The sequence below is a fragment of the Neisseria sp. HMSC058F07 genome (assembly GCF_001810035.1).
GTDB lineage: Bacteria > Pseudomonadota > Gammaproteobacteria > Burkholderiales > Neisseriaceae > Neisseria > Neisseria perflava.
On sequence record NZ_KV799706.1, the window covers coordinates 278985 to 334758 of the forward strand.

At 50.1% G+C, this 55774-nt stretch carries 53 protein-coding genes, 3 tRNA genes and 2 pseudogenes; 30 read left to right on the plus strand and 28 right to left on the minus strand.

Annotated elements, in window-relative coordinates:
- Window positions 1–1426: glycogen debranching protein GlgX (gene glgX, locus HMPREF2696_RS09375; RefSeq protein ID WP_070588360.1), on the plus strand; the 1426-nt coding region annotated here is incomplete at its 5' end.
- A 314-nt stretch (window positions 1427–1740) separates the two neighbouring features.
- The gene (locus HMPREF2696_RS09380) at window positions 1741–4221 is read left to right on the plus strand and encodes a glycogen/starch/alpha-glucan phosphorylase (RefSeq protein ID WP_049335548.1); all 2481 of its coding nucleotides are present in this window, start codon (window positions 1741–1743) and stop codon (window positions 4219–4221) included.
- A 154-nt stretch (window positions 4222–4375) separates the two neighbouring features.
- Here the strand turns inward: HMPREF2696_RS09380 and ribBA are convergent, their stop codons facing one another.
- Window positions 4376–5716 carry a bifunctional 3,4-dihydroxy-2-butanone-4-phosphate synthase/GTP cyclohydrolase II gene (gene ribBA / locus HMPREF2696_RS09385; RefSeq protein WP_049335550.1) on the minus strand — a complete coding sequence of 447 codons (1341 nt, stop codon included), beginning with the start codon at window positions 5714–5716 and terminating at the stop codon, window positions 4376–4378.
- A 188-nt stretch (window positions 5717–5904) separates the two neighbouring features.
- Here ribBA and HMPREF2696_RS09390 point away from each other — a divergent pair, with 188 nt between their 5' ends.
- Window positions 5905–6516 (plus strand): DUF4230 domain-containing protein, encoded by a 612-nt coding sequence (locus HMPREF2696_RS09390; protein ID WP_079453678.1) that lies wholly within the window; start codon window positions 5905–5907, stop codon window positions 6514–6516.
- A 65-nt stretch (window positions 6517–6581) separates the two neighbouring features.
- Here HMPREF2696_RS09390 and HMPREF2696_RS09395 read toward each other — a convergent pair whose 3' ends face one another.
- Window positions 6582–7829 (minus strand): N-acetylmuramoyl-L-alanine amidase, encoded by a 1248-nt coding sequence (locus HMPREF2696_RS09395; protein ID WP_049335552.1) that lies wholly within the window; start codon window positions 7827–7829, stop codon window positions 6582–6584.
- On the minus strand, window positions 7817–8287 hold the full coding sequence (gene tsaE / locus HMPREF2696_RS09400; RefSeq protein WP_004519510.1) for a tRNA (adenosine(37)-N6)-threonylcarbamoyltransferase complex ATPase subunit type 1 TsaE: 471 nt from the start codon (window positions 8285–8287) through the stop codon (window positions 7817–7819). Before tsaE ends, HMPREF2696_RS09395 begins: the two co-directional genes overlap by 13 nt.
- A gap of 171 nt (window positions 8288–8458) precedes the next feature.
- On the opposite strand from tsaE, the gene pheA reads away from it, so the two are divergent.
- The 3 genes from pheA (at window position 8459) to prfH (ending at window position 11719) form a co-directional block, all read left to right on the plus strand.
- Window positions 8459–9547 (plus strand): prephenate dehydratase, encoded by a 1089-nt coding sequence (gene pheA / locus HMPREF2696_RS09405; RefSeq protein WP_004519511.1) that lies wholly within the window; start codon window positions 8459–8461, stop codon window positions 9545–9547.
- A 397-nt stretch (window positions 9548–9944) separates the two neighbouring features.
- Complete coding sequence (locus HMPREF2696_RS09410; RefSeq protein ID WP_070588362.1) at window positions 9945–11078, plus strand: RNA ligase RtcB family protein; 1134 nt, start codon at window positions 9945–9947, stop codon at window positions 11076–11078.
- Window positions 11079–11080: 2 nt separating this feature from the next.
- Entirely contained in the window at window positions 11081–11719 is a 639-nt protein-coding gene (prfH, locus tag HMPREF2696_RS09415; RefSeq protein ID WP_070588363.1) for a peptide chain release factor H, read from the plus strand.
- Window positions 11720–11805: 86 nt separating this feature from the next.
- On the opposite strand, the gene HMPREF2696_RS09420 is transcribed toward prfH, so the two are convergent.
- The 6 genes and pseudogenes from HMPREF2696_RS09420 to HMPREF2696_RS09445 all read right to left on the minus strand — a co-directional run bounded on the left by HMPREF2696_RS09420 (window position 11806) and on the right by HMPREF2696_RS09445 (window position 19937).
- Entirely contained in the window at window positions 11806–13035 is a 1230-nt protein-coding gene (locus tag HMPREF2696_RS09420) for an HlyD family type I secretion periplasmic adaptor subunit (protein WP_004519515.1), read from the minus strand.
- Window positions 13036–13124: 89 nt separating this feature from the next.
- Window positions 13125–15338, minus strand: coding sequence for a type I secretion system permease/ATPase (locus HMPREF2696_RS09425; RefSeq protein ID WP_004519516.1), 2214 nt, complete (start codon window positions 15336–15338; stop codon window positions 13125–13127).
- Between the two features lie 43 nt (window positions 15339–15381).
- The gene (locus tag HMPREF2696_RS09430; protein WP_371440887.1) at window positions 15382–16650 is read right to left on the minus strand and encodes a TolC family protein; all 1269 of its coding nucleotides are present in this window, start codon (window positions 16648–16650) and stop codon (window positions 15382–15384) included.
- 264 nt (window positions 16651–16914) lie between these two features.
- Window positions 16915–18174 (minus strand): RsmB/NOP family class I SAM-dependent RNA methyltransferase, encoded by a 1260-nt coding sequence (locus tag HMPREF2696_RS09435; RefSeq protein ID WP_049335559.1) that lies wholly within the window; start codon window positions 18172–18174, stop codon window positions 16915–16917.
- 35 nt (window positions 18175–18209) lie between these two features.
- Complete coding sequence (locus tag HMPREF2696_RS09440; protein WP_049335560.1) at window positions 18210–19079, minus strand: DUF1853 family protein; 870 nt, start codon at window positions 19077–19079, stop codon at window positions 18210–18212.
- 41 nt (window positions 19080–19120) lie between these two features.
- Window positions 19121–19937, minus strand: a pseudogene (locus tag HMPREF2696_RS09445) (RNA methyltransferase).
- A 174-nt stretch (window positions 19938–20111) separates the two neighbouring features.
- Between HMPREF2696_RS09445 and HMPREF2696_RS09450 the strand changes: the two are divergent.
- The 6 genes from HMPREF2696_RS09450 (at window position 20112) to HMPREF2696_RS09475 (ending at window position 24812) form a co-directional block, all read left to right on the plus strand.
- Window positions 20112–20897: an inositol monophosphatase family protein gene (locus HMPREF2696_RS09450; protein ID WP_070588364.1), complete on the plus strand. Its 786-nt coding sequence runs from the start codon at window positions 20112–20114 to the stop codon at window positions 20895–20897.
- Window positions 20898–21160: 263 nt separating this feature from the next.
- Window positions 21161–21964, plus strand: a complete 804-nt coding sequence (proB, locus tag HMPREF2696_RS09455; RefSeq protein ID WP_049335562.1) for a glutamate 5-kinase — start codon at window positions 21161–21163, stop codon at window positions 21962–21964.
- Window positions 21965–21973: 9 nt separating this feature from the next.
- Window positions 21974–23224: a glutamate-5-semialdehyde dehydrogenase gene (locus HMPREF2696_RS09460; protein ID WP_049335564.1), complete on the plus strand. Its 1251-nt coding sequence runs from the start codon at window positions 21974–21976 to the stop codon at window positions 23222–23224.
- 88 nt (window positions 23225–23312) lie between these two features.
- A complete protein-coding gene (gene grxD, locus HMPREF2696_RS09465) occupies window positions 23313–23624 on the plus strand; it encodes a Grx4 family monothiol glutaredoxin (RefSeq protein ID WP_003681608.1) in 312 nt (103 codons plus the stop codon).
- Between the two features lie 146 nt (window positions 23625–23770).
- Window positions 23771–24397 carry a uracil phosphoribosyltransferase gene (gene upp, locus HMPREF2696_RS09470; protein ID WP_004519527.1) on the plus strand — a complete coding sequence of 209 codons (627 nt, stop codon included), beginning with the start codon at window positions 23771–23773 and terminating at the stop codon, window positions 24395–24397.
- Between the two features lie 97 nt (window positions 24398–24494).
- The gene (locus HMPREF2696_RS09475; RefSeq protein WP_049335566.1) at window positions 24495–24812 is read left to right on the plus strand and encodes a DUF2322 family protein; all 318 of its coding nucleotides are present in this window, start codon (window positions 24495–24497) and stop codon (window positions 24810–24812) included.
- A 61-nt stretch (window positions 24813–24873) separates the two neighbouring features.
- Here the strand turns inward: HMPREF2696_RS09475 and trxA are convergent, their stop codons facing one another.
- The 10 genes from trxA to HMPREF2696_RS09520 form a co-directional block, all read right to left on the minus strand.
- On the minus strand, window positions 24874–25206 hold the full coding sequence (trxA, locus tag HMPREF2696_RS09480) for a thioredoxin TrxA (RefSeq protein ID WP_003681479.1): 333 nt from the start codon (window positions 25204–25206) through the stop codon (window positions 24874–24876).
- A 126-nt stretch (window positions 25207–25332) separates the two neighbouring features.
- A complete protein-coding gene (locus tag HMPREF2696_RS09485; RefSeq protein ID WP_049335567.1) occupies window positions 25333–26898 on the minus strand; it encodes an ABC transporter ATP-binding protein in 1566 nt (521 codons plus the stop codon).
- 85 nt (window positions 26899–26983) lie between these two features.
- Window positions 26984–28537 (minus strand): fatty acid--CoA ligase, encoded by a 1554-nt coding sequence (locus HMPREF2696_RS09490; RefSeq protein WP_070588366.1) that lies wholly within the window; start codon window positions 28535–28537, stop codon window positions 26984–26986.
- Between the two features lie 154 nt (window positions 28538–28691).
- Window positions 28692–28790: a hypothetical protein gene (locus HMPREF2696_RS12020; RefSeq protein WP_083300566.1), complete on the minus strand. Its 99-nt coding sequence runs from the start codon at window positions 28788–28790 to the stop codon at window positions 28692–28694.
- Window positions 28791–28842: 52 nt separating this feature from the next.
- The gene (locus tag HMPREF2696_RS09495; RefSeq protein WP_070588367.1) at window positions 28843–29628 is read right to left on the minus strand and encodes a TatD family hydrolase; all 786 of its coding nucleotides are present in this window, start codon (window positions 29626–29628) and stop codon (window positions 28843–28845) included.
- Window positions 29629–29632: 4 nt separating this feature from the next.
- On the minus strand, window positions 29633–29986 hold the full coding sequence (locus HMPREF2696_RS09500) for a PilZ domain-containing protein (RefSeq protein WP_003682949.1): 354 nt from the start codon (window positions 29984–29986) through the stop codon (window positions 29633–29635).
- Between the two features lie 10 nt (window positions 29987–29996).
- Window positions 29997–30977: a DNA polymerase III subunit delta' gene (locus HMPREF2696_RS09505; protein ID WP_070588368.1), complete on the minus strand. Its 981-nt coding sequence runs from the start codon at window positions 30975–30977 to the stop codon at window positions 29997–29999.
- Between the two features lie 322 nt (window positions 30978–31299).
- Window positions 31300–32616, minus strand: a complete 1317-nt coding sequence (locus HMPREF2696_RS09510) for an MFS transporter (protein WP_070588370.1) — start codon at window positions 32614–32616, stop codon at window positions 31300–31302.
- Window positions 32613–32801, minus strand: a complete 189-nt coding sequence (gene ccoS, locus HMPREF2696_RS09515) for a cbb3-type cytochrome oxidase assembly protein CcoS (protein ID WP_003681462.1) — start codon at window positions 32799–32801, stop codon at window positions 32613–32615. The genes HMPREF2696_RS09510 and ccoS overlap by 4 nt, the downstream gene beginning before the upstream one ends.
- Entirely contained in the window at window positions 32801–33106 is a 306-nt protein-coding gene (locus HMPREF2696_RS09520; protein ID WP_049344144.1) for an HLGFF motif protein, read from the minus strand. Before HMPREF2696_RS09520 ends, ccoS begins: the two co-directional genes overlap by 1 nt.
- Window positions 33107–33341: 235 nt before the next feature.
- Here HMPREF2696_RS09520 and HMPREF2696_RS09525 point away from each other — a divergent pair, with 235 nt between their 5' ends.
- On the plus strand, window positions 33342–34538 hold the full coding sequence (locus HMPREF2696_RS09525; RefSeq protein WP_049344146.1) for an acetate kinase: 1197 nt from the start codon (window positions 33342–33344) through the stop codon (window positions 34536–34538).
- 152 nt (window positions 34539–34690) lie between these two features.
- Here HMPREF2696_RS09525 and HMPREF2696_RS09530 read toward each other — a convergent pair whose 3' ends face one another.
- Together HMPREF2696_RS09530 and HMPREF2696_RS09535 are read right to left on the minus strand one after the other, a co-directional pair.
- On the minus strand, window positions 34691–37453 hold the full coding sequence (locus tag HMPREF2696_RS09530) for a TonB-dependent receptor domain-containing protein (RefSeq protein ID WP_004520833.1): 2763 nt from the start codon (window positions 37451–37453) through the stop codon (window positions 34691–34693).
- A 385-nt stretch (window positions 37454–37838) separates the two neighbouring features.
- A complete protein-coding gene (locus HMPREF2696_RS09535; RefSeq protein WP_004520832.1) occupies window positions 37839–38300 on the minus strand; it encodes a c-type cytochrome in 462 nt (153 codons plus the stop codon).
- Window positions 38301–38432: 132 nt separating this feature from the next.
- Here HMPREF2696_RS09535 and HMPREF2696_RS09540 point away from each other — a divergent pair, with 132 nt between their 5' ends.
- From HMPREF2696_RS09540 to HMPREF2696_RS09565, 6 genes are all read left to right on the plus strand, one after another.
- Window positions 38433–39257 carry an SDR family oxidoreductase gene (locus tag HMPREF2696_RS09540; protein ID WP_049335582.1) on the plus strand — a complete coding sequence of 275 codons (825 nt, stop codon included), beginning with the start codon at window positions 38433–38435 and terminating at the stop codon, window positions 39255–39257.
- A 113-nt stretch (window positions 39258–39370) separates the two neighbouring features.
- Window positions 39371–39844, plus strand: a complete 474-nt coding sequence (locus HMPREF2696_RS09545; protein WP_004520830.1) for a Fur family transcriptional regulator — start codon at window positions 39371–39373, stop codon at window positions 39842–39844.
- Window positions 39832–40761 carry a CobW family GTP-binding protein gene (locus tag HMPREF2696_RS09550; protein WP_003682934.1) on the plus strand — a complete coding sequence of 310 codons (930 nt, stop codon included), beginning with the start codon at window positions 39832–39834 and terminating at the stop codon, window positions 40759–40761. The genes HMPREF2696_RS09545 and HMPREF2696_RS09550 overlap by 13 nt, the downstream gene beginning before the upstream one ends.
- A gap of 97 nt (window positions 40762–40858) precedes the next feature.
- On the plus strand, window positions 40859–41914 hold the full coding sequence (locus HMPREF2696_RS09555) for an ABC transporter permease subunit (protein ID WP_039862485.1): 1056 nt from the start codon (window positions 40859–40861) through the stop codon (window positions 41912–41914).
- A 36-nt stretch (window positions 41915–41950) separates the two neighbouring features.
- Entirely contained in the window at window positions 41951–42991 is a 1041-nt protein-coding gene (locus tag HMPREF2696_RS09560; RefSeq protein WP_004520828.1) for an ABC transporter permease, read from the plus strand.
- A 110-nt stretch (window positions 42992–43101) separates the two neighbouring features.
- Entirely contained in the window at window positions 43102–43782 is a 681-nt protein-coding gene (locus HMPREF2696_RS09565) for a sulfite exporter TauE/SafE family protein (protein ID WP_003680951.1), read from the plus strand.
- Window positions 43783–43868: 86 nt separating this feature from the next.
- Here the strand turns inward: HMPREF2696_RS09565 and HMPREF2696_RS09570 are convergent, their stop codons facing one another.
- From HMPREF2696_RS09570 to xseA, 3 genes are all read right to left on the minus strand, one after another.
- Window positions 43869–44678: a sulfite exporter TauE/SafE family protein gene (locus HMPREF2696_RS09570; protein WP_004520827.1), complete on the minus strand. Its 810-nt coding sequence runs from the start codon at window positions 44676–44678 to the stop codon at window positions 43869–43871.
- A gap of 1 nt (window position 44679) precedes the next feature.
- The gene (pssA, locus tag HMPREF2696_RS09575; RefSeq protein ID WP_004520826.1) at window positions 44680–45459 is read right to left on the minus strand and encodes a CDP-diacylglycerol--serine O-phosphatidyltransferase; all 780 of its coding nucleotides are present in this window, start codon (window positions 45457–45459) and stop codon (window positions 44680–44682) included.
- Window positions 45460–45582: 123 nt separating this feature from the next.
- Window positions 45583–46932, minus strand: coding sequence for an exodeoxyribonuclease VII large subunit (gene xseA, locus HMPREF2696_RS09580; protein WP_049344148.1), 1350 nt, complete (start codon window positions 46930–46932; stop codon window positions 45583–45585).
- 181 nt (window positions 46933–47113) lie between these two features.
- On the opposite strand from xseA, the gene lpxK reads away from it, so the two are divergent.
- The 11 genes from lpxK (at window position 47114) to rfaD (ending at window position 54776) form a co-directional block, all read left to right on the plus strand.
- The gene (gene lpxK / locus HMPREF2696_RS09585) at window positions 47114–48124 is read left to right on the plus strand and encodes a tetraacyldisaccharide 4'-kinase (protein WP_049335618.1); all 1011 of its coding nucleotides are present in this window, start codon (window positions 47114–47116) and stop codon (window positions 48122–48124) included.
- A gap of 64 nt (window positions 48125–48188) precedes the next feature.
- Window positions 48189–48536: a hypothetical protein gene (locus HMPREF2696_RS11865; RefSeq protein ID WP_249967844.1), complete on the plus strand. Its 348-nt coding sequence runs from the start codon at window positions 48189–48191 to the stop codon at window positions 48534–48536.
- Window positions 48479–48853, plus strand: a complete 375-nt coding sequence (locus tag HMPREF2696_RS11870) for a hypothetical protein (protein WP_249967845.1) — start codon at window positions 48479–48481, stop codon at window positions 48851–48853. The genes HMPREF2696_RS11865 and HMPREF2696_RS11870 overlap by 58 nt, the downstream gene beginning before the upstream one ends.
- Before the next feature lie 49 nt (window positions 48854–48902).
- Window positions 48903–49478: a DUF2059 domain-containing protein gene (locus HMPREF2696_RS09595; protein WP_070588371.1), complete on the plus strand. Its 576-nt coding sequence runs from the start codon at window positions 48903–48905 to the stop codon at window positions 49476–49478.
- A 94-nt stretch (window positions 49479–49572) separates the two neighbouring features.
- Window positions 49573–49755, plus strand: coding sequence for a Trm112 family protein (locus HMPREF2696_RS09600; RefSeq protein WP_003679524.1), 183 nt, complete (start codon window positions 49573–49575; stop codon window positions 49753–49755).
- Window positions 49752–50513: a 3-deoxy-manno-octulosonate cytidylyltransferase gene (gene kdsB, locus HMPREF2696_RS09605; RefSeq protein WP_004520817.1), complete on the plus strand. Its 762-nt coding sequence runs from the start codon at window positions 49752–49754 to the stop codon at window positions 50511–50513. The genes HMPREF2696_RS09600 and kdsB overlap by 4 nt, the downstream gene beginning before the upstream one ends.
- A gap of 11 nt (window positions 50514–50524) precedes the next feature.
- The gene (locus HMPREF2696_RS09610) at window positions 50525–51043 is read left to right on the plus strand and encodes a hypothetical protein (RefSeq protein ID WP_004520816.1); all 519 of its coding nucleotides are present in this window, start codon (window positions 50525–50527) and stop codon (window positions 51041–51043) included.
- 72 nt (window positions 51044–51115) lie between these two features.
- Complete coding sequence (gene adk, locus HMPREF2696_RS09615; protein WP_003746105.1) at window positions 51116–51763, plus strand: adenylate kinase; 648 nt, start codon at window positions 51116–51118, stop codon at window positions 51761–51763.
- A 108-nt stretch (window positions 51764–51871) separates the two neighbouring features.
- Window positions 51872–52612: an orotidine-5'-phosphate decarboxylase gene (gene pyrF, locus HMPREF2696_RS09620; RefSeq protein ID WP_070588373.1), complete on the plus strand. Its 741-nt coding sequence runs from the start codon at window positions 51872–51874 to the stop codon at window positions 52610–52612.
- Window positions 52613–52667: 55 nt separating this feature from the next.
- Window positions 52668–53630 carry a D-glycero-beta-D-manno-heptose-7-phosphate kinase gene (gene rfaE1 / locus HMPREF2696_RS09625; RefSeq protein ID WP_070588375.1) on the plus strand — a complete coding sequence of 321 codons (963 nt, stop codon included), beginning with the start codon at window positions 52668–52670 and terminating at the stop codon, window positions 53628–53630.
- Between the two features lie 141 nt (window positions 53631–53771).
- Window positions 53772–54776, plus strand: coding sequence for an ADP-glyceromanno-heptose 6-epimerase (gene rfaD, locus HMPREF2696_RS09630; RefSeq protein WP_070588377.1), 1005 nt, complete (start codon window positions 53772–53774; stop codon window positions 54774–54776).
- 226 nt (window positions 54777–55002) lie between these two features.
- On the opposite strand, the pseudogene HMPREF2696_RS11370 reads toward rfaD, so the two are convergent.
- From HMPREF2696_RS11370 to HMPREF2696_RS09640, 4 genes and pseudogenes are all read right to left on the minus strand, one after another.
- Window positions 55003–55298: pseudogene (locus tag HMPREF2696_RS11370) on the minus strand (transposase); the annotation flags it as partial.
- A gap of 146 nt (window positions 55299–55444) precedes the next feature.
- A tRNA-Leu gene (locus HMPREF2696_RS09635) sits at window positions 55445–55534 on the minus strand.
- Between the two features lie 21 nt (window positions 55535–55555).
- Window positions 55556–55633, minus strand: a tRNA-Cys gene (locus HMPREF2696_RS11640).
- Window positions 55634–55643: 10 nt separating this feature from the next.
- A tRNA-Cys gene (locus HMPREF2696_RS09640) sits at window positions 55644–55717 on the minus strand.
- Between the last annotated feature and the right edge of the window lie 57 nt (window positions 55718–55774).

Sequence of the window (55774 nt, forward strand, 5' to 3'; positions counted from 1 at the left end):
TTTGGCCTATTTGCAAGAATTGGGGGTAACGACGGTCGAGCTGCTGCCGATTCATTTTCATCTGGATGAATACCATCTTCAGCAGATGGGCTTGAGCAATTATTGGGGCTACAACACTTATTCCCATTTTGCCGTTGAGCCGTCTTATGCCGACAATCCCGAACGTGCGGCGGCAGAATTTAAACAAGCGGTCAAAGCCCTGCATCAGGCAGGTTTGGAAGTGATTTTAGATGTTGTGTACAACCACACGGCCGAGCAGGACGACAAAGGCCCGATGCTGTGTCAGCGCGGTATCGACAACACCTTATGGTATTGGCACACCCCTTACGGCAATTATGAAAACTGGTCGGGTTGCGGCAATACGCTCAATATTGTCCGGCGCGACGTTACCCGTTGGGCGGCAGACAGCCTGCGCTATTGGGCTGAAGAGTTTCATATCGACGGCTTTCGTTTCGATTTAGGAACCGTATTGGGACGTGAACCCGATTTCCAATCGTACGGCCGTTTTTTCCAAGTCCTGTATCAAGATCCTGTGTTGGCCGGTTTGAAGCTGATTGTCGAAGCATGGGACATCGGCGAGGGCGGCTATCACTTGGGCAATTTCCCGCAACCTTTTGCCGAATGGAACGGCCGTTTCCGCGATGACATGCGCGCGTTTTGGTCATGGGAAAGCGGCAATTTGGGCGCATTTGCCGAACGCTTGGCCGGGTCGTCCGATATTTTCAACCACAGCGGCCGCCACCCGTCCGCCAGCATTAACTTCATCACTGCACACGACGGCTTCACTCTGCGCGATTTGGTCAGCTATAACGAAAAACACAACGAAGCCAACGGCGAAAACAACCGCGACGGGCATAATGAAAACATCAGCTACAACCACGGCGTAGAAGGCGAAACCGATGATGAAGAGGTTTTGCTCAACCGCGAATACACCTCCAAAGCGCTGCTTGCCTCCTTGTTTTTATCCAACGGTACGCCCATGCTTTTGGCGGGCGATGAGTTCGGCAACAGTCAGCAAGGCAACAACAACAGCTACTGCCAAGATAATCCGATTACATGGTTGGATTGGCAAAATGAGCCTCATGAGTTACAAAATTACACTCAAGCGCTAATACGCGTACGCAGCCAAATCAAGCTGCTGACAGATGATTGCTGGTGGGAAAAAGAGCGTGTGCAATGGCTCAATGCCGATAGCAGCCCGATGACCGAATATTGTTGGCACAACAGGGGCAGTAAGGCGATTCAGGTTGTTTTGGACGATGAATGGCTGCTGTTGGTCAATGCCAAACGTAGTCGTCAGTTATTTAACCTGCCTCAAGGCAATTGGGAAATTTCTTGCGTACCATCTGAGAAATTTAATTACGAAGAGGCTGGGAAATGTGTTGTTGAGCATATGGGGATTTGGATTTTACATAAAACAAATTAAATGAGAATTAAACTATTGGTTGATTAACTCTTTGATATTTTGTCAGTATTTTCTGATTTGTAGCTTAGTGGTATAAATTGAAAATGCCAATAAGATGATGAATGGTTTAATTGTTAATTAAATGTTTTATAAAGAAAAATATATCCTTTTTTTGAATCTTTCCGCTATAATCTCCTTGGTTTGTAACAAATCTACGCACCATTCCTTTCAGACGGCCTGTTGCCGTTGTCAGGCCGTCTGAAAACCGAGTTTCGTTGTTTTTAATAAAACCATCAGGCGCGTTGTCCAGTGCCTCACGCTAGAGAAAGGCTTCCATGGCTAAGAAAAAACTCCCCATCTCCGGTTACGATTATGTAATGCCTAAACCGGACGCCGAAACCATCCGTAAATCCATCGTTTACAAGCTGATTTTCATCTTGGGCGTAGATCCGAAGGAGGCAACTTCACACCAATGGCTCAACGCCGCCATGCTTGCCGCGCGTGACCTGATTGCGGAAGATTTCCTCAAAACACGCCGCGCCCACATTGATAACAGTAAACGCATGGTTTATTACCTGTCTATGGAATTCCTGCTCGGCCGTTCGTTTGTCAACGCGCTGATTAACGAAGGCGTTTACGCCGAATTTGAAGAAGCCTTTAAGCAACTGGGCAAAGAATTTGCCGATGTCTGCGAACAAGAAGAAGATCCGGGTTTGGGTAACGGCGGTTTGGGCCGTCTGGCCGCCTGCTTCCTCGACTCTTTGGCAACCCTGCGCATTCCGGCCATGGGCTACGGCATCCGTTACCAATACGGTATGTTCAAACAAGAAATCGTGGATGGCCAACAAGTTGAAAAACCTGATTTGTGGCTCGACCAAGATTTGGCATGGCAGTTTGCCCGTCCGAACAAACAATATTCCGTCCGTTTCGGTGGTCAAGTGTTGAACTTGGGCGACAAAAAAGAATGGCAGCCAAGCGAAGAAATTTCTGCTTGGGCATACGATGAAATCATTCCGGGCTATGGCGGCGAATGTGCCAACCCATTGCGTTTGTGGACTGCACACGCAGGCAACCTGTTCGACCTTGCCGACTTCAACCGAGGCGACTATGCCTCTGCCGTTCGCGCACAAAACAGCGACGAAAACATCTCACGCGTTCTGTATCCGAACGACTCTACCGATTCCGGCCGCGAATTGCGCTTGAAACAAGAATACTTCTTGGTTTCCGCTTCCGTTCAAGACATCGTTGCCCGCCACAAATGCCGTTTCCCAAGTATCCGCACTTTGGCGGACGAAGTCGCCATCCACTTGAACGACACCCATCCGGTACTCGCTATTCCAGAATTGATGCGTATCCTGATTGACGAAGAGGGCATTGCATGGACTGAAGCATGGAATATGTGCTGTAAGATTTTCTCTTACACCAACCACACATTGATGAGCGAAGCCTTGGAAACTTGGCAGGTTGACCTGATGGGCCGTCTGCTGCCGCGCCACTTGGATATCATCTTTGAAATCAACGCCTACTTCCTCAATGCCTTGCGTGCCATCGGTAACTTCGACGACGACTTTGTCCGCCGCGTATCCATCATTGACGAAACCCACGGCCGTCGCGTTCGCATGGCATGGCTTGCCGTGATCGGTTCGCACAAAGTCAACGGCGTGGCAAAAATCCACTCCGATTTGATGACCACATCCATCTTTGCCGACTTTGCCAAAGTGTTCCCAGAACGCTTTACCAACGTAACCAACGGCGTCACCCCGCGCCGCTGGATCAACATCGCCAACCCGGGCCTGACCAAATTCTTGGACAAACATCTGGGCGACGAAGACTGGCGTCTGCATTTGGACAACCTGACCAAGCTCAACGACAAAGTGGACGATGCCTCCGTACAGGCAGAATTCGGCGAAGTGAAAAAAGCCGCCAAAGAGCGTCTTGCCAAATACATCGAAACCGAGCTGGGTATCAAAGTTAATACCGATGCACTTTTCGACATCCAAATCAAACGTATCCACGAGTACAAACGTCAAGCATTGAACGTGATGCACATCGTCGACCGTTACAACAAAATCCTGGAAAACCCGGATTTCGATTGGCAGCCGCGTGTGTTCATCTTTGCCGGTAAAGCCGCTTCCGCCTATTACATGGCGAAGAAAATCATCCGACTGATTAACGACGTTGCCAAAGTCATCAACAACGACACCCGTATCCGTGACCTGATTAAAGTCGTTTACATCCCGAATTACAGCGTCAGCCTCGCCCAAATCATCATTCCTGCCGCCGATTTGCACGAACAAATCTCACTGGCAGGTACAGAAGCATCCGGTACCAGCAACATGAAATTTGCCCTCAACGGCGCAATCTGTATGGGTACACTGGACGGCGCGAACGTTGAGATTTTGGAAAAAGTCGGTGCGGACAACTGCTATATCTTCGGTAACACCGTAGAACAAGTCGAAGAAATCCGCCGCAACGGTTACGACCCGTTGAGCTATATCGAGCGAGACAGCGACCTGCGCCGCGTCGTCAACCAAATCAGCCAAGGCACTTTCTCTCCGGAAGAGCCAAACCGCTACAACGACGTGTTGCAACCATACGGCGACTTCTATCAACTGATGGCCGATTTCCGCAGCTACATCGACACGCAATACAAAGCGGACGAACACTACCGCAACGTATCCGCATGGCGCAAATCAGCCTTGATCAATATCGCCAACATGGGCTTCTTCTCATCCGACCGCTCCATCGCCGACTACTGCCGCGATATTTGGTACATCAAACCATTGAGCGAAAAAGAATTGCCCGGCAGAAATTAAGCGTTAAGCAGATAACGAAAGCCGATACATCGGAAAGGTGTGTCGGCTTTTTTTATATTCGCTGTTTTTGAATTGGATAATAAACTTAAAAGGCCGTCTGAAAACTTTCAGACGGCCTTTTGTTTCATTTGCTTTGAGCATCAATCAAGCAAGATTATTTTTCAGCTTCTTCAAAGCCGACGACTTCGAGGCCGAAGCCGGTGAGGCCGGTGAAGGATGACGGCTGGCCGAGGACGCGCAGTTTTTTGACGTTGAGGCCGGCGAGGATTTGTGCGCCTATGCCGTAGCTTTTGCTGTCCCATTTGTAGGCTTGGTTGGCGCCTTTGGGCAGGGTGCGGTCGAGCAGGGTGGCGCCGTCTTCGGTACGGTGCAGGAGGATGACTACGCCGCTTTCGGCTTGTTGGATGCGCTCAAGGGCTTTGGGCAGCGACCATGAATGGCGCGGGTTGGCTTGGATGAAGTCCATGACGCTGAAGGGTTCATGGACGCGGACGAGGGTTTCTTCTTCGGCGGAGGGTGTGCCTTTGACAAGGGCGAGGTGGGTTTCGCCGGAGAGTTTGTCGACGTAAACGTGTTGTTGGAACTCGCCCCACGGGGTTTGTACGGGTGCGTTGCCCATGTCTTCGAGCAGGCTTTCGGTACGGCTGCGGTATTCGATGAGGTCGGTAATGGTGCCGATTTTGAGGTTGTGCTCTTCGGCAAACTTCATCAGTTCGGGCATACGTGCCATGGTGCCGTCGTCGTTGATGATTTCGCAGATGACGGCGGCGGGAATCAGACCGTTCATTTGTGCCAGATCGACGCCGGCTTCTGTGTGTCCGGCGCGGACGAGTACGCCGCCTTTTTGGGCGCGGAGAGGGAAGATGTGGCCGGGTTGGACGATGTCTTCAGGTTTGGCGGATGGGGAAACGGCAGTTTGAATGGTCAGGGCGCGGTCGGCGGCGGAAATGCCGGTGGTAATGCCGTGGGCGGCTTCGATGGAGACGGTAAAGTTGGTGCCGTATTGTGCGCCATTTTTTTGGGTCATCATGGGCAGGCCGAGTTTTTCGACCATTTCGCCGTCCATCGGCAGGCAGACCAGGCCACGTGCGTTTTTGATCATGAAGTTGATGGCTTCGGGGGTAACGAATTGGGCGGCCATCAGCAAGTCGCCTTCGTTTTCTCGGTCTTCGGCATCAGTGATGATGACCATTTTGCCGGCTTTGATGTCTGCTAGGATTTCAGGGATGGTGGAGATGTGGGACATGGTATTTCTTTCTTGGCTGATGGTAGGGGCGTGGCGGTCTTGGTGGTCTTGATCCAACCACATGTCAGGCATATTTGCTGCCTGCTCGATTTTTCGGGCTTTTTTCTCGCCGAAAGATTTGTTTTTCAGTAGGGCGGACAGCTCGCCTTGGTTGATAGAAATGGCTTGGGCAAACTTGGTCTGCTGGCCGTTGTGGTGTTGTGTTATCCATTGCCGCAGGTTGTGGCGGCGCAGGTCGGTGGTATTCATGATGAGATGAAATTGAATTGTGTGTAATGGATTGTAGTCTTGTATTTACCAAAAGGCAAACTTTGTTTGTTGAGATTTTTATTACTTTTTGGTAATGAAATTTATTGTTTCAGACGGCCTGGGTATGGCTTGAAATTGACGGTTTTGGGAGAATATGGGGAATGTTTTGATGATTATTTTAATGGGGGATGTTTGAAATGAAAATGCTTGGACGCGGATTGGTCGTGCTGGTGTTGTGTGCGCTGACGGCTGCGGGCGGCTGGTTTTATGCCCTGCATGGTCAGAACGAAGAACATCAGGTTTTGTCCCGTGAGGGGGTTTTGATGCAGATTAAGCAGATGAACCGCTTGGAAAGTACGGCATTTTATATCGATACGATTATCCGTACGGAGAAAAAAGGGGATTGGCGCAGGCTGTGGCAGGATTCACAAAGCGGTATTTTTATTGTGCGCGGTAAGGTGTTGGCTGGTTTGGATTTGGACAAGTTAGGCGCGGACAATGTCAATATTGTGGACGACAAGGTCTTAATCAGCCTGCCGGCGGTGGAAATTTTGAGCGTGGATTTGGAAAATATCGAAGTGTACGATATTCAGACCGGCTCGTTTAATTTGCTGCCTATGGATAAGTCGGTATTTAAGACGGTGCAGGAAGAGGCGAAACGGCAGGTATTGCAAAGCGCATGTAGGGCTGAGATTTTGGAACATGCCAACCGTCAGGCGCAAATGCAGTTGGAAAACCTGTTTGCATTGACGCAGACGAAGGTATCCGTCTATCCGGCTGCGGTAGGGAAGTGCGGTTAAATAGATTGCTTGAAAAGATAAGGCCGTCTGAAAAATTTTCAGACGGCCTTTGTTTCATCAAGCCATTAACCGCGTCGTAAAACGGCGGTATTGATGTATTTTTGAATACCGGTGGCAATGGCTTGGGCGCATTGTTGGCGGAAGGATTCGCTGCCGAGCAGCCGCTCTTCGGTAGGGTTGGAGAGGAAGGCGGTTTCCACCAAAATGGACGGAACGTCCGGCGCGCGGAGGACGGCAAAGTTGGCCTCGTCAACGCGGCCTTTGTGCAGTTGGTTGAGTTTGCCCAATTCGGTCAAGACGGAATGGCCGAGCTTGCGGCTGTCGCGCAGGGTTGCGGTTTGGGTCATGTCCAAAATCGTGTTGTCGACGTTGCGGTTGCCGCTGGATTGTACACCGCCGATGGCGTCGGCGTTGTTTTGGGTTTGGGCAAGGAATTTTGCCGCCGAGCTGGTCGCGCCTTTGGTATTGAGCATATATACGCCGGTACCGCGAGCGGACGGGCTGGTAAAGGCATCGGCGTGGATGGATACGAATACGTCGGCATTGCGCGCACGGCCTTTGGCAACGCGTACGCCCAATGGGATAAAGATGTCTTCGTTGCGCGTCATGAATACGTTGTAACCCAAGGCCTCGAGGCGTTTTTTGGTTTCGCGTGCAATGGAGAGTACGACGTTTTTCTCTTTGAGGCCGCTCGGGCCGATTGCGCCAGGATCTTCGCCACCGTGACCGGGGTCGATCATAATCACGGGACGGCGGTTGCCGCCGCTGCCGCGATTGTTTTTAGGGGCAGGGGTGTCGTATGCGATATTGGTATTTTGACGTTGTTTGGGAACATTGCCGTTGAGCAAGGCCATCATCGGGTCGTTGGCATCTGCGCCGTGCGGATAGAGGTCGATAACCAAGCGGTTTCTGAAGTTGCCGACGGGGGCGAGCGCAAAGACTTGCGGATGGGTGCTTTGTTTGAGGTCGATGACGATACGCACGGTATTGGGCGTATTTTGACCGGCACGAATGCTGCGGATAAAAGGGTCGTTAGACAGCACTTTGCTGGAAATGCCTTGCAGGACGCTGTTGATTTCCGCACCTTGAATATCCACGACCAACCTGCTGGGGTTGTCCAACATAAAATGTTGGTATTTCATCGAGTGGTTGCTCTCAAGGGTAACGCGTGTGTAGGCGTTCGCCGGCCAAATGCGGACGGCAAGGAATTGCGCAGGAGAGGCCGGTTTGGCCAATGCGGCACCAACGGGCGTGAGGGTGAGAAATAGTCCTGTGCCTTGACGGAGAATGTGTCTTCTAGTTAATTTGACCATGATTCTAAACTTTTTCGGCCTTGGTTTGTGTGGGCGGAAAAGGTGCAGGTTCTGCCCTTATCGGTGTACGTCAATGTAATGGTAATGTCTGCCAGAGGCGTGAATTCTCCACCTTGCTGCGGCCATTCGATGAGGCAGATGCTGTCGGGCGCAAACAATTCGTCCAAACCGGCATCTTCCCATTCCTCGGGCATGGTAAAGCGGTAGAGGTCGAAATGGTGGAGGGTGAATGTATCCAGCGGATAAGATTCGACAATGGTGTAAGTCGGGCTTTTGACTGCGCCCGTATGTCCCAGTCCGCGCAAAATTCCGCGTGTCAGCGTGGTTTTGCCTGCACCCAGCCCGCCTTCAAGATAGATGGTCAGCGGAGCGGAGAGTTGCTTGCTCCATTCTTCACCCAGTTGCAGGGTTGCTTCTTCATCGGGCAGAAAACGGGTGTAAAGTCCGTTTGAGTGCATGGAATAGGCCTTGTCGTTCAAAAGGCTTAATTATGATGGAATTGGCGGCGTTTGCAAACCTGATAGACGATAAAGTTAGATAAAGATAGTGTTGAGGCCGTCTGAAAACAGAATTCAGACGGTCTTTAATGTTAAAATGAAAATATCCCTCACAAAATTGCGAGACAGCTTATGCCTTTATCCATAGACGAACAATTATTGCCGCACCGCAATGCCATCGACAGCATCGATGCGGAAATCCTCCGTTTGCTCAACGAGCGCGCCGGTCATGCGCATGCTATCGGTGAATTGAAAGGGACAGGCGCGGTGTACCGTCCTGAACGGGAAGTGGCCGTTTTGCGCCGGATTCAGGATTTGAACCGCGGCCCTTTGCCGGATGAATCGGTCACCCGGCTGTTTCGCGAGATTATGAGCGAATGTTTGGCGGTGGAGCGTCCGCTGACGATTGCCTATTTGGGCCCGAAGGGAACATTTACCCAGCAAGCCGCCATCAAACATTTCGGCCACGCCGCACACACCATGGCGTGTACCACCATCGACAATTGCTTCAAACAAGTTGAAACGCGCCAAGCCGATTATTTGGTGGCGCCGGTAGAAAACTCGACCGAAGGCTCGGTGGGGCGCACTTTGGATTTGTTAGCAGTAACCGCGTTAAAAGCCTGCGGCGAAGTGGTTGTCCGCATTCATCACAACCTGCTGCGTAAAGACAGCCACGAAATCGGTGGCATTACCAAAGTTTTCGCTCATGCCCAAGCCTTGGCGCAATGCAACGACTGGCTCGGCCGCAACCTGCCCAATGCTGAGCGTATCGCCGTAGCCAGCAATGCCGAAGCAGCGCGTCTGGTTGCCGAGTCTGACAGCCCGAATGTGGCCGCCATTGCCGGACGTATCGCCGCGGAAATTTATCAGTTGAGTTTTGCCGCTGAGTGTATCGAAGACGAACCGAACAACACCACGCGCTTCTTGGTGATGGGCCATCAAGAAACCGGCCACAGCGACAATGATAAAACCTCTTTGGTCGTATCCGCGCCCAACCGTGCCGGTGCCGTTACTTCCTTGTTGCAACCCTTCACCGAGTTGGGCATTTCTATGACCAAATTTGAAAGCCGCCCAAGCAAATCGGTTTTGTGGGAATACCTGTTCTTCATCGATATCGAAGGCCACCAAAGCGATGAAAATGTCCAAAAAGCCTTGCAGCTTTTGGGCGAACGCGCTTCCTTCGTGAAAGTTGTCGGTTCTTATCCGACCGTTGTTTTGTAAGGATTATTGGGTATTAAAGGCCGTCTGAAAAGTTTTCAGACGGCCTAAATTATGTTCTCAATAGTTGCCATTTATGCAACATCATTGGCAGATTGATGCCAGTAAGTTTGCATGATTGGAAATGAACACTCTATAATCCGAAAGTTTTTAATATTTTTATGCAAAGAAAGGAGCAAGCCATGACACGTAATACTTCAATCCGCTCAATCACATTCTTTGCAGCCCAAGCGTCGGTCTGATTTTCGGATAACGCTTTTCGCATTCCATGTCGCCCGCTTCGGGCTGCTTTCCCTACGATTATCGGCTAGAAACCAGGCCGTCTGAACATTTCGCAGACGGTGGATGCTTATTGTCATCTGTTGACGGTTTCTATCCGTTTTAAAGAAAGCATAAACACATGGGCAATTATCCCCATCATATTCAAATTATTGCCGATTCAAATACATGGATTGAAGGCAACGCTGTCGCACAGCTCGAAACCACCGCCCGATTACCGCATATGTTACGCGTTGCCGGAATGCCGGATTTACACGTAGGGCGCGGTTATCCGGTTGGCGCGGCATTTTTCAGCGACCGTCATTTTTATCCTGCCCTGATTGGGAATGATATCGGTTGCGGTATGGCGTTTTGGCAGACCGATTTACGTGCAGCCAAACTCAAACCGGCCAAACTCGCCAAACAGCTGGGTAATATCGATACGCCGCTAGACAAAGACGAACAGGTCGAATTATTAGGCGACGCTGTCGATATGTTCCCATTTTCAGACGGTCTTGCCGTAGGTACGATTGGCGGCGGTAACCATTTTGCCGAGTTGCAAACCGTTGATACTGTTTATCGCGCCGATCTGCTCCCAATAGATTTTGATGAAAACCATCTGCAACTGTTAGTACATAGCGGTTCGCGCGGATTAGGCCAGCAGATTTTGCAACGCCATATTGCCGCCTTTGGGCATCAAGGTTTGGCAGAAGGGGGCGAAGCGGCAGCAGCCTACCTTGCCGAACACCAAACAGCCCTTGAATTTGCCAGCCTTAACCGTCGTCTGATTGCGGCCAGAATGCTCGACCGTTGGCGCGCAGAAGGAATATGCCTGCTCGATGTCCATCATAATTTTTTGGAACAAACCGAGATTGACGGCACAACCGGTTGGCTGCACCGAAAAGGCGCAACGCCCACCGATAAAGGCTTGGTCATGATACCCGGCTCGCGCGGCGATTACAGCTATCTGGTCCGACCTGCCGAAGATTGCCAAATTTCGTTGAACACCTTGGCTCACGGCGCAGGTCGGAAGTGGCAGCGCGGCGAATGCAAAGGCAGGCTGTCGCACAAATATACTGCCGACAGCCTGCGCCAGACCGAATTTGGCAGCGTAGTCGTTTGTCAGGATAAAGCTTTGATTTTTGAAGAAGCGCCGCAGGCTTATAAAAGCATCGACAGCGTTATTGCCGCCATGAAAAATGCTGGTTTGATTGAATTGGTCGCGAGGTTTAAACCTGTTTTGACTTATAAAACCGGCGGCGAGTGTGGAGCGTAAAGATGAAACAGAATACACCAGCGGTTTATCTGCAAATTTCCACCGCGCAAGGGCCGGCGGAGTGCCGTATATTTGCCCGTTTCGTCTTAGGCAAGCTGCTTGCCGAAGCCCAAGCCAAAGGCATTGATGCCGAACTTGTTACCGAAACCGCCGATAAGCACGGCATTTTGTCGGCAATGCTCAAATTGGAAGGGCAGAAAGCCGAAAGCTTGGCACAAACTTGGCAGGGGACGCTCCAATGGGTATGCCCCAGCCCTGTCCGCTCGAAACATCCGCGCAAAAATTGGTATATAGGCGTTTTCCGCTTGCCCGATATGCCGCAGATGTATGAAATGCCGTCTGAAAACGGAATCGAGTTTCAAACCTGCCGTTCTGGCGGTAAAGGCGGGCAGCATGTCAATAAAACCGAAAGCGCCGTCCGCGCCACCCATAAAGAAAGCGGCATTTCCGTGCGGGTCGAGAGCGAACGCAGCCAGCACGCCAATAAAAAATTGGCGGTCATGTTATTGGCGCAAAAGCTGGCGGAGCATCATGCCGGACAAGCTGGAAGTTTTGCACAGGAGCAGCACGCGCAACTCTATCAAGTTGAGCGCGGCAATCCGAAAAGAACGTTTGTCGGTACTGCTTTTAAGGAGAAGTAATTTGCCTGCCGGATAAACGGGCATAGTGAAAACAGAAATCAAAGGCCGTCTGAAAACGTTCAGACGGCCTTTTATCGTTTTATCGATTAGCGTTCGCTTAACGCTTGTTTCATACGCGTAATCGGTTTGATCAGGTATTGGAAGATGGTTTTTTCACCGGTTTTGATGTCTACCGTTGCAACCATGCCCGGAATAATCGGCATGGGTTTGCCGTTTTTATCTTTCAGGGAGTTGTTTTCGGTTTGGACGAGAACACGGTAATAAACTTGGTTCGGATCAAGTTTTAAGTCGTTGGCACGGTTTTGCATGGAATTGCTGACGGTATCGGCGCCGACGAGGGTAACCTTGCCTTCCAAACCGCCGTAGATGGAGTAGTCGTATGCGCTGACTTTAACCAATGCAGGTTGGCCTGCGCGGATAAAGGCGATGTCTTGCGGGCGGATATAGGCTTCGACCAGCAGTTTGTCGTCAACGGGGACAATTTGCATGATGTCTTCGCCTGCGTTCACAACGCCGCCGATGGTGGTAACTTTTATGCCTTTGACGATGCCGCGCATAGGAGCGCGGATTTGCGAGCGTTCAACCGGGTCTGCGCGCATGGCAACGTTTTCTTTGGATTGCGCCAGCTCGGATTCGGCTTGCAAAAGTTCGTTGTTGGCATCGGCTTTGTAGCGGTTGCGGCGTTCGGAAATTTGGGTGGCCAAGTCGGCAGACTCACGGCGCATTCTTAAGAGTTCGACTTCGGAAACCACGCCTTCGGCAACCATAGGTGCGGTAATGGCGATTTCGCGGTCAAGTGCGGCCTTGCTTTGGGAAAGGCCGCTGACGGCATCGGTCATGGCTTGACGGCGTGCTTTGTAGGCGGCGATTTCGCGACGGCGAAGCTCGGGACCCACGCTATCAGGGAAGGAGAGCTTGGTGCCGTAGGCTTCGGCTTTAAGGCGGGCAACAGTAGCTTCGAGGTTTTCGACTTTGGCTTCGCTTTCACGCAAAACGGCGGAGCTACGCGTGTCGTCGAGTTTCATCAGAATCTGATCTTTCTCGACCATGTCGCCTTCTTTAACCATGATTTCGGTGACGATGCCGGGATCTAGGCTTTGGATTACTTGCTCACGGCTGCTGGGAATGATATTGCCGTTGCCACGGGTCACTTCTTCGACAGGGCTGTTGTATGCCCAGACGACGAAGACAATCAGGAAAAGGAAGAATAGGATGATGACCCAAAATTGGCCGCTGTGTTTTTCTTTTTGAAGGGCGGCATTGAGGTCGTTGATGAGGTGTAGGTCTTTGGATTTGACGTTGTTTTCGCGGCTCATAATCGTGTATCTTTATTGTGTTTGGTGGATTTTAACCATTAGGGCAGGCCGTCTGAAAGGGTAAGTAGATTTTTAGACGGCCTTTTGCTTTATTGTGCTGCCGATTGAGGGGCTGAGGCAGCTTGTTGTTGCTGCTGTTTGACTGCAGCAGCTTGTTGCTGTTGTTTGACGTTGGCTGCTTTGGCTTGTTCGTTTTGCATGAGTTTTTGCAATACCAAGTCACGTGGGCCGTCCATCACGACTTTACCATTGTCCATCACAATGATGCGGTTGACGATTTGCAGCACTTGCGGACGGTGCGTCACCAAAAGCATAGTGCGGTTACGACCCCATTGGGCAATGGCATTGAGCGCCATACGCTCAGTGGCTTGGTCCAGGCTGGTGGTCGGCTCGTCCAGCAAGACGACTTTCGGGTTGCGCAAGGTCATACGCGCCAGGGCGATGATTTGTTTTTGACCGCCGGACAAGCCCAAGCCGTCTTCACCCAGAGGCATATCCAAACCGCGTGGATGGTTGCGGATGATTTTGTCGAGGCCGAAGCGGTTGAGTGCAGTCAGTAAGTCTTGGTCGGTAGAGTAGCTGCCGGTACGCGCCAAGTCCATGTTTTCACGCAATGTGCCGAGGAACAGGCGTGGCGATTGGCTCAACAGCAGGACTTGATCGCGCAGGAAGTTGGGGTCAAGCTGGCGCATATCGACGCCGTCAAGGGTAACGTTGCCTTTTTCAGTGTCGTACAGACCGCTGGCCAGTTTGAGCATGGTGCTTTTACCGCTGCCGATACGGCCCAAAATACCGACTTTTTCGCCCGGTTTGATGGTCAGGCGCAAATCTTCGACCGCGCTGTTGTTGTCGGCTTGATATTTGAACGATACGTTTTCAAAGGTAATATTGCCTTGAACATTGTCCAAAGTAATATATTTGCGTTCCGGATTGCGCTCGATAGGGCGGGTAACGATGTCGTTTACGCCTTTGAGGGCAAGTTTGGCCTGTTGGAAGCGGGTGGCCAAACCGGCAATTTGTGCCAATGGCGCCAAAGCACGGCCGGACAGAATCACGGAGGCAATCAATGCACCCATGGTGATGCGTTCCGCATGGTTGTCGGCATGAATCAGATAGGTACCGACGACGACCAAAAAGACGGTATTGAGCTGCTGCATGGCAACGGCAAAGTTGACCATGAAGTTGCTGGTGTCTTTGACTTTGATGGAAGAGGCGGAAGTTTTGGCGGTGTATTCGTCCCAACGTTGTTGCGCCCAAGATGTGGCGTTGTTGGTTTTCAGGGTTTCGATGCCTTCGATGGCTTCAACGGCAAGGCCGGAGCGTTGCGAACCTTCTTTCATCGATTCGTTAATGTGGCGCGAGAGCGGTCGTTGTACGACAAAACCGACAATCACGACAATCGGAATGATGGTCAGGGGAACGAGTGCCAGTTTGCCACCGACCATGGAAATCACGAAGATAAACAGCAACAGGAAAGGCAAGTCGACGATGGTCAACAAGCTGGCACTGGTCATGAACTCGCGCACGGCTTCAAATTCGCGCAGGTTGCTGGCGTATGAACCGGAAGAAGCAGGACGGTCTGCCAGACGCAATGCCATCACGCGGCGGAACAGGGCGGAGCTGATGATCAGGTCGGCTTTTTTGCCGGCAATATCGGTCAAGTGGCCGCGAATCATCTTGGCGGCAAACTCAAACAAAATCGCCAAGACCACGCCGATGCTCAATACCCACAAGGTCTCATAGGCTTGGTTGGGAATCACGCGGTCGTACACGTTCATCACATACAGGGAGCTGACGAGCGCAAGGAAGTTGATGATGATGGTGGCCAAGATGACTTGGTAGTAGTAGCTGCGGAAACGCCAAATGACTTTCCAAAACCATGCTTTGGGCAAATGGTATTCAGGCAGCTCCGAGCGCATATCGGTAGCCATTTTGGGTTTGATAAACCAGCAGTAGCCCAAATACAGGCCGGAGAGCTGCTCGTGGCTGAGTTCCTGTTCCAAACCGTCAACCTGGCGGATATGGTATTTGCGTTCTTGGCCGGAGCCTTCGATTTGGGTGATGACCGCTGCTTCTTCGTTGTGCAGGATAATCATAACCGGCACAGCGAGCGAGGGGATGTCTTCCAGATTGCGTTTGGATAAGGTGTTTTCAAAGCCGTGACTGCGCAGGACTTCGACCAGTGAGTGATAGTTGACCTTGAGCTTTTTGTCGCGCACGACTTCGGCGGACAAAGCGGCTTCGGATACGGGCGCACCCAAAAGGCGGGTCACTAAAACGATGTGTTCAATGATGGCTTTCATATTTTTTCGCGTAATGTTTTTGGTTTAACCGGCGGATATGGCTTTATTTTTGTGCCAAACCGACCCAAGCGGAGATTTTGGCTTGGGTATTTAAATAGTCAAGCGCCGCATCGCGGAAATCGTTGCGGGCGGCAACATAATCCTGCTCGATGGAGGATAACTCGCTGTATGCGCTCAAAACGTCGGTCAGCGTACGTCGGGCGATTTTAAATTGCAATTCATACACTTTGATGACTTCTTTTTGGGCGGCGATGTGTTGCGCCGTCAGCGCGGTACGCTGTTCGCTTTCCTGCATATCGATGGCCGACGTTTGAACGCGTTCGTTCATGTCGCGCAGGATTTGTTCGGACTTGGCTTCTGCGGCAATCAATGATTTGGCATTGCGTTCCACATTGTGTCGTGCGGCAATATCCAACACATTCCATGCAACGTTTAAATAAAGCTGTCTGGTGTTGCGCGTTGCACTGCCTTCCAAATTGAGGGCAGGCAGGCGTTCGGCTTTGGAGGCGTCCAAATCGGCACGGACGCTGTCGCGCTCGGCCAATTGCGCCTGATAGGACGGATTGTTGTTGCGGTTGGGATTGTTGAAGCGTTCAGTGATGGATTTCGCCGTGTCGTTTTTAAACGGATCTTCCAAGTCGTTGGCAGTCAGCTGGCGCGAGGTATAGCGGGACAGGCGGCTCAGGGCCAAATCCATGGTGCGGCGTTGTTGGGCAATGATGTTTGCCACTTGTAGTTGGCGCGCGCGCGCTTCAATCAGCTCGGAACGACGGCCGGCATCATATTTGACGATGGTGTCCAAGTCTTTTAAGAGGTTGTTGTGGCGCGCTAAAGTCTGCTCGTTGAGGATCAGGGTTTCTTTTGCACGCAATGCGCTCAGGTAGAGGCGGCCGATATCGCTGCCGAGCTGCTCTTGGCTTTCGGTGTATTTGTGTTGATAGTATTCTTCGCGGCTGCGGTCGCGGCGGACGGCGGCTTCAATCGCACCCCATGAGTAGATGTTCACGCTGCCGCGCACGCCGATACCGTCATCCATGTCGTTGCTGTTATATTTATTGTGTTGCGCCAGCACTTTCGTGCCGGTCAGGGTAACGACAGGATAATGGCGCGCACGCGTAGCTTTGGTCGTGCTTTGCGCTGCTTCTTGAGTGGCTTTTGCTTCACGCACAATCGGGTCGCTGATTAAAGCATCCCTGAGGATGTCTTGCAGGCTGTATGCAGAGGCCGTCTGAAACGGCATCAGACAGCAGGCGACGGCAACGGCCGATGACAATAAACGGAGCTTTGTGGGGGAAGAATAAATATGCGGCATGATTTCTAACCAAATGATTTATATATTATCGTTGTCCGTATCGGGTATCGCCTGAGGCATGACCGGGCGAATTTTGAACGAGAACACATACATTTACAAAGCATAAAGCATTTTTTCCAGCTTTTCACAATATTCTGATGAAAGGTCAAGATACATGCCTTAAAGTATATTATTACAGAGCGCGACTATCGTTTCTAATGATTTTAATGTAAAAAATCTATTAAAAAGGCCGTCTGAAAGGATTTCAGACGGCCTTTTTCAACCTTAATCCTTACGTTGCAATACAGCGGCAAAGAAACCGTCGGTTTGGTGTTCTCCAGAGTTGAGGCGCAGGTATTTTCCGGTATCCAAATCAACCTTCAGGCTTTGCAGCAGTTCGGCGCAGTTGACGAGTTCAAACTCGGGATGTTCGGACAGGAAACGTTCGACTTGCAACTCGTTTTCTTCCGGCAACACGCTGCAGGTGGCGTAAACCAAACGGCCTTGCGGTTTCACCAGTTTGGAGGCGGCATCGAGGATACTGTGTTGCTGTTCCAAAAGGTTGGCCACGGTCTCGGCGGATTGGCGGTATTTGAGGTCGGGATTGCGGCGTAAAGTACCCAAACCGGAGCAGGGCGCGTCCACCAACACGCGGTCGGCTTTGCCTGCCAGTCGGGCGATACGGGTATCGTGTTCGCTGCTGATGCGTTCGGGGTGGATATTGGTCAGTCCGGCACGGGTCATGCGCGGTTTGAGGTTGGCAAGGCGTTTTTCGGCGATGTCGAATGCGTAGATTCTGCCTTTGTTGGCCATTTGCGCGCCGACAGCCAAAGTTTTACCGCCGGCACCGGCACAGAAATCGACAATGATTTCGCCGCGTTTTGCGCCCACCAATAAGGCAAGCAGCTGGCTGCCTTCGTCTTGGACTTCCAGTGTACCGTCTAAAAATAGCTCGTGTTTGTTAAGCGCGATTTTGTTTTTCAGGCGGATGCCCCAAGGCGAATAAGGCGTGGCTTCTGCATCGGCACTTTCGGCTTGCAACAATGGCAGCACTTTATCGCGTTTGCCTTTCAAGGTATTGACGCGGATGTCGAGCGGGGCAGGTTGGTTGATGCTGCGGCCGAAGGCGAGGATTTCTTCTTCGCTCCAATGCCGTTGCAGTTGTTCTACCAGCCATTGCGGCAATTCTGCGGCGGTATTCAGGCCGTCTGAAAACTCGGTTTTGCGGGCTTTCAAATTGCCGAGGAACTCTGTTTCTTCTTCATCAAGCAGGTCTTTGATTTGGCTGATGTTGGTGCTTCTGCCGAGAACCAGTGCGGCGAGTGCTGCTTTGCGCGGCTGCGCGTGCGGACGGCGCAGGGCGGTACTGATTTTTTGATAGTGGCGCAATGCGGCAAAGGCTGTTTCGGCGATTTCGTGGCGGTCTTGGCGGCCGAGCTTTTTGTGTTCGCGGAAATAGGCGGAGAGGACGGCATCGGAAGGCTGTTTGAAAGTCAGCATTTCAGCCAAAACTTTGGCGGTATGGTCGAGTTGTGCGGCGTTCATAATGTAATGGGTTCTCTTAAAGTTGGTAAAGGGTTTCAGACGGCCTTCATGATGCGTTCGATTTCGTGCCAAAAGCCGTCCGGCCGTAATTCCAAAACGGCAATCAAGCCTTGGTCGATACGGCGGATTTCGGTTTCGTTCAATGTTTCGGTTTCGGCGACACGAGCAGGCGCGAGATAGGCCATACGGTCGAGCAGGTGGTAGCGGACTTCTTGGTGTTCAAACCAGTATTCCGCCCAATCTTGAATATAGATGCCGCGCCAGCCGTATGAGTTAAGTGGCGGCTCAAAAGCATGGAAACCTTGTGGAAAAAATCCGATGCCGCGCACGATGGAAGCAGGAAGCGGATTTTCCGGCAGGCCTTGTGCGGTTAAGGCTGCTTTGCCTTGCAGTGTATGTAGCAGCTGGGATTGCTGCACCAATTTGGCGGCCTTGTCCGTCAGCGTGTCTTTAGGGTTGAGACCGTGCAGGTTTTGCACTTGGTCTCCGCCGTAGTATTTACACGCCAGCTCGATATGGTAGGGCTGTTGGTTGAGGGAAACGACAAAATCCGCGGCACCTAAAGTTTGGCCGTCTGAAAAAACGGGCAGGTTGTATGCGTGCAGTTTGGCGTGCGGCGCGTTGGCAAACCAAAACGTCAACAACTCTTCGGCATAAATGCCGAGACGGTGGCCGAATGGGGAACGTTGGGCAAGGTGATCCATCAGCGGCGCGGGATCGGCGTCCAATGCCAAAAGGTAGCGGAAACCGTGCTCCCCCAATAGTTCGCGCACGCTCAATTCGCAACCGCTTTGCCACAAAGGGGGCGCAGTCAGCAGCGAGGCGAGGTCGCGGACGGGTTGGCTGGTGAGTTTCCACCATAATGCGTCTAGGGCGTAATTCATGCTTATCCGAATATCAGTCATGCTGTCTGAAAAAGCTTGTAATGTTTTCAGACGGCCTTAAATCAGTCTTTTTTATGGATACGGTGGCTGACGGTATTGAAAAAACCGCGCAGGATGTCGATGTCTTCGGTTTGCGTGTTGGCGCGTCCGAACAGGCTCTGCATACGGCGCATCAGGCGCTCGCCGTTGCGGCGGTTGAAAAAGCCGATGTCGTTCATCACGCTTTCCATGTGGGCGACCATGCCTTTGATTTGCTCATGGGTCGCAGCGTGGTCTTCCTGTTGAAGATGGGTCATGGGCGAATCGGTTTGGCTGAAGATTTCGTAGCACACGACCTGCACGGCTTGGGCGAGGTTGAGCGAGAAATAGTCGGGATTGCCGTTGATGGTCATCAGTCGGTTGCAGGCTTGGACTTCTTCGATGCTCAAGCCGAAAGTCTCGTTGCCGAAAACCAGTGCCACTTTTTCGCCTCGGTTGGCGGCCTGCAGTAATTCGGGCACCAAATCGCGCGGGGTTTGCAGCGGCGCGGTGATTTCGCGGCGGCGACTGGTCAGGGCGCAGGCGATGGTGGTGTCGGCAAGGGCTTCGTCCAAAGAGGCAGCAATGGTGGCATTTTCCAAAACGTCTGCCGCACCGGAAGCGAGGATGAAACTTTCTTCCGGTAATTTAAACGATTGCGGATGCTCCGGATCGAATACGGGCGGATTTTCCGTCATCGGCGTTGCCATCAGATTGGGGGGCAACGATGGTCAGTTTGTGCAGGCCCATTGTTTTCATGGCGCGGGCGGCGGAGCCGATATTGGCGGGATGGCTGGTACGCGTGAGGATGATGCGGATATTGTCCAGATAGGCGGGCAGGGCGGGTTTTTCGGAAGTCATGTTTTGTTTTCTGTTTGTACGGGAATCAGGTATAATGCGCCATCTTTTTGTTTTCAGACGGCCTTTTTCCATGCCGTCTGAAATGTTCTTTAACAGCATCGGAAACGATTAACAGCCTCTTGTGTGCCTGTTCGGCGCATTAGGGCGTATTTTACCTGAATTAGGAAGAAAACCATGAATCCGTTTTTAAATACCGCTTTCAAAGCCGCCCGTAAAGCAGGGCAAATGATGATTCGCGCCGCCGGCAATCTGGATGCCGTCAAAGTAGACAGCAAAGCATTCAACGACTTCGTTTCCGATGTTGACCGCAGCTCCGAGATGATTTTGGTGGAAGCGCTCAAAGAAGCCTATCCGCATCATAAAATCACTTGCGAAGAAGGCGGCTCCCACGGTAAAGCCACCGCCGAGTACGAATGGATTATCGACCCGCTCGACGGCACAACCAACTTCCTCCACGGCCATCCCCAATACGCCATCTCTATGGCACTCCTGCACAAAGGCGTGTTGCAAGAAGCTTTGGTGTACGCACCTGAGCGCAACGACGTATACATGGCTTCCCGCGGCAAAGGCGCGTTGCTCAACGACCGCCGTATCCGCGTTTCCAACCGCATCGAATTGAACCGCTGCCTGATTGGTACCGGCTTCCCTGTTGTCGATCAAAGCATGATGGACAAGTATCTGGCGATTTTGAAAGATTTCTTGTCAAAAACCGCCGGCGGCCGTCGTGAAGGCGCGGCTTCTTTGGATTTGTGTGCCGTTGCGGCCGGCCGTTTGGACGGTTTCTTTGAGTTCAACCTCAAACCTTGGGATATTGCCGCCGGTGCATTGATTGTCCAAGAAGCAGGCGGCATCGTTACCGATATGTCCGGCGATGAAGGCTGGTTGGAAAGCGGCGACATCGTTGCGGCCAATCCTAAAGTATTGGCACAAATGCTGAAAATTATTTCTGAACACAAATAAGCTTTTGTAGGGAACGGTCTGTATTTATCGTGACAGGCTAGAGTTTAAACAATCGGTAAAAGGCCGTCTGAAACCTGAAATAGGGTTTCAGACGGCCTTTTATTTTGTTATTAACGGATTCGGATAAGAGCTGAAAATACGGCTTTTAAAGGAAGCGTTTTTAATTTTGTCTGTATTTTCTATTGCTTCGCAGTTATGATATGGATACGTTTGGCTGAAATAATGCCGCATGCAATCATAAAAATAGAAAGCAGAGGAGAATAATGAAACGAGATTTTGAAGCAGTAAAACGCATTGTTATTAAGATTGGAACCAGTTCGTTGGTGTTGCCAAACGGCAAAATCAATTTGGCAAAAATCGACCAACTGGCCTTTGTCATTTCCAGCTTGGTCAGTAAGGACAAAGAAATTGTGCTGGTGTCTTCCGGCGCGATGGGCTTTGGGCTGAATGTCCTCAACATGGAAAAACGTCCGGCGGAAATGGCGCAGCAGCAGGCTGTTTCCAGCGTCGGCCAAGTGGCCATGATGAGCCTTTACTCGCAGATTTTTTCCCATTATCGGATGACGGTATCGCAAATCCTGCTGACGCGTGATGTGGTCGAATATCCGGAAAGTTTGGCAAACGTTACCAATGCTTTTGAATCCCTGCTTTCCATCGGCGTCATCCCTATTGTCAATGAGAACGACGCGGTCAGCGTGGATGAGATGGACCATGCCACCAAGTTTGGCGATAACGACCGTTTGTCGGCAGTCGTGGCGAAAATCGTTAAAGCCGATTTGCTGATTATGTTGTCCGATATTGACGGTTTGTTTGATAAAAATCCGGCTGTTCACGCCGATGCCAAGCTGCGCAGCCATGTTGCCGATATTACCGAAGAAATTATTGCTTCTGCCGGCGGATCGGGCAGTAAGTTTGGTACGGGCGGCATGTTCAGTAAGATTAAGAGTGCGCAGATGATGTTTGAACATCACGGCCAGATGGTGTTGATGAACAGCGCCAATCCGCGCGATATTCTTCAGGTTTTAGATGGCGCGCCTATTGGAACGTGGTTTGCACAAGAGAAATAGGGAGGTTTGATGAGCTATATCGAACAGTTGGGCAAGAATGCCCAAAAAGCCAGTAAAACGTTAATCAGCTTGGGAAGCTTGGAAAAAAACAATCTGCTGCGTCAGGTTGCAACGGCGTTGGTTGAACAGGCTGAGATGATTTTGGCAGAAAATGCCCGCGATTTGGCCGCTGCAAAAGAAAACGGCATTTCGGACATTATGCTCGACAGGCTGCGTTTGAATCACGAACGTATCAAAGGCATTGCGGAAGGCGTTGGGCAGGTTGCCGATTTGCAGGACCCAATTGGGCAGGTTGTCCGCGGCTATATCAATTTGGACGGTTTGAAAATAGTTCAAAAACGCGTGCCTTTGGGCGTGGTTGCCATGATTTTTGAAAGCCGCCCGAATGTTTCGGTCGATGCGTTTTCTCTGGCCTTTAAAACCGGCAATGCCATTATTTTGCGCGGCGGTCGCGATGCCATCCATTCCAATACCGCATTGATTGCCGTCATCAGGCAGACTTTGGTAAAAGCGGGGATGGATGCCGATGTGGTGCAGCTGGTTGAAGATACCAGTCATGCTGCCGCTGAGGAATTGATGCAGGCGGTTGATTATATTGATGTACTGATTCCGCGCGGCGGCGCGCGCTTGATTCAGACGGTGAAAGAGAAATCGAAAGTTCCCGTCATTGAAACCGGAGTCGGTAATTGCCATATTTATGTGGATGACAGTGCCGATTTGGAGATGGCGGTCAATATCGTCGTGAACGCGAAAACGCAGCGTCCGAGCGTGTGCAATGCCGCGGAGTCTTTGGTTGTTCATGAAAAGATAGCGGAAGCGTTTTTGCCAAAACTGGAAGAAGCCGTTGCCAAAGTGCATCCGATCGAATTTAGAGCCGATCAGGAAGCGCTGCGTATTTTTAAAAATGCTGTTTTGGCAACCGAGGAAGATTACAGTACCGAGTTTCTTGACTATATTATGTCGGTCAAAACGGTAAAATCAGTGGAAGAAGCCGTCGATTGGATTAACGGCCATACGACGCATCACTCGGAAGCGATTGTGACCCAAAGCATTGCCCATGCCGAGTTTTTCCAAGAAAGCATTGATGCGGCGGCGGTTTATGTCAATGCGTCCACTCGGTTCACCGACGGCTTTGTTTTCGGATTGGGCGCGGAAATTGGTATTTCCACCCAAAAAATGCACGCCCGCGGCCCGATGGGTTTGGAAGCGCTGACTTCGACCAAGTTCTACATCAACGGCAACGGTCAGATCCGACGTTGATAAACGCCCCTCAACTTCATCAATTTGCGTATAATGGCGGGAAATTTGATTTTTCCCGAACAACCGATTTAGTAAAAAGGAACACACCATGTCCTCTATCCACGATCAAATCAAAGAAGTCGTTACCACACACCGCGTCGTATTGTTCATGAAAGGCACGAAGCAATTTCCGCAATGCGGCTTCTCTTCCCGTGCCGTACAAATCCTCAATGCGGCAGGTTGCACCGACTATGTGACTGTCAACGTATTGGAAAACGATGCCGTACGCCAAGGCATTAAAGAATACAGCGACTGGCCGACCATTCCTCAACTGTACGTTAACGGCGAATTTGTCGGCGGCTCCGACATTTTGATGGAAATGTATGAAGCAGGCGAACTGCAAGAATTGCTGAAAGCTTAATTATCCACAATATTCCGTAATGTAAAATTGTTGACAAAGGCCGTCTGAAACCCTGATTCAGACGGCCTTTCGCATGAATACGCACTTTGCGCGCCATGCGAAAAAAAGTATAATCCCCCTCCATCAACGCAATTCGGAAAATCAACATGAACGTTACCGTTATCAACCACCCTTTAGTCCGCCACAAACTCACGCTGATGCGTGAAGCGGATTGCAGCACTTACAAATTCCGCACGCTTACCACCGAGTTGGCACGTCTGATGGCATATGAGGCCAGCCGTGATTTTGAAATTGAAAAATATATTATTGACGGCTGGTGCGGCTCTATTGAAGGCGACCGCATCAAAGGCAAAACGCTGACCGTTGTCCCGATTTTGCGTGCCGGTTTGGGTATGCTTGACGGCGTACTCGACCTGATTCCGACTGCCAAAATCAGCGTTGTCGGCTTGCAGCGCGATGAAGAAACTTTGAAACCGGTTTCTTATTTTGAAAAATTTGTCGACAGCATGGACGAACGTCCCGCACTGATTATTGACCCAATGTTGGCGACCGGCGGCTCTATGGTTGCCACCATCGACCTTTTAAAAGCCAAAGGTTGCCGTAACATCAAAGCATTGGTATTGGTTGCCGCTCCGGAAGGCGTAAAAGCCGTCAATGACGCGCATCCTGATGTAACCATCTACACTGCCGCGCTCGACAGCCACTTGAACGAACACGGCTACATCATTCCCGGTTTGGGCGATGCCGGCGATAAGATTTTCGGTACACGTTAATTGAAATGTTTAAGGCCGTCTGAAAAGTGTCAAACCTAAACTTTCAGACGGCCTTGTTATATGGTTTGCTTTAAAACCCACATCAGAAAGGACAATCATGAGCTTCCAAGATAATCTTGCCGCCATGCCTGCCATCGATCATTTGAGCGGCTTAGATATTCTCGACAAAGAGGGCAATGTGGTTCATCACATTCCCAATGCACCCGGCAAACAAGGCTCGCTCAAGCTTTACCATGCTTTGGCGCAAGAGTTTGGCGGTAAACTTGACGCAGCGGCGGCAGAACGCGGCCTGGCATGGTTTGCCGAACATGTTGCCGATGCCGAAGCCAATCCGGGCAAACATCCGAATATTGATTTGCTGTTTAAAGTGAAAGCTGAAAATGCCAGCCTGACTTTGAAACCATTGGCTGCTTAATGAATACAAAAAAGGCCGTCTGAAAACAATTTTCAGACGGCCTTTTTATATGCTTAAAGCCTCAAGCGATAGAGGCTTCAACGAATGCAGTCAGTTGACCTTTAGCCAATGCGCCAACTTTAGTGGCAACGTTTTCGCCGTTTTTGAACACCATCAGGGTAGGGATGCCGCGAACGCCGAATTTGGCAGGAGTGGCTTCATTGTCGTCGATGTTGATTTTAACGACTTTCAGACGGCCTTGGAATTCGGAGGCAATGTCGTCCAAGATTGGGGCGATCATTTTGCAAGGGCCGCACCATGGTGCCCAGAAGTCCAGCAATACAGGTACGTCGGATTTCAAAACGTCTTGTTCGAAGCTGGCATCGCTGGCGTGGATAATCAATTCGCTGCTCATGTTTGTTTCCTTTTGAATGGGGATCGATAAATATGTTGTTCAGGATAGTGGCAGACTGGGAAAATTTCAAGTGCCGCCACTCGGTAATAGTTTTTTTGAAATGCGTCTATCGTAATCCTTAAAGATTCAGACGGCCTCTTGGACCATGTGGCCGGAGTGGGCAATCAAATGACGTGTGTAGTCGCTGGCCGGATTGGCAAATACGCTTTCGCATTCGCCTTCTTCAACGACTTGACCGTCTTTCAACACCATCACGCGGTGGGAAATGGCGCGGATGACGGCGAGGTCGTGGCTGATGATGATGAAGGCGAGGCCGTATTCTTTTTGCAGGCCGCTGAGTAATTCAAGGATTTGTTGTTGCCATTGGACATCGAGCGCACTGGTTGGTTCGTCCAATACGAGGATTTTCGGGCGGACAATGATGGCGCGGGCGATGGCGAGGCGTTGGCGTTGGCCGCCGGAAAATGCGTGCGGATAGCGTTCGAGTGCGTCTTCGGGCAGGCCGACTTGTTTGAGGACTTCTTCGACGCGGCGGCGCATTTCTTCGCGCGGCATTTCAGGTTCGTGCACGCGTAAGGCTTCGGAAACGGTATCGAAGACGTTCATGCGCGGATTGAATGCGCCGAACGGGTCTTGGAACACCATTTGGATTTCGCGTCTCAATTCGTGTTTCCATGGTTCGCCGTTGACAATCAGGCTGCCTTCGGAATCGATAAGGTGCATAACGGCTTTGGCCAGTGTGGTTTTGCCGCTGCCGCTTTCGCCGATGATGCCTAAGGTTTCGCCGGATTTGAGGTCGAAAGAAATGGGGTTGAGAATGGTTTTGTCGCGTTTTTTAAACCAACCGTCCGATTCTTTGACGGAAAAGGCGACGTGCTCGGCCTTAAGTACGGTGGCCGGGTTTTCAGGCAAGGGGGCCACTCGGCGCGTTGTGCCGGCGTTGAGCAGCATTTTGGTGTATTCGTGCTGCGGATTGGCGAAGACTTCGGCTGCTTTGCCGGTTTCAAGGATGCGGCCGTTACGCATAACGGCGACATCGTCGGCAAAACGGCGCACGAGGTTTAAGTCGTGCGTAATGTAGAGCATGGTCATGCCGTGTTCTTCCTGCAGGCGTGAGAGCAGGTCGAGGATTTGGGCTTGAACGGCAACGTCCAAAGCAGTGGTCGGTTCGTCGGCAATCAGGAGCTTGGGTTGGGCGGATACGGCCATGGCAATCATGGCGCGCTGGCGTTGGCCGCCGGAAAGTTGGAACGGATAAGCCTGGGCTTTTTGCTCGGGCTGGTGGATGCCGGTTTCGTCTAGGAGTTCGATGGCGCGCGCCCATGCCTGTTTTTTATCCAAACCCAAATGCAGGGTCAGGACTTCGGCGATTTGTTCGCCGACGCGCATCACGGGGTTGAGGGCGGTCATGGGTTCTTGAAACACCATGCCGATTTCGCAGCCGCGCAGCTTTTGCAGGGCGCGTTCGGACTGGGTCAGCAGGTCGGTTCCGCAATATTTCAGACGGCCTTCAAAGCTAACCATCGGGTTGAGGCGCATAATGCCTTGCGACAATACGGTTTTGCCGCTGCCGCTCTCACCAACCAATGCCAGCTTGCGGCCGGGTTGCAAGGTCAGGTTGATATTGTGCAGGACTTGCTTGCTCGGAAAGGAGCCGTTTAGGTTTTCGATTTCGAGTATAGGTGTCGTCATGGTTGTGGCCGTCTGAAAAGGTTTGTGGAATACAGGTTGTTTTCAGACGGCCTGCATGAATCAAGAGGCCGTCTGAAACAGCGGTTTAGTCTTGAAACTGTTCTTTGAGTTTGCGTTTTAACACTTTGCCGGTGGCATTGCGCGGCAGCTCGTCTTGGAAGATGATTTGTTTGGGGATTTTAAAGTTTGCCAACAGGCCGCGCAGGTGGCTGCGGACTTCGGCTTCTTCCAGCTTCATGCCTTCTTTGAGTTGGATAAAGGCAATGATTTCTTCATCGGCGTATTGGTCTTTCACGCCAATGACGGCGGCGGCTTCCACGGCTTCGAGTTTGTAGATGGCTTCTTCGATTTCGCGCGGATAGACGTTTTGGCCTTTGGAGATAATTAGGTCTTTTTTGCGGTCGACGATGAAGATGAAGCCGTCTTCGTCTATGGTGACAAAGTCGCCGGTTTTCAGCCAACCGTTGACGATGGTTTCATCTGTGGCGTCAGGCATATTGAGGTAGCCTTGCATGACCGAGCCGCCTTTGATGATCAGTTCGCCCACTTCGCCGCGCGGCACTTCGACCAATTCGTCATCGACGGCTTTCACGGTCAGGCCGGGCAGGGCGACGCCGACGCTGGCGGTTTTTTGGCGTTCGGGCGTATTGACGGCCACGACGGGCGAGCATTCGCTCAAGCCGTAGCCTTCCAGCAATTTGGCACGCGGGAATTTGGCTTTGAAGTCGTCAATGGTTTGTCCGGCCAAAGGCGCGCCGCCGCTGATAAACAGGCGGACGCGGTTGAACCATCTGAAATACCAAGGAATTTTGGCCTTGCTCATGGCGGTGTAAATAGCCGGTACGCCGAGGAAAATGGTAGCGCGTTTGAGCAAAACCTGTTTCAACACGTTGGAGAACGGGAAGACGGATTTGACCAAAATAATCGAGCAGGCTTGATATATCGGCAGCAAAACCATGGCAGTCAGCGTAAAGCTGTGGAACATCGGCAAGAAGACGACGAAGCGGTCTTTGCTTGAAATTTGGAAAATTTGTTCGATGCCCGAAAGGTTGGAAAACAGGTTGCTGTAACTGATTAATGCGCCTTTGGGATGGCCGGTTGTACCGGAGGTGTAGATAATGTGCGCCAAATCGTTGACAGACGGCTGACGGCTCAGATTCGGCTTGCCGGGGAATGTGCGTGCGGCATCGAAATAGCTGTCTTCGCCACTGGCGGCTTGGGTTTCGCCAATCCAGATGATTTTACGGACTTTGGTTTTGGCTTTGATGTTTTTGAGTTCTTTGGCCAACGGCGCGGAGGCGAACATAAAGTGTGCGTCGCAGTCATTGAGGATGTAGGAAAATTCTTCGCTTTTCAAAAAGACGTTGAGTGGGACGGCTACTGCGCCGATGGAAGTAATGGCGAAATAGGCGGCAATAAATTCGGGAGAGTTGGAAACGACAAGGGCGACCTTGTCGCCATATTGTACGCCTTCGTGTTGCAGATAGGCGGCGACGGTTTCTACTTCGTGTTTGAGGGAGGAATAGCTGATTTTTTCTTTGTCGTTGAAAATGACCGTGCCTTTACCGTTTTTTTGGCAGGCGGCTGTCAACATGGCGTAAAAATTAGAGTGGGTGTGCATTTCGGAGTTCGTGTCCATATTGTGTCGATGGGTGTACGGTTTCGATGAACCGTTTATTTCGAAGGATAGGTTTTACATCCTATCGGTAAAATAAGCAAGAGGCCGTCTGAAAATACTTTCAGACGGCCTTGAGCTTTGCTGGGCTTAGGAAAGCAATATTTTGAATTTAAATTCATTTATTGTGTTGATGGAAATATTCCCATTCTTTAAAGGTCCGGCCGTTCGGAAGATAGCGCAAGCCGATTTTGTTGTCGTTTCTGTCTTGAGCCATTTTGAGTTTGCCGCTGCGTTTGAGGCAGAACCGGTGGTAGAAAGCCTTAGAACTAGCCGTTGTTCAGACGGCTGTCAGGTACTTTCTTAAACAGGCGGTAGAAATTGTCGCTGGTGTTTTGTGCCAATGTTTCCAAGCTCTCGCCGCGCAGATTGGCTACGAATTCGGCTGTATAGCGGACGTAGGACGGCTCGTTTTGTTTGCCGCGTTTGGGAACCGGCGCGAGGAAGGGTGCATCGGTTTCTACCAAGATTCTATCGGCTGGGACGTATTTGGCGGCTTCCTGAATCAGCGGTGCGTTTTTAAACGTCACAATGCCGGAGAAGGAGATGTATAACCCTAAATCCAAAGTGGCTTTGGCAAAGGCGACGTCTTCAGAGAAGCAATGAATCACGCCGGAATTAGTGTGGCATTCTTTCAAAATCCGCAACGTGTCTTCGGCTGCATCGCGCGTGTGGACGATAACGGGCAGGCCGCTTTCGTTGGCTGCTTGGATATGGTCGGCAAAGCGTTGATGTTGCCATGACAAATCGCCTTTGCACCAGTAATAGTCCAAACCGGTTTCGCCGATACCGACGATTTTCGGATGTTTGGCGGCCTCTACCATTTCGGCAATGGTAAATTCTTCTGCTTCTTGGCTGTCGGGATGTATGCCGATGGTGCAGTAGATGTGGTCATTTGCCTGAGCAATGTCGAAGACTTCGGCAAAACTTTGTTTGCTGACGCTGATGGCAAGCGCCTGTTTGACGCTTTGCGCTTCCATATTGGCAAAGACTTCGGGCAGGCGGTCTTTTAAGCCGTCAAAGTTGAGATGGCAATGTGAATCGATTAAATACATGGTATTACAGGGTAAAAGTAGTGCGGTCGCTGCGCAGGCGCGGGCCAAGCTCGGCTTCGATCAGGTTTTTTGCCTGCAGGCAGCTTTCGTGTTCGGAGAATGCAAGGCCTACGCCTTTGGGGCGATGGGCCGAGGTGCGCGCCGGATTGATCCAAACGACTTTAGTTGGCAGGAAGCGTTTGGGATAGTCGGCGATTTCGACGGCCAAGAGGATGTCTTCTCCTAGTGAGAATACGTCATCGGTCGGTACGAACAGGCCGCCGTGTTCTAAAAACGGCATATAGCAGTTGTACAACAGATTGGGGTCTTTGAGTTGCAAGGCCAACATCTTCGCCGGAATGTCTTTTTTATTCATCATTGATTACCTGTTAGGGTTTGTTTTGCCAAAAATCTAAATATTCGATAAGCAGATACTCAAGCTGCATTTTAACACTCAAGGTATGGTATCCGTAAGGGTTGAGCGCGTTCAGACGGCCCAATAGGGCAAACAGTTTGCGTGAATCGGTTTTAGAGGCCGTCTGAAGCAGGGCTTGGGCATGGTGCGGATAATAAAGCGGCGCCATGCTTTGTTGTGCCAAGCCGACATCCATCAGCCACTTTTGCAACCAGTCGATGAAAACGGCCAGCGGTTGTTTTTGTTTGTCGAACGCGGCGGCGTAGTCGAGTATGGCTAACAGGCGCGGTGCGGCCAGCAGAGTCAGCAACTCTTCGCGTAATGCGTCCAATTCGGGAGTCGGCGTGAATAAAGGTGCGCCGCTGTGAAATGCCAACAAGGCTTCAGCATTTCCCACACCCTGTTGGCGCAGGTATGCCGCAGCCTGCTCATGGGTAGGCGAGGGCAGCACCATCTGGCGGCAACGGCTTTTGATGGTAGGCAGGAGTTTGTCGCGCGCATGGGTAACGAGCAGGAAAACGACGTGTTGCGGCGGCTCTTCCAGAGCTTTCAACAAACCGTTTGCCGCCTGTGTGTTCATGCTTTCAGCCGGATGCACCAATACCACGCGCAGTCCGCCGCGGACAGCGGTCAGGTAAATGTTTTCCACAATATCGCGCACGGCATCGATTTTGATTTGCAGGAGTTTGCGTCCTGTTGCCTCGCCTTCGGGCATTTCCGGCGTGAGTTCGTAAAAGTCGGGATGGGTGTTTTGGCTGAACAAATGGCACGAAGCACACTCGCCGCAGGGTTCATGGCCGGACTTGGGCGATTCGCACAGCAATGCCTGCGCGACAAAGCGGGCAAACTCGGTTTTGCCGGTATTTTCTTTGCCGGTAAACAGCCAAGCGTTGGGTCGGTTTTGCCAATGGGCGGCGAGCTGTTGCCATTGGGTTTCATGCCATGGGTAAATCATATCGTTTGGGAACTATAAGGTAGGTGGTTATTATACTCTCAGGCCGTCTGAAAAAGGTTTCAGACGGCCTTTAATAAACTGCTTAAAAATTAATCAAGTATCTTTTTGCTTTGAAATATCAATTATTAAGCTTACTTATTCACAGCCTTTGCACACGCTTGTTTGGGGAAAATGTGCATTTTGTTTGGTAGTAAAGTTGTACTTAAAATTTAGTCAGTCCTGTTTTTTAATGTTAAATCAGACAGTAATCTGATTTATGCACAAGCTGTCCACGCGATTGAATAGTGAAAATGTGCATGGTGGGGAGACATTTCAGACGGCCTTATTTGCTGCTTTTCAACAAAGCGGTCAAATCCCCGATAAATTTCGATTCCCGTTTGATGAGGTAAACAATCAACGGAATATTACCTACGGCAACAATCAAATACAGCAGCGTGATGCTGTTGAACAACATCAGCAAAACCGCGCTCAAAATGGCAGCCGACACCATAAACACGCCGTTGATGATGTTGTTGGCGGCAACAGCATGGGCGCGGAAGGTTTCGCTGCTGGCAGTTTGCAGCCAAGTGTAGAGCGGTACGGAGAAGAAGCCGCCGAAAAAGCCGATGGCCGACATCACGAGCATAATCGGATACGTTTGGGCTTGCGATAAAAACCAAATAATGCCGTTTAATTCGGTAAAACGTTGGCCTTGGGTCAGCCACACCAGCAATAATCCACAGACCGTCAGTCCCAGAGTGCCGATGGTAACCAAGCCCAAAATCAGGCGTTCGTGGCTGAGTTTGGCGCATAACACCGAGCCGATGGCGATACCGATGGAGAACAGCGCCAACATCAGGTTGAACACATTATCGTTGCCGCCCAAATGGATTTGCGTGAACGTTGGCAGTTGGGTGGTATAAACCGAGCCGATAAACCAAAACCATGAAATACCAATGATGGAAGTGAATACGGGACGATTGGCCGCCGCTTCACGAATCAGTGAATTCGTGCCTTTAATGATGTTCCATTCGATTTTTGTGTCCGACATTTTAGCGGGTACAGACGGCATAAACAGGCTGGTCATCGAGCCGCCGATAGCGACCAATAACACCAAACCACCAACAATATACGGCGGAACACCTGCGACTGCGGTGCCCAAAATTTGGCCGAGCAAAATGGAGATAAACGTACCCGATTCAATCAGGCTGTTGCCCATAATCAGCTCTTTGTCGTTGAGGTAATCGGGCAAAATGGCATATTTCAGAGGGCCGAACAAAGTCGATTGCGTACCCATGCAAAACAGGCAGATTAAAAGCAAAGGCGCGGATTGAATATAGAAGCCATATGCTGCCACTGCCATAATGATGATTTCCAACAGCTTGATCCAGCGCGCTAAAACGGCTTTATCGAATTTGTTGCTCAGCTGTCCTGACAGTGCGGAAAACAGGAAGTAGGGCAGAATAAACAGCATTGCGCCCAAATTCAGCATTTGGCTGGGCGGCAGAAAGTCGTTTTTACCCAAACTGTAAAAACTGATCATCACGAATAATGCGGTTTTGAACATATTATCGTTCAACGCGCCCAAAAACTGCGTCCCAAAGAGCGGCGCAAAACGGCGGGTCGTGTGGAAATTCAGATTGTCTTTTTTAAGGCTCATTGTTTGGATTCTTTGTCTTCGTCTTTTTCGATCAGTTTTTCAGTGGAGTCGTCATCCATCAAAATGCGGTGCGCAGGTCCTTCAAGGTCGTCAAACTGTCCGTTTTTACCCGACCACCAGAAAAACCAGCCGATGATGAAGGCCAAAATAATGCTGATGGGGACAAGGATAAACATACTTTCCATTACATCGCTCCGGTCAAATCGGTCAGGATAAAGGTTTTACCGCTAATGGTCAGGTATTCGTTGCGCAACGAACCGATATTTTTATCGTCAAAAAACAGTTCGATACGGTCTTTAACCACGCGCCAGTATTGCGGGATATCGGTTTGCTCAAAAGGCGACAATACCGCCGCTTCGGCTGCGTCTTCACTTTGCAGCTTGATTACAAAGCGTCCGCTTTGCGGCGGATTTTGCGATTCATCGTCTGCCAGCATAATGAAAAATCCGGCGTGTTCGCCGTCTTGAGTGTGGATACTGAAATAATGCATATCGGTAAATTTTCAAAACCGTCGTCATTTTTTCAGACGGCCTAAAATAAAATTCCGTCCATTTTACATCAAATATTAAGTCAAGCAGCCGATTACATTTTTTGTTAGAATACGACGTTTACTTTGTTAATCTGTTCAGACCGCTACCCACTACGTCCCACAAGGGGTGCAACATAGCCGGAGCCGCAGTAAGGTCCCGACAAAAATGCCGTCTGAAACCTCAAGGAGCATAAAAATGTCACAAAAATTAATCTTGGTTTTGAACTGCGGTAGCTCTTCCCTCAAAGGTGCCGTATTGGATAACGACAGCGGCGAAGTATTGCTGAGCTGCCTGGCAGAAAAGCTCAATCTGCCTGATGCCTACATTACCTTTAAATTCAACGGTGAAAAACACAAAGTTGACCTGTCTGCCAAGCCCGACCACACCGGCGCAGTTGAAGCCCTGATGGAAGAACTCAAAGCCCACGGCCTCGACAGCCGCATCGGCGCCATCGGTCACCGCGTCGTCAGCGGCGGCGAACTGTACAGCGAATCCATCCTCGTTGACGACGAAGTTATCGCTGGCATCGAAAAATGTATCCCGCTCGCTCCCCTGCACAACCCGGCCCACCTTTTGGGTCTGCGTGCCGCACAAAGCATTTTCAAAGGTTTGCCTAACGTTGTCGTATTCGACACCGCCTTCCACCAAACCATGCCGGAACATGCCTACACCTACGCTGTTCCACATGAATTGTATGAAAAATACGGCTTGCGTCGCTACGGCGCGCACGGTACCAGCTACCGCTACGTTTCTGATGAAACCGCCCGTTTCCTCGGTAAAGACAAAAAAGACCTGCGCATGGTGATTGCCCACTTGGGTAACGGCGCATCTATTACCGCCGTCGCCAACGGCGAATCACGCGATACCAGCATGGGTCTGACTCCGCTAGAAGGTTTGGTCATGGGTACCCGCAGCGGCGATATCGACCCTTCAGTTTTCAGCTTCTTGGCTGAAAATGCCAACATGACCATCGCCCAAATCACCGACATGCTGAACAAAAAATCAGGTCTGCTCGGTATTTCAGGTTTGTCCAATGACTGCCGTACCATCGAAGAAGAAGCTGCAAAAGGTCATCCAGGCGCCAAACTGGCTTTGGAAATGTTCATCTACCGCTTGGCTAAATACATCGGCAGCATGACAGTCGCGGCAGGCGGTTTGGACGCATTGGTCTTCACCGGCGGTATCGGTGAAAACTCCGACATCATCCGCGAACGCGTATTGGGCTACTTGGGCTTCCTCGGTCTGTACATCGACCAAGAAGCCAACCTAAAAGCCCGTTTCGGTAATGCTGGTGTGATTACCACTGCCGACAGCAAAGCTGTTGCCGTTGTGATTCCTACCAACGAAGAATTGATGATTGCACACGATACTGCCCGTCTGAGCGGCCTGTAATCTCCGTCATTATTGAAAACCTGCCCGCAAGGGCAGGTTTTTTTGTTGTGTATAGATGAAGAAAATTTTGAGGATATATCGAAAAAAGCCGGAAAACATTGCGTTTACCGGCTTTTTAATCAGTGCAATATGAAGAATGCTGATGGATAGGTTTAGAACTTATAACTGATGGTAAACAGCAAAGTCCTGCCGCGCGCATAGTTATTCAAGACGGAGCGTGTCGTGCCGCCATATTTGCCATTGCATAAACCGTTGGCATCGCATTCGACTTCCTCATCATCTAAACCACCTTTTCTTTCAAATACGCTGAAATAGCGCTGGGTTGCGGCATCGTTTGCGGAATCCAGAGGATCGATATAGCGCTTATTGAACGCATTTTGAATGTCGAAACGAAGGATAAGGTTTTTCTTCGGTTCATAATTGGCATAGAAATCAAAAATCAGCGGCTGTCTGTTGATGCTTTCTGTTTTTTTGATCACCCTTCTGCCCATTTGGTGTGAAGAGTAGGTATTGGCACCGGTTGTCCCGTCAACAAATTCCTCCTCAGTCGTCGCCCGTGTACTTTTGCCGTAATAGCGCATAATGCCGCCGATAGTCAATTTATTGCCCAACCATCGGGACCCTAATTCAAACCGACCGTAATCTCGGGGTAAGCGGGAAATTTTGCTTAAGCCGTAGCCTTGTTTGATTTGGTCTTCTTTAGAAGAGTTGCGGGGCGATTCGCTGGCATCGCTATAATTGGTCGGCTGGTTGGTTTTTTGATATGCGTAAGACAGGGTTGTAAAAAAGCGGCCGAAATCATAGTTCATTTCCACTTCCAAACCATTTTTATGGACAGGTTTGGCGTAGTTTCGATGCTGGATAGAGTATTGCAGGCCGGTACTGGTTACCCAGCTGGGTGCTTTATCCAAATCCCACCATTTGCCATAAACATTGTGGATATAGTTGTTTATCCTGCTGCGATAGGCGACCAGTTTGAAACCCAATACATCGTCCGGCTTGAAAATCCCTTTTTTGAAGGTATTGAAGCCTATTTGGTAAGTATTGGCCTGTTCCGGCTTGAGGGCGGTATTGACGCCTGAGTCGCCGATTTGTGAAAAATACATTTCTTGAATATTCGGCATTCTATGCGTACGCGAATAGCTGATAAACGGCATAAAGTAGTCGTTGACATTGATGTTTAATGCCACCGAATGGTTTACCGCATGCTTTTTACCGGATTTGGTATAAACCGGTTCGTAAAGGTCGCAGCTTGGCGTGCAATGCTGTTTATAAATTTCAGAATCTTCTCCAAATGCTTTTTTAAAGTCTTCTTGGGTATTGAAGTAGTCGGTATATTCGCCCTTGTAGCGGTAGTTGACCATATTGGCGCTGTAATTCAATTGATAAATGCCTTTTTTCAAGGAAGTATCAAAATAGAACGTATTGAATTTTTGCTGGCCTGAAGGTTGCAATATGGTTGATTTTTGAGGAAATATTCCTTTGTCTCCTTTGAAACGGCCTAAAAAGCTGTACAGGCCGGCATCTTGATCCGGGCCGTCGTAAAACAGGCTCAGCTCTTCCGGAAAGCGGTTTTTACTGTATTGGTTTTTAAAGAAATTGAAACCGACGGTAGCTTTTAAATCTGTTTTTTGGGGAAGTTTGAAAGAAAAGCTGTTGTTGATATCCAAAAGATTGGCTGTGTTTTTGGTTTCCAAATAATCAAGCAGCCCCCATCCTGAAAAACGTGAGTTTTTCGGATATTTTTGTTTTCCCAAATTATGGGCGGCCAACACGTTTAAATCGACATAATCGCCAATGTTTAAGTTGTAATTGGCTTGGTAGTTGCGGTTTTCTACTTTGCGGCTGCCGATACGGTTGTTCATGGTACGAAGCTGAAGGTCCAGCTTGTTGTTGTCGTTTTCGTATTCCACTTTGACCAAATGGCTGTTTGAGCGTTGTTGCAGGCTGGTAGGATCGATTGGGGTCAGATCCCATTGCGGTGCCAAATTCTCTTTCCAGCTTCTTTCCAAGTCATCGACATAATCTCTTTGCAAAACCTCAGGATCGTTATATTTTTTGGAGAAAGGGTAGTCCCAATAGCTTTTACCGACCGCATTGCGCTTGGAAAAGTCACGGACCCAGAGATTTTGTTCGTGGTCGAATTTCAATAAATTGCTCTCAAAATATTCTTGTTTTTTACGATCCAGATATTCCTCGCCAAAATTGCCGATACGCTGACCGCCACCGCCTACTTTATAGTTTTGCTCGACATTACGGTGGCTGTAACCATATAACGCACCAAGGCGCGCTCCGCTGTCAAACCATTTTTGTACCGCTCCGGTTGCCATAAAGTTGCTTTTGGTGCTGTTTGTGCCGGTCAATCCTTTGGTCAAGAGGCCGAAGGTATTGTTTCCGTGTACTACATCGTCTACCCGTAAAGTACGGAAATTGGCTGTACCGGATAAGGTATTGATGCCGTTGGCACCCGAGAAACTGCCTTTGGTTACATCCACGCCGGCAATAAAATTGGGATCCAGTGCCGTACCGAATTGTGAGGAGCTGCCGCTGCGTCCGGCATCGGCAGAAGTGGAATAGAAGGTTTGGGTTACGCCGTCAACCATCGTATTGACACGTCCCAAACCGCTATCGCCACGGATATTGACCGCCAATACGCCTGATCCTTTGTCTTGTTGGGTGAAAACGCCGGGCATGCTCCGCACGATGGTATCGATGTTTTCGCTGGATTGATAAACGCGTTCACGCGAACTTTTGGCTTGGCCTTCGGTAAAAACTTTTTTCTCTTTGGCAATGTGTTTACCTTTGACTTGAATTTCATCAAGCTCTTGAGTTGAAACCTCGTCTTCTGCGTGTGCGATACTGGTTATAGCCAGTAAAGATAATGTTAGTAGATTTAATTTGAAATTCGGATTCATGATAGTTACCTCAGAAACGAAGTAGATACTTTATAACATATTATTAAACTTTACAAATATTTAGATAATGGTTTTTATTTATTAAAAAATAAAGCAGATTCTTGTTTCAGGAGATAATCCAAGCGCATATGATTAATCTGGCTGAAAAGATAAAGCAGGTCTGAATTTGAATTTGATTGGTTGAGAAGAAGGGAGATTTAATTGAATTTAAACAGCCGGAAGAAGAAAATTTGATTGCGATATGTGAACTGGGCCGTTAGTTTCAAATGAAACCGGTAAAAAACATGAAATGCAAAATATAAAGTTAATATAGAAAGATTTGAAGTCAGTTGAAGAAAAGGCCGTCTGAAAATGATATTTCAGACGGCCTTTATTGTTTTAAGCCTTATTCCGGACCGCGGAATGTGTCGTGGCAGGATTTGCAGGTTGCACCGGTTTCGCCGTAAGCGGCTTTGATTTCTTCCAATTTGCCGGTTTGTGCGGCGGCGTTGAGTTTCTCAACTGCAGCGGCAAATTTTTCTTCTTCGGCTTTGAAGGTTGCCGTGTCTGTCCAGATGGCAGGCAGGGCGCGACCGTTGCCTTGAGGGTCGGATTCAAACAGGGTGAACGGTTTTTTGCTGTTTTCGGCGAAGGTTGCGGCGGCTTGTTTGAATTTTTCTACGTCGTAAGGCTCTTCGTCTTTGACCATTTTGCCCATGCGGGTAAACTCAGGCATCATGGATTTGAACGCGGCCGTACGGTCTTCGGAAATAGGGCCTTTAGGCTGGGAAGGCGCGCTGCTGCCGCCGCAGGCGGAAAGGGTAAGCGCCACTGCTGCCAAAGCAACAGGGAGAAAACGGGTTTTCATATGGAGTGTGTCCTATTGTAATGATATGATTATCGTTAAATTTAAAATCAGCCGGCCAAACTCTCAGGCCGTCTGATAAGGCGTTATCATACCTTAAACCCAAGTCTGAAACGAGTACAGAAAGGAAACGATATGGCAATTTTGATTACCGGGGCATCGGCAGGATTCGGCGCGGCAATGTGCCGTACTTTTGTTGCGGCAGGCTATCATGTCATTGGCGCGGCACGGCGCGAAGACAAATTGCAGCAGTTGGCAGAGGAATTGGGCGAGCAGTTTTACCCTTTGGAAATGGATGTTTCTCGTACGGAGTCAATTCAAAACGCTTTAAACAGCCTGCCTGAGCATTTAGCTGAAATCGATTGCCTGATCAACAACGCCGGTTTGGCTTTAGGTCTGGATTCCGCTGATAAAGCCGATTTTGGCGATTGGGAAACCATGATTCAAACCAATATCATCGGCCTGATTTTTCTAACCCGCCAGATTTTGCCGCAAATGGTAGCGCGCAAACAGGGCTACATCATCAATTTAGGTTCGATTGCCGGCAGTTATGCTTATTCCGGCAGTAATGTCTATGGTGCAACTAAGGCTTTTGTGCGCCAATTCAGTATGAATCTGCGCGCCGAATTGGCAGATAAAAATATCCGCATTACCAATATCGAACCGGGTTTGTGCGGCGATACCGAGTTTTCCAATGTCCGTTTCAAAGGCGACGATCAGCGTGCGGCCGAGGTTTATGAGAATGTCGAGTTTATCCAGCCGCAAGATATTGCTGATACCGCTTTATGGCTCTATCAGCGTCCGGCGCGGATGAACGTCAATTCCATCGAAATCATGCCGGTTGCCCAGACCTTTGCAGGCATGAAAGTTTACCGCGATGAGCCTGCTCCGGTGAAGGAAGAAACGTTTGAAAAACAAAGTATGTCTTTGTTTGGAAAAATTAAATCTTGGTTTAAGTAATCGGCATCAGGCCGTCTGAACGTTTCAGACGGCCTCTTTGTTATCTGAAATTGAACAAACACGTTATAATGTAATTTTTTATTAACAAGGCCGTCTGAAAGGCTGTTTCAGTTATGAACGTAATCAAACAAAAAATCTTAGAACAAGCGCAGCGCGATGGTGTGCAGGTAACCGCTTTGCGCGAGCAAGTGCTTGATATTGTTTTGAAACAAAGCGGCGTGATTAAAGCCTACAACGTTCTGTCGCAGATGCAGCAGCAAAGCGAGGGCGTGGTTGCGCCGCCGACGGCCTACCGCGCCCTTGATTTTTGGGCGGAGCAGGGCGTTTTGCACAAAGTGGCGGCGGTCAACGGCTATATTCTGTGCAGCCACGCGCAGCACGAGTGCAATGACCATTGCCATGACCACGAAGAAGCCGAAGCGCACCACAGCGCGTTTATTTTGGTTTGTACCGAATGCGGTACGGCAGATGAGCAGACCTTGAGCCAAGAATGGGCGGCATTGCGTGCAGGCGTGGCGGAAACTGGTTTCTCATTAAAAGAAGAACATGTTGTTTTAACAGGAATTTGTAAAAAATGTCAGAAGTAAAAAAGACTAAAGTCCACCTGATTTCAGGCTTCCTCGGAACAGGCAAAACCACCGCCCTTAAAAGTCTGATGGCACAAAAAGACCCGAATGAAAAATGGGTCATCATTGTCAACGAATTTGGCGAAATCGGCATTGACGGCGCCGTCTTGAGCGACAACGGCATTCCCGTGGCAGAAATCGCCGGCGGCTGTTTGTGCTGTACTGCCGGCGCGCAAATGGGTACGACCGTACAAAAAATGCTGCGCGATGCCCAACCTGACCGCTTGATGATTGAAGCCAGCGGTTTGGCACACGCTGCCAGCGTTATCGACGAATTGAAAGCCAAACCGCTCGACAGTATGCTAGAAATCGGCGCCGTCTTTACTGTTGTCGATCCGCGCCAATTCATTAATCCCGATTACGCGCAACAAGCCTTGTATAAAGACCAAATCGGCATTTGCGACGTATTGGTCGCCAGCAAAACCGACTTGTGTACGCCGGAGCAACTGGCCGAATTTCATGATAAAGCGGCCAAGCTGTTCCCGCCTAAAGCCAAAGTGGTTGAAGTACAAAATGCGCAACTTGACATCCAATGGCTTGATATTCCCGTTGTCGAAAAATCGCGCTACCGCCTCAAAGCCCTGCCGGACAACACCATGGGCTTCCAGTCGCAAGGCTTTACTTTCCCTGCCGGACGTGATTTCGATGGCGAAAAACTGACTGATTTCTTCAACGACCTGCCTAAATTTACAGACGGTCTCGTGCGTGCCAAAGGCGTGTTCCAAGTGCTCGGTACATGGGTATGGCTGAACTGGGTGGACGGTCAATGGGGCGCAAACCAAGTTTCATGGCGCCGTGATTCCCGCTTTGAGCTGATTGCCAAATCGTTTGACGCGGATTTGATTGAGAAGAAATTGCAGGAGGCGTTGGAGAAGTAAATCATCGGCCAAACGCTTATTAATCCGTTACTATATGCCGTCTGAAGTCAGCGGTTTCAGACGGCCTTCAAATCAAAAAATAGAGGAACACTTAACCATGTGGCGTTATATCTTTCATCGTTTGCTCCTTTTGATTCCCACGTTGTTGGGGATTTTGGCGATTACCTTCGCTGTGATTCAGTTTGTTCCCGGCGGTCCGGTGGAGCAGATGGTTCAGCAGCTGACGCAGGGCGCGGTTGGCGGCGAGACGGCGGGACACAGTATGCCTGGAACTTTGGCCAAAAACGGCAACCGCATCAGTGCGGAAGATTTGGCCGCGCTGAATGCTTTGTACGGTTTCGACAAGCCACCTGTGACGCGTTTTGTGGATATGGTATGGAAATTTGCCCGTTTCGATTTGGGCGAGAGCTTTTTCCACCACCAAACCGTATTTGAGTTGGTAAAAGAGAAAATGCCGGTATCGATGAGTTTGGGTTTGTGGACGTTCTTCCTGACTTATTTGATATGTATTCCGTTGGGTATTGCCAAGGCGGTCAGGGATGGCAGCCGATTCGATACGATTACGGGGATGATCATTTTGGTCGGCTATACCGTACCGCCGTTTGTCTTGGGCTTGGTGTTGCTGGTGTTATTTGGCGGCGGCAGCTTTTTTGCCTGGTTCCCGCAGGGTGGCTTGGTTGGTGATGATTTTGATACGCTCTCTTGGGCAGGTAAAGTCAAAGATTATTTATGGCATATGGCCTTGCCGATTACCGCTTCGGTGGCAGGCAACTTGGCGGTGATGACCGTATTGACGAAAAACGTGTTCCTTGAAGAAATCCGCCGTCAATATGTTTATACCGCGCGAGCCAAGGGCTTGCCTGAGAAACAGATTTTGTGGAAGCATATTTTCCGCAACGCCATGATTCCTCTGATTACCGGTTTCCCGGCTGCATTTATCGGCGCATTCTTTACCGGAAGCCTGTTGATTGAAACGCTGTTCTCGCTGGATGGTTTGGGTTTGCTGTCTTACGAGGCAGTGATGAAACGTGATTATCCTGTCGTAATGGGTACGCTGTATGTATTCACGCTGATGGGGTTGTTGGCTAAACTGGTGTCGGATATTTCTTATTCATGGGTCGATCCGCGTATTCACTTTGGCGGACAGAAATAAGGCCGTCTGAAAATATCTTCAATCCATTATTAAAGAATGTTTCGAACCATGAAAAAGAAAAAATCTACTTCAAACCCTACTTGGCAAGCCTTTAAGCAGCATAAGCGCGGTTGGTTGGCTTTGCGGATTTTGGCCGTTTTGTTTGTCGTCACTTTGCTTGCTCCTTTGTGGAGCAACGATAAACCTTTGTGGATACGCTATCAGGGCGAGTATTTCTTCCCCTTGGTAAACGAATACAACGAAACCACATTTGGCGGCGATTTCGATACGCCTGCGGATTATCTGGATCCGCTTATCCGCCACAACATTACTTCAGACGGCAATTTTGCCCTTTATCTGCCCAATCCTTACGATGCCGATACTTTAAACGATTTTGATACGGCACCCGATCCGGCCAAACCGTCCGAACGGCATATCTTGGGAACGGACGACCGCGGCCGTGACCTGTTGGCGCGCTTGGTTTACGGTTTCCGCGATTCGCTGTTGTTTGCCTTGGTGTTGACTGTGGTGACTACCGTAATCGGCGTGGTTGCAGGCGCGGTACAGGGTTATTTCGGCGGTAAAACCGACCTTCTGATGCAGCGTTTTATCGAGGTTTGGGGCGGTATGCCGGAGCTGTACCTCTTGATTATCCTGTCTTCGTTTTTTAATCCGGGGCTGTTGATTTTGCTGGTGTTGCTGTCGCTTTTCGGCTGGATGGGCTTGTCCGACTATGTCCGTGCCGAGTTTTTGAAAAACCGTCAGACCGATTATGTTTTGGCGGCGCGCGCAATGGGCGTGGGCAACCGTGAAATCATGTGGCGCCATATCCTGCCCAACAGCTTGACGCCGGTATTGGCCTTCCTGCCTTTCCGTATTTCCGGTGCGGTACTTGCCCTGACCAGTTTGGACTTCTTGGGCTTGGGCGTACCTGCCTCACAGGCAAGTTTGGGCGAGTTGCTGGCGCAAGGTAAAGACAACTTGGACGCGTGGTGGATTGGCCTGTCTGCCGTTGCTACGCTGACGGTAATGCTGCTTTTGCTGGTCATGATCGGCGAAGGTTTGCGTCAGGCATTTGACGTACGCGCACGCAGTTAATTGCTTTTCTAAAGCGTGAAGAGGGTGGGCGGAAAAGCTTATCCTGCATTCTCAGGGCCGTCTGAAAAGTTTCAGACGGCCTCATCCATTCGTTTGAATCATTAAAAACCATGAATCAAGAAATCACATTTCTTACTCTTTTTCTGCTCGGCTTTTTTGGCGGAACGCATTGCGTCGGTATGTGCGGCGGATTGAGCAGCGCATTTGCTTTGCAGCTGCCGCCACATTTAAACCGAATCGGGCTGATTGTATTGTTGAACTTGGGGCGCATCAGCAGCTATGTCGTCATCGGCCTTCTGGTCGGCTTGGTCGGGCAGGTCGGCATTTCCTTGGACGATACGCGCGCGGTTCAAAACGGTTTGTATATTGCCGCCAATGTTTTGCTGCTTTTGCTCGGTCTGTATCTTGCCGGTATTTCGACTGCCGCAACCAAAATCGAAGGCATCGGTAAACCGATATGGAAACGCCTGAATCCTTTGCTGAACAAATTGCTGCCGATTAAATCAGTGCCTGCCTGTTTCGGCGTCGGCGTGCTTTGGGGCTGGCTGCCTTGCGGTTTGGTGTACAGCGCGTCTTTGTATGCTTTGGGCAGCGGCAATGCCTTGCACGGCGGGCTGTATATGCTGGCGTTTGCATTGGGGACCTTGCCGAACCTGCTCGCGATGGGCATATTTGCAGCGCAGTTGAAAACCTTTCTGCAAAAACGCATGGTTCGTTTGTGCGCCGGATTGTTGGTGGCAGGATGGGCGATATGGCGCTTGGCTGTATTTGCGATGGGGCAAATCGGGTAAGGTAAAAAGGTTTTATTTAGTTTGTTGTTTTGCAATTAAAAAGGCCGTCTGAAAGAATTTCAGACGGCCTTTTTCACAAGAAAGATTTAATGTATCAAATTCCAAGCCATCTTGGCGGCAATCAGCAGCAACATGATGCCGAAGGCGATTTTGAGTTTTCGGGCGGGCAGCTTGTGCGCCGTTTTTACGCCGAGTGGAGCGAAGAGGATGGTGGCAACGCTCAATATGGCTACAGCCGGAAGATAGATAAAGCCTGCCGCGCCTTCAGGCAGGTGGGCAACATGTAAACCGTTGGCAAAATAGCCGATGGTGCCGGCAATCGCAATCGGCCATGCCAGACCTGAAGATGTGCCGATGGCGCGGTGTGCCGGAAAGTTGCAATATAGTAGAAATGGAACGGATAGCGAACCGCCGCCGATACCGACCCAACTTGAAGCCGCCCCAAAAAGCGTACCCACGGCTGTCAGGCCGTGGAGGGCAGGCAGGGTGCGTGAAGGTTTGGGTTTGGAATCGCGTAGGGTTTTGACTGCGATAAAGGCAAGAAATGCAATAAAGAAAACTTGCAAAGCCAGCGTCGGCATATATTTTGCCGTTACCGCGCCGAGGAGTACGCCAAGTATCATGCCCGGCGTCATTCGGCGGACGGTCGCCCAATCAATGGCGTGCTTTTTATGTTGGGCGTACATACTGGAGAAGGTAGTAAACACCATGACGGCAAAGGAAGTGCCGATGGCAAGATGCTGGGCATAGGGGTGGCTGCCTATGCCTTGCAGCTGCAACGCCCATAAGACAACGGGAACAATCAACGTGCCACCGCCTACGCCGAATAGTCCGGCAATAAAGCCCGCTGCGCTGCCGACGGCGAGCAGGGCAAGGATGATGTCCCAAGACCACATTTCAGACGGCCTTGTCGTGTTTGTGTGCTTTATGGCGTTTTTTAAACCAACGGATGACTGCCATCACATAACCGGACAGGCTGTAACCGAGGAAAAATAGGAAGAGGACGAGAGAAGGCTCCCAGTTGATGAGCAGCAATACCAACACGGCCAACACCATGCCCATAAACGGTACTTGGCGGCGGATGTTGATTTCTTTGAAGCTCCAAAACGGAATCTGCACAATCATGGAAATGCCGGCAAACAGGGTAATGCCCAATGCCCACCAATGCACGCCGGGGAAGCGTTCGATGCTGTGGTTGACCCAAATCAGGCCGACAATCAACGCAGCGGCGGTCGGGCTTGGAACGCCGATAAACCAGCGTTTGTCGACTTTGCCGATAAGCGTGTTGAACAGTGCCAAACGCAGAGCGGCGCAGGCGCAGTAGATAAAGGCGACGGAATAGCCGATTTTGCCAAACTGCCAAAGTTGCCATTTGTAGGCAATCAGGGCAGGCGCGACGCCGAAACTGACCATATCGGCGAGGCTGTCGAGCTGTTCACCGAATGCGCTCTGGCTGTTGGTCAAACGTGCAACGCGTCCGTCCATGCCGTCGAGCAGCATGGAAAGGAAAACTGCAATCGCCGCCGTTTCATAACGTCCGTGCATGGACTGTGTAATGGCGAAGAAGGCGCAAAACAGTGCGGCGATGGTAAAGGAATTGGGCAGCAGGTAAATGCTGTTTTTGCGGATGGAATTGCGTGGTGGAATCGGATTTTCTGTATTTTGTGAGTTGTCCATAATGTTTCCGTATATGCTGCGGGTGCAGATGAGGCATTATACCGCATTGGCAGGTTAAGGATTTTTAAAAGGCAGACATAGTTTCACTTCAATCGCATAAAGTTTCAGACGGCCTTTATTTTGTCAGTCAAACAACTCGCCCTGAGCCTGCTCTTTGGTCACGCGTACGTCGGTTTCGCCGTCGGCAAAAGTGATGTGCAGTTTCTGCCCTTGTTTCAATGTATCGGCATTGCGGATGACTTGTCCGCGTGTGTTTTTGACGACGGAGAAACCTCGCTCCAGAATATGCTGCGGCGATACGGCTTCGAGCAATGCGGCTTGGGCGATCAGGCTTTGACAGCGTTGGACAAGCAGCTGGCGGAAGGAATGCGACAAGGCCGTCTGAAAGCGGTCGATGTTGTGTTTGTAAATGGAAACATCAGGACGGCAATGTTTCAGGGTTTGGGTTTGGCGTTCAAAACGGGCGGTATGGGCACGGAGGTTTTGCGTCATCGAGTAAGACAGCGTTTGCGCCAGCTTGCTGATTGAAGCGCGCTGATCGTCAAGTTTTTGGCGCGGGTGACGGATTTGCCGCGCCAACCAGTCGAGTTTTTGGCTGGCATCGAAATAACGTTGCTCCAAAACGGTTTTCAGACGGCCTTGCGCTTGGGCTAGACGATGTAACGATTCTTGGCGGTTGGGGCTGACCAGTTCTGCCGCGCCGGTCGGCGTGGGTGCGCGTACGTCGGCGACGAAATCGGCGAGTGTGAAATCGGTTTCGTGGCCTACGCCGCTGACAACGGGAATTGCGCAGGCTTCGATGGCGCGCACAACCGGTTCTTCATTAAACGCCCACAAGTCTTCAATGCTGCCGCCGCCGCGACAGACAATCAGCACGTCACATTCGGCGCGTTGCGAAGCGGTTTTAATCGCTTGAGCAATTTGCAACTCGCTGCCTGTGCCTTGTACGGGCGTCGGATAAACGATAACGGGGATTTCGGGTGCGCGGCGGTTTAAGGTGGTCACGACATCGCGCAAAGCTGCCGCCGCCAGGCTGGTGACGATGCCGATACATTGCGGACGGGCGGGCAGAGGTTTCTTGCGTTCCGCTGAAAACGCGCCTTCCGCCTGCAACTGCGCCTTCAATCGCTCATAGGCTTCGTAAAGCTGCCCCAAGCCTTTGAGCCGCACCTCGTTCACCGTAATCTGAAATTCACCCCGCGCTTCATAAATACTGATTCTTCCTGATACCTCGATATGGTCGCCTTCTTTCAAAGGCTTCGCCAAGCGCATGGCCGCACCCTTAAACATCGCGCAACGCACCTGAGCGCGGCTGTCTTTGAGCGAGAAATAATAATGTCCGCTGGCAGCACGGGTCAGGTTGGATACTTCGCCGGCAATCCACAAGCCTGCGAGATGGTCTTCCAACAAGGCTTTGGCGAGGGCGTTGAGTTCGGATACGGAAATGGAGGAGGGCGCGAAGAGTTCGGACATTGCGAAACAGGAAAAATTTGGGAAAGTTGAATTATAAGGGTTTTAGAGCGATTCGTTGTATTCGTTTTTATGAAACTTGCGCCCTTTGTTTTAATATTATCAAAGGCGCATGTTCAGACGGCCTTGCCTGGGCGGGCTTGTGTTATATTATCGTTTGATTTTCGCTTCAAAAGCCGTGCGTATGCCCAAACTCCACCAAATTATCGAACGCCATTGGCAATCCCCCAATCCGTTTTTGTCTTTGCTGTTAAAACCATTGTCCAAGCTGTTTGCCAAAATTGCGGCGAAACGGCGCGATGATTTTGTTTCAGGCCGTCTGAAAAGCGAAAAATTGCCTGTGCCTGTGGTGGTAGTCGGCAATATCCATGCAGGCGGAACAGGGAAAACGCCGATAGTCGCTGCGCTGGTGTCGGGTTTGCAGGAAAAGGGCGTTAAGGTCGGTATCATCAGCCGAGGTTATGGGCGCAAGAGTAAGGCGGTTCATGTATTGAATACAGCCAGCAGTGCGGCAGATGCAGGCGACGAGCCTTTATTGCTGTTTCGCCAAACCGGTGCGCCGACGGCGGTAGGCAGCAGCCGTGCAGAAGCAGGCAGGGCATTGCTTGCAGCGCATCCGGAGCTTGAATTGATTGTGACCGACGACGGCTTGCAACATTATGCCTTGCAGCGCGATATGGAAATTGCCGTATTCCCGGCGGCGGATACGGGGCGGACGGATTTGGATTTACTGCCCAACGGCAGCTTGCGCGAACCTTTGTCGCGATTGGCTTCCGTTGATGCGGTCGTCGTCAGTGGCGGAAAGGCAGATGCGGCATTTAAGCCGTCTGAAAATATGTTTGTCAGCCATATTGAAACAGGGCGGATTTACCGGTTGAACAGGCCGTTTGAGAAATTGGATTTGGAAGGCTTGGGAAATCAAACCGTCGCTGCCGTCGCCGGTATCGCCAAGCCGGAACGTTTTTTCAATACGTTGCAAAGCATGAATATCGCTTTGAAACAAACCGTTGCCTTGCCTGATCATGCAGATATTACGGCCGCGGATTTACCGGACGCAGATGTGGTGATTATCACGGAAAAGGATGCAGTCAAATTTTCAGACGGCCACGGTTTGAATCATGTGTGGGTCTTGCCTGTTTATGCGATAATTGAGCCGGACTTGGCGGCGTTTGTATCCGCGAATGTTTCAATCTAAATGCTTATAGATGTTTCACAGATGTTTTAAAGATGATCTTCAAACTACGCAATAGGAGTAAATCATGAAGTTAAAATATTTGTTGGTCGCTTGCGCAGCTTTATTTGTATCCACTCAAAGCTTAGCTGCTAAACCAAGTGATGAATCTGCAATGAAATGGTTGGAAATTCAAGGGATAAGCAGTAATTATAGCGAGAAAGTACAACGTTCTTTAGAGATGGTGAATAAAGAGGACAATGAACGCTTGTTAACGATGACGCCCAAAGCTCAAAAAGCGCAGATGAAGGCGGTCATCAGCCGTTATATGAAAAACATGCAAGACGATTTGAGCCGCCCTGAGTTGAAAAACAATGGTTGGATGAAGAAAAGCGTGCCGTACAGAAAGTATTCACACAAGAAGAAGTGGATGTAACCAACCGTTTTTTCTCTTCGGCTCAGGGAAAAAATATTTTGAAAAAGATAAGAAGTTTCCAACAGCATGGTGGAAATCTTGAGGATATGTTGAGCCAATCGGATATAGAAAAGATGACTGAAGCATTTGGGCATGGTGCCGGTAAGTCTGCGCTCGAGAAAATTAAGCATTTCGATAAGCTGAGTGATGAGATTATCCACAAAACCATGAGTCAAAACTACCTCAATGCAAGCGATAAATATACGCCTGCTTTTGAGGAGCAAACACATGGTATTTTATGCGAAGGCAACAAACATTTGCCGAAGTGTGCCAAATAATTTTCCGACTATCTGAAAATATTTATTTTTTGTTGAAAGGTAGAAAAAGATGAAGCTGAAAACCTTATTATTACCCTTCGCTGCGCTGGCATTGTGTGCCAATGCGTTTGCCGCGCCGCCCAGTGATGCGTCGCTGGAGCGTTTGTTTGAGGTGCAGAAGATGGATGCTCTGTTAGACCAGTCTCTCCAAAGCGTTGGAGGTATTGTGCTTTCTGATCCGAATGTACAGAATCTTTGGAAAGATGCGCCGGAAGACAAACGTCCTAAGTTGGAAGCAGTCTTGAAAAAATATACAACTCAATTGATTGCTGAAATCAATACACCGCAAGTGCGTGCCCAGTTGCATAAAGCGGCTTTGGAAGGCATAAAGACGGTTTATACTCAGGAAGAAGTCAACGCATTGATTGACTTTTACGGCACTGCAGTGGGTCAATCAATACTCGCTAAAACTCCACGCTATCTTGAAGCAACAATGACCCCAATATTGAGTATCATCACCGAAAAATACGAAAAATCCAGTCAAAACGCAAACTTAGCCCGTGAAATCCGTCAGATCATGTGCAATGGCAAAAATCCTGACCAAGCTTGTACACAGCAAACGAAGAAAACGGCACGGAAAAAATAATGCCGCTTGAGGCCGTCTGAAAACGAGTGCAGCAAGTTTCGCCAAAACGAGCAAAGTGATTTTCGCTAAAACCACCAAACCAGAAAGTAACCCCATGGAAAAAAAATTCTTAGACATCCTTGTTTGTCCTGTTACCAAAGGCAAACTCGAATACCATCAAGACAAACAGGAATTGTGGAGCCGTCAGGCAAAGCTGGCTTATCCGATTCGTGACGGCATCCCTTATATGCTGGAAAACGAAGCACGAGCGTTGAGCGAAGAGGAACTGAAAGCATGACCGAATTTGTCGTATTGATTCCGGCGCGGTTGGATTCTTCACGTCTGCCGGGCAAGGCTTTGGCCGATATTCACGGTAAACCGATGGTTGTACGTGTTGCCGAACAAGCAGCGAAAAGCAAGGCCGCGCATGTTGTCGTTGCCACCGACCATCCTGATATTCAGACGGCCTGTCAGGCGCACGGTGTCGAAGTGGTCATGACTTCTAATCAACACGAAAGCGGTACAACGCGTCTTGCCGAAGCGGCCAATACGCTGAAACTGCCGCAGCATCTGATTGTTGTGAACGTACAAGGCGACGAGCCTTTAATCGATCCCGAACTCATCAACCGTACGGCTGAAGTTTTGGTTGAAAACAATGTGCAAATGGCGACCGCCGCCCACGAATTGCACGATTTTGACGAGTTTATGAATCCTAACGTTGTCAAAGCCGTCCTCGACAAAAACCGCAACGCCATCTATTTCAGCCGCGCCCCGATTCCTTATCCACGCGATGTGATGCGCTCTGAAAAACGTGAATTGCCTTCAGAAACAGCTGTCTTGCGCCACATCGGCATTTATGCCTATCGTGCAGGTTTCCTGCAACGCTATTCCGAAATGGAAGTTTCTCCTTTGGAAACCATTGAATCTCTGGAACAATTGCGCGTCCTGTGGCACGGTTATCCGATTGCTGTTGAAATTGCCCAAGAAGCGCCAGCCGCCGGCGTGGATACACAGGAAGATTTGGACAGGGTAAGGGCTGTGTTCGAGGCCGTCTGAAAGGAAAAAACATGAATGATTTACGCCATTTGAGCCGTGACGAACAAAAACTGCTTGCCGATGTCGCTTTGCTGGTCAAAGACGACGATCAAGAGTTCAACTACGAAATGTTGAAAGTGGCCGCGCCCGACGAGGCCAGCGGCGAATTTTGGTTTCGCATGGCAGAAATGCTCAGCACCCTGCCGCCCAACCAATCCTTAGATTTGCGCATGACCGGCGGACGGTTGGCGGTCGCCGTATCGATTTTATCGGTGTTGTTGCAGGAAAGCCCCGATATTCCCCAGCTTTGGGCACAAAAAGTGATTGCGCTCAACTATCTGGCACACGGCCATCGGACACGCGCCCTCGGTTTAGCGCAACAGCCGGATAAAGCGGCAGAAGCCAACGAGGAAGAATATTTGGCAAAAGCCTTGTCCCAAAACCTACTTTCCACGTTGAAAGACGCATTGGAACGCTTCCCCGAAGACAGCTGGTTTATCGAAATGCGCGATGATGCGTGGCAGCACTTTGGCTCAGAGCAGGCCGTCTGAAGTTTTGAACGATAAACGCAAGGCGTGTAGAATTAAACAAACATCAAATCCATAAACCAAGAAGGACTCATCATGAAAGTATTATTGTTGGGCGCACCAGGCGCCGGCAAAGGCACACAGGCTCAATTCATCACTGCTGCATTCGGCATTCCTCAAATCTCTACCGGCGATATGCTCCGTGCTGCCATCAAAGCAGGCACTCCGCTGGGTTTGGAAGCAAAAAAAATCATTGATGAAGGCGGTTTGGTACGCGACGACATCATTATCGGCATGGTCAAAGAGCGTATTGCCCAAGACGACTGCAAAAACGGTTTCCTGTTTGACGGTTTCCCACGCACATTGGCACAAGCCGAAGCGATGGTTGAAGCTGGTGTGGATTTGGACGCGGTTGTTGAAATCGACGTACCCGACAGCGTGATTGTCGACCGCATGAGCGGCCGCCGCGTGCATTTGGCTTCCGGCCGTACTTACCACGTTACCTACAATCCGCCTAAAGTTGAAGGCAAAGACGACGTAACCGGCGAAGATTTGATTCAACGCGACGACGACAAAGAAGAAACCGTGAAAAAACGCCTTGCCGTTTACCACGAGCAAACCGAAGTTCTGGTTGATTTCTACAGCAAACTGGAAGGCGAACACGCGCCTAAATACATCAAAGTCGACGGCACCCAAGCAGTAGAAGCCGTGAAAGCCGAAGTATTGAAAGGTTTGGGCAAATAAGTTTTGCTGAAGTAAAATCATGAGGCCGTCTGAAAAAATATTTTCAGACGGCCTTTTGTGTACAAAAGCTGTTAAAATCGAAGCTATAACCGTTTCCGCAGGCATCTTATGAATCCCTTGATCTCCGACTTCCAAACTCAGCAACAACGTACTCCCGTTATCGTCGCCCTTGATTTTGCCAACGAAAAAGATACGCTCGGATTTGTCCGCAATCTTGACCCGGCATTGTGTCAAATCAAAATCGGCAAAGAGCTGTTTACCGCAACCGGCCGTAGTTTGGCGGAAAGCTTAATCAATCAAGGCTTCAAACTTTTCCTCGATTTGAAATACCACGATATTCCCCACACCGTCGCGCAGGCATGCAAAGTTGCCGCCGAGATGGGTGTTTGGATGGTCGATATGCACGCCTCCGGTGGCCGCCGCATGATGGAAGCCGCCGTGGAAGCCGTTGCCGGATATCACACCAAGCCGCTTTTGATTGGTGTAACCGTGTTGACCAGCATGGAGCAAAGCGACTTGGCCGAAATCGGTTTGAACATCACCCCTGAAGAACAAGTCATCCGCTTGGCGAAACTGGCGCAAAGTTCAGGCTTGGACGGCGTGGTATGTTCTGCTCAAGAAGCCGCACCGTTGCGCCGCGAATTGGGACAAGATTTCGTCTTGGTCACACCGGGTATCCGCTTGGACGTTGCCGGTAATAATGACGACCAACGCCGCATCATGACACCGGCCGAAGCATTGGCGGCAGGCTCGACTTATCTGGTAATGGGCCGTCCGGTAACCAAAGCTGCCGATCCGGTAGCCGTGTTGCGCGAAGTGAACCGCGTGGTAAACCTTGAAGCAAACTGATTTTTAGGCGACCTTACAGGTTGAGGCCGTCTGAAAAAAACACAACGGAGGCAATATGCCCACCAAGTTCCAACAAGAAACCCTCAAATCTCGTTTTGCACAAGCCAAAGTCCTGGTTGTCGGCGATGTGATGCTCGACCGTTATTGGTTTGGCGATGTGTCCCGTATTTCTCCTGAAGCCCCCGTGCCGGTAGCGAAAATTTCCCGTATCGACCAACGCGCGGGTGGAGCGGCAAACGTTGCGCGCAATATCGCCTCATTGGGCGGCAAAGCAGGGCTGTTGTCCGTAACCGGCGATGATGAAGCTGCGGATGCACTGGATGCGTTGATGGCGCAAGACGGTGTTTCTTCCTATCTGATGCGCGACAAGCAAATTGCGACTACTGTCAAACTGCGCGTTGTTGCACGTAACCAGCAGCTTATCCGACTTGATTTTGAAGAGCCGCCTCATCGTGAGGTATTGGAACAAATCAAGCAGCAATACCGCGAAGTGTTGCCTGAATATGATGCCATTATTTTTTCAGATTACGGCAAGGGCGGCCTGTCGCATATTTCCGATATGATTGACTGGGCGAAACAGGCCGGTAAACCTGTTTTAATCGACCCCAAAGGCGGCGATTACGAAAAATATGCCGGCGCTACGCTGATTACGCCGAATCGTGCAGAATTGAAAGAAGTGGTGGGCAGCTGGAAAAACGAAAACGATTTGACCGAAAAAGCCCAAAACCTGCGCCGTCATCTTGATTTAAACGCGATTTTGCTGACCCGAAGCGAAGAGGGCATGACCCTGTTCAATGAGGGCGAGCCGATTTATCAGCCTACACGGGCTCAAGAAGTTTATGATGTATCCGGTGCGGGCGATACCGTTATTGCCGGAGTGGGCTTGGGTTTAGCGGCAGGCTATACCATGCCCGAAGCGATGCACCTTGCCAATACGGCGGCAGGCGTTGTCGTGGCAAAACTTGGTACGGCGGTTTGCTCGTTTACAGAGTTGAATAAGGCATTGGAAGAGCAATAATGATTGTTTCAGACGGCCTTAAAATTCTAAATGCCGTCTGAAAATAAGAATTGGAAAATAATCCAGACAGAAAAGTTTTTATTTTCAGACGGCATGATTACTTCAAGGCCGTCTGAAAAATCAAAATAAAGGAAACTCATTATGACCATTATCGTAACAGGCGCGGCCGGCTTTATCGGCAGCAACATCGTTAAAGCACTTAACCAGCGCGGTATTACCGACATTGTTGCCGTCGACAATCTGAGCAAAGGCGAAAAATTTAAAAACCTTGCCGAGTGTGAAATTGCCCATTATCTCGATAAACACGAATTCATCCGCCAAGTGCGCGGCCATCTTCTGCCTTACGATAATATCGAAGCGGTTTTCCATCAAGGTGCGTGTTCCGACACGATGAACCACGACGGCCTCTACATGATGGACAACAACTATCAGTACACGCTCGACCTCTTGGACTGGTGTCAGGACGAACGTATTCCGTTCCTCTACGCCTCCAGCGCCGCCGTGTACGGCAAAGGCGAAATCTTCCGCGAAGAGCGCGAACTGGAAAAACCGCTCAATGTATATGGCTACTCTAAATTCTTGTTTGACCAAGTATTGCGCCGCCGCATGAAAGAAGGCCTGACCGCCCAAGTCGTTGGCTTCCGCTACTTCAACGTATATGGACAGCAGGAGCAACACAAAGGCCGTATGGCATCCGTCGCCTTCCATCATTTCCACCAATACCGCGAGCATGGTTATGTTAATCTGTTTGGCGCCAATGACGGCTACGGTAATGGTGAGCAAACACGCGATTTTGTCAGCGTAGAAGATGTTGCCAAAGTTAACCTTTACTTCTTCGATCATCCTGAGCTTTCAGGTATCTTTAACCTCGGTACAGGTCGTAGCCAACAGTTTAACGAACTTGCCGCCGCAACCGTCAACGCTTGTCGTGCGGCCGAAGGCAAGCCTGAAATGAGTTTGAAAGAGTTGGTTGAAGAAGAACTTATCCGTTATATTCCATTCCCAGATGCACTCAAAGGCAAATATCAGAGCTTTACTCAAGCGGATATTACCAAGCTGCGCGAAGCTGGGTATAAAGAAGAATTCTTGGATGTAAAACAAGGCGTCAGCCGTTACGTTAAATGGATGCTGGAGAAATTGGTTTAAGTCCTTCTGATTTGAATGATAAGGTCGTCTGAAAAAGGATTTTCAGATGGCCTTATCATTTTGGGAAATTTTAAAATGAGACCTTTGCAAAATTCCTTTTCCTTCCAGCAGCCGAAATCCAAACATAGATTTTCGACTGTTTTCGTTCCAAGTACCCACTGATTCTACTCAAACCCCCCTCTTTACTCTCCCCAGATACCTGATAATCAGGCATCCGGGCCGCCTTTTAGGTAACAACAGGCGCACTTAGCCTGTTAGCTGCTTTCAACAGGTTTAAACACATTGCCTTCAGATGGCTTTATGCACTCACTTTAATCAGACCGAAATAGGCTACCCGAGTGTAGCGGGACTTACGGTGCAGCGTACCGAAGCTTTGTTCGACCACATAACGGGTCTTCGATAGATGTCGGTTACGTTTGGTTTACGCTTCCATCAGCGGACGGTTGCGGTGGGCTTTGCGCATAATGCCGTCCAGCAAACGATGATTACCAGATGCTACCGGTCTTCCTCGTTGTCATAGCCTGAGACCTTTGCACGAGCTTGTCACATTTGACGCAAATGGCGCAAGTTAGATACAAATCAGGCACAAACAAAAAAGACAGCCTTACAAATAAGCTGTCAATTAGAAATTTAGAATATTAGGTTTTTCAATAAATTCAGATATTTATTGGTGCCCGGAGCCGGAATCGAACCGGCACGGCCGGTTTAGGGCCGACGGATTTTAAGTCCGTTGTGTCTACCTATTTCACCACCCGGGCGTAGACAGTAAATTGAGAAATTGGAGGCGGGGGCGCGGATTTGAACCGGCCTGTATAAGGGTTGCACCCCTTATAGCATAAACACTCTGCCACCCCGCCATGAAAGGGATGGAGGCGAGAGTCGGAATCGAACCGGCGTAGACGGATTTGCAATCCGCTGCATAACCACTTTGCTATCTCGCCAAAACTACGTTTGAGTGTTGTAGTATGAAACTGGAGCGGGAAACGAGTCTCGAACTC

Coding starts and splice junctions, on each gene's coding strand:
- HMPREF2696_RS09475 (WP_049335566.1), top strand. CDS start 24,495: ATGAGCTTCCAAGATAATCTTGCCGCCATGCCTGCCATCGATCATTTG.
- ccoS (WP_003681462.1), bottom strand. CDS start 32,801: ATGGAAAGTATGTTTATCCTTGTCCCCATCAGCATTATTTTGGCCTTC.
- HMPREF2696_RS12020 (WP_083300566.1), bottom strand. CDS start 28,790: ATGGCTCAAGACAGAAACGACAACAAAATCGGCTTGCGCTATCTTCCG.
- HMPREF2696_RS09555 (WP_039862485.1), top strand. CDS start 40,859: ATGTGGCGTTATATCTTTCATCGTTTGCTCCTTTTGATTCCCACGTTG.
- HMPREF2696_RS09440 (WP_049335560.1), bottom strand. CDS start 19,079: ATGACTGATATTCGGATAAGCATGAATTACGCCCTAGACGCATTATGG.
- HMPREF2696_RS09560 (WP_004520828.1), top strand. CDS start 41,951: ATGTTTCGAACCATGAAAAAGAAAAAATCTACTTCAAACCCTACTTGG.
- HMPREF2696_RS09410 (WP_070588362.1), top strand. CDS start 9,945: ATGGGCAATTATCCCCATCATATTCAAATTATTGCCGATTCAAATACA.
- HMPREF2696_RS09570 (WP_004520827.1), bottom strand. CDS start 44,678: ATGTGGTCTTGGGACATCATCCTTGCCCTGCTCGCCGTCGGCAGCGCA.
- HMPREF2696_RS09495 (WP_070588367.1), bottom strand. CDS start 29,628: ATGTATTTAATCGATTCACATTGCCATCTCAACTTTGACGGCTTAAAA.
- rfaD (WP_070588377.1), top strand. CDS start 53,772: ATGACCATTATCGTAACAGGCGCGGCCGGCTTTATCGGCAGCAACATC.
- grxD (WP_003681608.1), top strand. CDS start 23,313: ATGTCCTCTATCCACGATCAAATCAAAGAAGTCGTTACCACACACCGC.
- HMPREF2696_RS09425 (WP_004519516.1), bottom strand. CDS start 15,338: ATGAAAGCCATCATTGAACACATCGTTTTAGTGACCCGCCTTTTGGGT.
- HMPREF2696_RS09380 (WP_049335548.1), top strand. CDS start 1,741: ATGGCTAAGAAAAAACTCCCCATCTCCGGTTACGATTATGTAATGCCT.
- pheA (WP_004519511.1), top strand. CDS start 8,459: ATGCCTTTATCCATAGACGAACAATTATTGCCGCACCGCAATGCCATC.
- adk (WP_003746105.1), top strand. CDS start 51,116: ATGAAAGTATTATTGTTGGGCGCACCAGGCGCCGGCAAAGGCACACAG.
- HMPREF2696_RS09450 (WP_070588364.1), top strand. CDS start 20,112: ATGAATCCGTTTTTAAATACCGCTTTCAAAGCCGCCCGTAAAGCAGGG.
- HMPREF2696_RS09525 (WP_049344146.1), top strand. CDS start 33,342: ATGTCACAAAAATTAATCTTGGTTTTGAACTGCGGTAGCTCTTCCCTC.
- HMPREF2696_RS09430 (WP_371440887.1), bottom strand. CDS start 16,650: ATGCCGCATATTTATTCTTCCCCCACAAAGCTCCGTTTATTGTCATCG.
- HMPREF2696_RS09490 (WP_070588366.1), bottom strand. CDS start 28,537: ATGGACACGAACTCCGAAATGCACACCCACTCTAATTTTTACGCCATG.
- HMPREF2696_RS09550 (WP_003682934.1), top strand. CDS start 39,832: ATGTCAGAAGTAAAAAAGACTAAAGTCCACCTGATTTCAGGCTTCCTC.
- HMPREF2696_RS09540 (WP_049335582.1), top strand. CDS start 38,433: ATGGCAATTTTGATTACCGGGGCATCGGCAGGATTCGGCGCGGCAATG.
- pyrF (WP_070588373.1), top strand. CDS start 51,872: ATGAATCCCTTGATCTCCGACTTCCAAACTCAGCAACAACGTACTCCC.
- HMPREF2696_RS09610 (WP_004520816.1), top strand. CDS start 50,525: ATGAATGATTTACGCCATTTGAGCCGTGACGAACAAAAACTGCTTGCC.
- HMPREF2696_RS09500 (WP_003682949.1), bottom strand. CDS start 29,986: ATGATGAATAAAAAAGACATTCCGGCGAAGATGTTGGCCTTGCAACTC.
- pssA (WP_004520826.1), bottom strand. CDS start 45,459: ATGGACAACTCACAAAATACAGAAAATCCGATTCCACCACGCAATTCC.
- HMPREF2696_RS09420 (WP_004519515.1), bottom strand. CDS start 13,035: ATGAGCCGCGAAAACAACGTCAAATCCAAAGACCTACACCTCATCAAC.
- HMPREF2696_RS09395 (WP_049335552.1), bottom strand. CDS start 7,829: ATGGTCAAATTAACTAGAAGACACATTCTCCGTCAAGGCACAGGACTA.
- proB (WP_049335562.1), top strand. CDS start 21,161: ATGAAACGAGATTTTGAAGCAGTAAAACGCATTGTTATTAAGATTGGA.
- HMPREF2696_RS11865 (WP_249967844.1), top strand. CDS start 48,189: ATGAAGTTAAAATATTTGTTGGTCGCTTGCGCAGCTTTATTTGTATCC.
- kdsB (WP_004520817.1), top strand. CDS start 49,752: ATGACCGAATTTGTCGTATTGATTCCGGCGCGGTTGGATTCTTCACGT.
- HMPREF2696_RS09520 (WP_049344144.1), bottom strand. CDS start 33,106: ATGCATTATTTCAGTATCCACACTCAAGACGGCGAACACGCCGGATTT.
- trxA (WP_003681479.1), bottom strand. CDS start 25,206: ATGAGCAGCGAATTGATTATCCACGCCAGCGATGCCAGCTTCGAACAA.
- prfH (WP_070588363.1), top strand. CDS start 11,081: ATGAAACAGAATACACCAGCGGTTTATCTGCAAATTTCCACCGCGCAA.
- HMPREF2696_RS09485 (WP_049335567.1), bottom strand. CDS start 26,898: ATGACGACACCTATACTCGAAATCGAAAACCTAAACGGCTCCTTTCCG.
- rfaE1 (WP_070588375.1), top strand. CDS start 52,668: ATGCCCACCAAGTTCCAACAAGAAACCCTCAAATCTCGTTTTGCACAA.
- HMPREF2696_RS09535 (WP_004520832.1), bottom strand. CDS start 38,300: ATGAAAACCCGTTTTCTCCCTGTTGCTTTGGCAGCAGTGGCGCTTACC.
- HMPREF2696_RS09510 (WP_070588370.1), bottom strand. CDS start 32,616: ATGAGCCTTAAAAAAGACAATCTGAATTTCCACACGACCCGCCGTTTT.
- HMPREF2696_RS09435 (WP_049335559.1), bottom strand. CDS start 18,174: ATGAACGCCGCACAACTCGACCATACCGCCAAAGTTTTGGCTGAAATG.
- HMPREF2696_RS09530 (WP_004520833.1), bottom strand. CDS start 37,453: ATGAATCCGAATTTCAAATTAAATCTACTAACATTATCTTTACTGGCT.
- ribBA (WP_049335550.1), bottom strand. CDS start 5,716: ATGAATACCACCGACCTGCGCCGCCACAACCTGCGGCAATGGATAACA.
- HMPREF2696_RS09460 (WP_049335564.1), top strand. CDS start 21,974: ATGAGCTATATCGAACAGTTGGGCAAGAATGCCCAAAAAGCCAGTAAA.
- HMPREF2696_RS09505 (WP_070588368.1), bottom strand. CDS start 30,977: ATGATTTACCCATGGCATGAAACCCAATGGCAACAGCTCGCCGCCCAT.
- HMPREF2696_RS09600 (WP_003679524.1), top strand. CDS start 49,573: ATGGAAAAAAAATTCTTAGACATCCTTGTTTGTCCTGTTACCAAAGGC.
- xseA (WP_049344148.1), bottom strand. CDS start 46,932: ATGTCCGAACTCTTCGCGCCCTCCTCCATTTCCGTATCCGAACTCAAC.
- upp (WP_004519527.1), top strand. CDS start 23,771: ATGAACGTTACCGTTATCAACCACCCTTTAGTCCGCCACAAACTCACG.
- HMPREF2696_RS09595 (WP_070588371.1), top strand. CDS start 48,903: ATGAAGCTGAAAACCTTATTATTACCCTTCGCTGCGCTGGCATTGTGT.
- HMPREF2696_RS09390 (WP_079453678.1), top strand. CDS start 5,905: ATGTTTGAAATGAAAATGCTTGGACGCGGATTGGTCGTGCTGGTGTTG.
- HMPREF2696_RS09545 (WP_004520830.1), top strand. CDS start 39,371: ATGAACGTAATCAAACAAAAAATCTTAGAACAAGCGCAGCGCGATGGT.
- HMPREF2696_RS09565 (WP_003680951.1), top strand. CDS start 43,102: ATGAATCAAGAAATCACATTTCTTACTCTTTTTCTGCTCGGCTTTTTT.
- tsaE (WP_004519510.1), bottom strand. CDS start 8,287: ATGCACTCAAACGGACTTTACACCCGTTTTCTGCCCGATGAAGAAGCA.
- lpxK (WP_049335618.1), top strand. CDS start 47,114: ATGCCCAAACTCCACCAAATTATCGAACGCCATTGGCAATCCCCCAAT.